Here is a 57,671-nt window from a genome sequence, read left to right as displayed (position 1 = left end):
GGCCGAGGTGCTGCGCGGTCGCCGGGTGGCCGACGGGGTGCGCATGCTCGTCGTACCCGGCTCCGCCGCGGTGCATCAGCAGGCCCTGGACGAGGGGCTCGACCAGGTCTTCACCGGTGCCGGCGCGGACTTCCGCCCCATCGCGGGCTGCTCGATGTGCTGCGGCCTGAACGAGGACCGGCTCCGGCCCGGACAGCGCGCCGTGTCCACCAGCAACCGCAACTTCGAAGGCCGGCAGGGCAAGCGGTCGCGCACCCACATCGCTTCCCCCGCCGTGGCCGCGGCCAGCGCCGTCACCGGCCGGATCACCGCACCCACCGACCTGTGAGGCCACGTACCGCCATGGACCAGTTCACCGTGCACGTCGGCACGGCGTTGCCGCTCAGGCGCAGCAACGTCGACACCGACCAGATCATCCCCGCCCGCTTCGTCCCCTACTTCAGCCTGACCGGGCACGGCAACGGCCTGTTCGGGGACTGGCGCGACGACCCGTCGTTCCCCGCCAACCTGCCCCAGTACCAGGGCGCGACGATCCTGGTCGCGGGCAACGAGTTCGCCACCGGATCCTCCCGCGAATCCGCCGTATGGGCGCTGCAGAAATCCGGCCTCCGTGCCGTGCTGGCCCCGAGCTTCGGCGACATCTTCCGCGAGAACGCCCTCATGCGCGGGCTGCTGCCCGTCGAACTCGCGGCGGACGCCGTGGAGCGGCTGTGGGAGCTCGTCGAGGCCGACCCGACGACACGGATCACCGTCGACCTGGAGCAGCGGCAGGTCCGGTTCGCCGACCGGGTCGAGGAGTTCGGCGTCAACGAGGCCGCCCGTGACCGCCTGCTGCGCGGCGCCGACACCATCAGCGACACCTTGCGGCACGAGGCCGAGATCAGCGCGCACGAGCGGCGGCGCCGACCGCTCCTACCCACGACGACGAGGAGTGCGGCATGACCCGACGCCCCGCCCTGCTGGTGCTCGATCTCATCAACGAGATCGCCCACCCCGACGGGAAGTACAACGACGTCTGCCTCGACCAGATCGAGAGAAGGGACGTCCTCGGTCACGCCCGCCGCGCCATCGACCGCGCCCGTGAGAAGGGCATACCGGTGGTGTACGTGGTCGTCGGCTTCTCCCCCGGGCTCGCCGACTGGCCGCCGACGTCGCCCCTGTTCACGGAGGCGGCCGACGGCGACCGGCTGATCCTGGGGACCTGGGGCACCGAGGTGCACGACTCCCTCAGGCCCGAGGCCCACGAGCCGGTGATCGCCAAACGCCGGGTCAACCCGTTCCTCGGCACGCACCTCGAACTGATCCTGCGGTCCTACGGGGTGGACACGCTGCTGCTGACCGGAGTGACGACGGACCTCGTCGTCCTGTCCACCGCCCGCGAAGCCCACGACCTGGACTTCCGCGTGGAGGTGCTGGAGGACGCCACCGCCACGTCGAGCCCGGAACTGCACGAGGCGGCGCTGACCCTGCTGCGCCGTACGGCCGACGTCACCACCGTGGACGCGGCGTTGGGGCGGACAGGGGACGCCACCGAGAACGCATCCGAAGGGAAGGAGTGAGGCCGATGCAGCCGTTCCACGTCATCGCCGACCGGGAGAAGGACGAACTGTACGGCGTGCTCGAGACCGTCGGGACCAACCCGTACGACGACTACCACGCCTTCTCCGCGGCCGTGCGGCAGGCCACGGAGGGCGAGGTCCCCGGCTCGCTGGTCCAGGCGGCAGAACGGATCCGGGCGGACCGCGAGCAGGGCGTCTCCGACACGCACGTGCTGCGCAACTGCCCGGTGGACAAGGAGCTTCCGGAGCTCGGCCACGACGACCCGCAGGCGGACAAGTACGCCCGCAAGCGGACCTTCGTGGGCGAGGGTTTCCTGGAGCTGATGGCGCAGCTCACCCGTACCCCCGTGATGGCGTACGCGACCCGCTTCAACGGGGACTTCTTCACCGACGTGTACTCCATCAGCAAGTACCACGGGAAGCAGACCGGTTACAGCGACGGCGAGCTCGTCTACCACAACGACCGCACCGCCCACCCCGTGCGTGCCGACTACATCAGCCTGCTGGGGATGCGCTGCCCGGTGCAGGAGTACACCTGCACCAGCCTCGTCGAGGCCCGCACCCTGCGCGCCGCGCTGCCCGAGGACGCCCTGCGCATCCTGGGAGAGCCGCACTTCGTCACGCCCTTCGACGTGGTCTCCCGGGACAACAACAGCAGCCTCAGCGTCTCGGAGAAGCACGCGATCTTCCAGGGCGACTACGGCATCCGCTACCTGGACACGCACACCACGGTCGCGCCGGACGCCCCCGGCGAGGCCAAGGACGCCTTGATCGAGCTGAAGAACGCGCTCACGCGGGCCGAGAAGAAGCGGCACCGCATCCTGGAGGGCGACCTGCTGATCTTCGCGAACCAGAACGGGCTGCACAGCCGCGAGTTGATCGAGGTCAACGACCCCGAGCGGTCCCGCTCGCGCTGGCTGCTCAAGACGTACACCTTGCGCAGCCAGGCCGTGGCGGACGGCTTCGCGGACCGCTGGGTGGACGGTGTCGCCGGCCGGGTCGGCGACTGACCTCACCCCTTGGCCGCCGCTCTCGCCAACTGGCCCACACCGAACCGAAGATGGGAACCCATGACGTCGACCACCGAGGCCCAGGCCGCCATGGCCGAGCTGCTGCCCACACTCTTCACCGGACTGCCCGGCGCGGACTTCGCTCAACGGGAGCTGGTCTTCCAGCCCGTCAACGCCGACGGGCGCTCCCAGGCCGAGATGGTCCCGCTCTACACGGTCAATGAGACCGGTGAGGGCGGGCCGGCAGCCGCGATCATGCGCTACCTGCCGGGCTGCGTGGCCCCCGCGCACCGGCATCCCGGCTACGAGATGATCTACGTCCTGAGCGGTGAACTGGAGACGGACGACGGCACGTACGGGGCCGGCAGCCTGCTGGTCATGCCGCCGGACAGCGTGCACGCGCCGCGCAGCCCCAAGGGGTGCCTCGGCCTGGTCATCTGGGAGCGGCCCGTCCAGGTGCTGTGACCGCGCGGACGGATCAGAGGGTCCGCGGATCTTCTGATCCTCGGCCCGACGTGGAGGTGGGCGGGAGGTGCTGACGCCCGCCTCCCCCATCCGTCTTCAGGCTGCGTACGCGACGGTCAGGAGGGGTGGCGGGAGCGGTGGGTCGCGGCCTTGGCCCGGTTGCCGCAGCGGGTCATGGTGCACCAGCGGCGGGAGGATCGGTGGGAGCGGTCCACGTACAGCCGGGTGCAGCGAGGCGCCGCGCACTCCTTGACCTGCCCCGGCGACTGGGTGAGCAGCTCGACGGCGTCGCGGGCCAGGGTCGCGAGGACGGCGCCGATCGAGCCGTGCCGTACGACCGTGCCGTCGGGCCGCAGGTCCTGGCGTACGGGGACGCGGGCGGTGGCGCGGTTGAGCACGGCGCAGTCCTCCGCCGCGAGGGGTGAAGCGCCGGCTGATGCGAGAACGAGGCGGTAGATCGCCTCCCGCAGATGCACGGCCGCGGCCAGGTCCGCCGTGGTAGCCGGCGCCGGCGCATCCAGGAGGCCCGCGGCGGCGGTCCATTCGGCGAGATCGGCCGGGGCGGTGAGGAGGTCCAGCGCGTCATCGCGTCGGCTCTGGACCGTACCGACGAAGTCAAGGGCCACGCTGCCGCTGACGAATGCGAACTTCATCCCACGAGAGTAACCGCACGGAGCGGTGCCAGGGCACCCCTGAACTAACCTGTTCGTGCGGTTACTCTCGCACGGCAAGTGACCACATTGACCGGTTACCCGAGCCGTCTGTAGTGTGCCAACTAACCCCCACAGACGGTTAGTTGTTGAGCGAGAGGCCACCTTTGTCCATGGAACGCGACGACCTGAAAGTCACCGAGACGGAGGTCGAAGCGCCGCCCTCCCCTGAGCCCGCGGCCGTCGAGACGCCGGCCTGGGCCTCCGCCGCCGTCCCCGCCGTCTTCGTCCTCCTGTGGAGCAGCGCGTTCATCGCAGCGGTGATCGGCACCGACGCCGCACCGCCGTTGCTGCTGACCTTCTCCCGCTTCGCGGTCGCCGGCGTCCTGCTCACGGTGGTCGCCCTGGCGTCCAAGTCGCCCTGGCCGAAGGGCAGGCTGCTGCTGCACGTCGTCGTCACCGGTCTCCTGATGCAGGCCGTGCAGTTCGGCGCCTTCTACACGGCCATCGGCGACGGTCTGCCGGGCGGTGTGGTCGCGCTGATCCAGGGCTTCAACCCCGTGCTGATCGCCCTGATGGCCGGATTCTTCGTGGGTGAGAAGATCACCCGGCAGCAGTGGCTCGGGTTCGCGGTCGGCGGCGCCGGTGTCGCGCTGGCCGTCGCCGGAGCACTGGACTTCTCCACCGGCGCCATCGTGCTCTCCTTCGTCGGCCTGCTCGGCCTGAGCGCCGGCACGGTCTACCAGAAGCGCTTCGCCCAGGGGGCGGACGTCCGCAGCAGCACCGCGCTGCACTTCCTGGCCAGCGCGCCGGTGATGCTGGTGATGACGCTGACGCTGGAGGACCCGAAGGTCACCGACTGGGGGGCGTTCGGCGGTTCGCTCGCCTGGATCGTGCTGATCAACTCCGTGGGTACGTTCCTCCTGCTCAACTTCATGCTCAAGAAGCAGGCGGCGAGCCGGGTCGGCACGCTCTTCTTCCTCACCCCGGCCGTCACCGCTCTGCTGGCCTGGCTGGTCATCGGCCAGACGCTGAACCCGTCGGCGATCGTCGGACTCGTCCTCGGCGGGGCCGGCGTGCTCCTCGCGGCGCGCAAGTAGCCGGCCGCGGCCTTACGCGTTCCGCCGTCGGCCGCGCACCCCCTGACCCACCATCACCGGTACGCCGGTACGACACGTTCGACCATGCAGAGAAGAGGGGCAGAGATGACCATCAAGGTCGCCATCAACGGGTTCGGCCGCATCGGGCGCGGCTTCCTCCGCGCCGCGCTCGCCCAGGGAGCCGATCTGGAGGTCGTGGCGGTGAACGACCTCACCGACGCGGCGACGCTCGCCCACCTGCTCGCCTACGACAGCACCATGGGCAAGCTCGGCGCCGAGGTCGTCGCCGAGGACGACGCGCTCGTGGTCGACGGCCGGCGGATCGCCGTCCACGCGGAGCGCGAGCCGGCCAAGCTGCCCTGGGGCGAGCTGGGCATCGACGTGGTCGTGGAATCCACCGGCATCTTCACCGACGCCAAGAAGGCCGCCGCGCACATCGACGCGGGCGCCCGCAAGGTCCTCATCTCGGCCCCGGCCAAGAACGAGGACCTCACCCTCGCATACGGCATCAACCACACGAGCTACGACCCCGCAGTGCACCACGTCGTCTCCAACGCCTCGTGCACCACGAACTGTCTGGCCCCGCTCGCCAAGGTGCTGCACGAACGGCTCGGCCTGGAGCACGGGTTGATGACGACCGTGCACGCCTACACCCAGGACCAGAACCTTCAGGACGGCCCGCACAAGGACCCCCGGCGCGCTCGCTCCGCCGCACTCAACATCGTGCCGACGTCCACCGGCGCGGCCCAGGCCATCGGCCTCGTCCTGCCCGAGCTCAACGGCAAGCTCGCCGGCCTGTCGCTGCGCGTACCGGTGCCGGTCGGCTCGCTGACCGACCTGTCCGCGTACGTGTCGCGGCCGACCACCGTCGAGGAGGTCAACGACGCCTTCGCGGAGGCCGCGGCCGGACCCCTGGCCGGAGTGCTGCGCCACTCCGACGCCCCGCTCGTCTCCACCGACATCGTCGGCGACCCGGCCTCCTGCATCTTCGACTCCAAGCTGACCACGGTCACCGGCGACGGCCGCCATGTGAAGGTGTTCGGCTGGTACGACAACGAGTCCGGCTTCTCGCACCGGGTCGTCGACGTCGTACGCCTGCTGGGAGCCCGTGGCTGACCACGACCGCCGTCCACCACCATGGCCGCGCCCCGCGCGAGTGCACTGACGCACCGCACGGGGCGCGGCCTTGTGTACCGGTGCCGGGAACGTCCGAGCTGGGTTCCGGGGCGCGCGACCAGGCCCCCGGCCGACCGGGCCGGGCCGACCGGGCCGGGCCGACCGCGCGGGAACCGGCTCTCGGTCAGTCGGTCACGCGCCAGGCGATGCCCCGGCCCGCCCCGAGCTCGCGCGAGAGCAGCGTCGCCACCTCGCGCACGGCCACCGCGTGCCGCTGCCGGTCGGCTTCGGTCAGGAGCCGTTCGACGGGGCCGACGATGCCGATGGCGCCCGCCGGGTCGCCGTACCGGTCGAACACCGGCGAGGCGATGCCGGCCTCACCCAGCGTGCTCTCCTGGTCCTCCAACGCATAACCGGTCTGGCGGGTCTCCGCCAACTGGTCCGCCATGGCGGCCGGGTTCACCACGCTTTTCCCGGTCAGCCGGGCCAGTTCTCCCTCCAGCAGTTCTTTCTGCCGCTGCTGCGGCAGGAACGCCACAAGGGACTTGCCGAGTGCGCAGGTGTTCCACGGAATGCTGGCGCCCAATTCCAGGATCTGCACGCCGCTGCCGTGCCGGAAGGCATGATGCACGACGAGCATGTGCCGGTCGTCGTCGAGTACGGCGACCCATACCGCCTCGCCGGTGCGCTCGGCGAGGGTGTCCGCCCAGGCGACCGAACGGGACCGCAACTCCTGTGTCTCCAGGTAGGAGTTGCCGAGGCGAAGCAGTGCCGCCCCGAGGAGGTACTTGTTGGTCTCCTTCTCCTGACGCACCAGGCCCTCGGCCTCCAGGGTGCGCAGCAGCGCGTGCACGGCCGGTTTGGAGACGCCGATCCGCTCAGCGAGTTCGGTGACGCCCAGGCGGGGGCCTGACGCCGACAGTTCCTGCAGGATGCGTGCCGCACGCTGAACGGACTGCACCATGATTTTCTACTCACATTCAGTATTGCGGAACGCCATTCAGGAAAGGTTAGCACCGATGTCAGCGGCATCCTGAGTGTCATTTCGAGCGTATTGCCCGCGCTTGCCGATGAATGGGGAAGCCTGTCGCCCCTTTGCGACCACGATCTTTCGGATCACAGAGAGTATCGGACGGCCGGTGATCGGCATGTGGTCCGCGTGTGATCGACATGTGCCGGAGCGTGATACACCCGCGGCGACGCCGGATCGACGGGCGCAATCCACGCCCCGAATGACGGAAGGCGAGACCCCCGACCGCGAACAAGCTCATCACCTTTACCTGCGCTCGACGTCCGCGCACACAGAGGGGAGTTGGCCGGCCTGAGCAGAGGGATCGGACACGGGCGGGCAGCCGATCCCGGGCCTCGACGGCCGGTCGCGGGTCTGATGCGGCCCCGGCAACGCCGAGCAAGACACGGCCGGACACCGTCCGGCCGGGGGGGGCGGCTCGCTCGGCGGCGCGGCCGGACGGCCGGCTCTACGGCGGTTCCGATGCGGTCTCTTCCAACAGGGCTGTCCGGGCACGCTGTTGTGGTGCGGTGATGGGGCGGAGCGGCGGCGCGCTCCACGGTGCGCCGCGCGACGCCCGGGCGTTCCGCCGCTGCCCGGGTCGCCCACTTGGGGCGCCAGGTAGACGTATGCCTTCAGAGCGCCCGGAGTTGGACGCCCCCGGGGGGTGAACAGGGCGCGCTCCGCGCGGGCGAGGCGCGCCGGGCGCCGTGGGCCGGGCGCCGGCAGGCCCTCGCGGCACTCTCCGCTCCGCAAGCGCGCCCTTGCTCTTCTGACAGCCCGTCAGGCTCTCGATCGCCGGGAGCTGAGCGTCAATCGATCACAGAAGTCGAACCGGAAAGGGCGCTTCTCGTGAACACGCATGTGTTCCTCGGCCACCGCCCGCTGTTCACGTGCACGGGCCAACGCTCCGTGCCACGCGGACGGCAGCCGTGGACCGGTCCGTGCGCGCCGGTGGCGCCGCTCCGGACCGGTCCCGGGTCGGCGGGTCAGCCGACGGAGCTGGGCACGTCGACGGTCACCTTGAGCTGCGTGTCGTCGGTGACGTCGAACTCGATCTTCTGGTCCCCCTTGGTCGCCGTGGTGCTGCCGTCCGTCGGGGTGTCCCATCCCGCTTGGCCGAGTTCGCCTACATAGGTCTTGAGCGCCGAGAGCGAGGTGGTCGCGTCCTCGGGGAGCCCGTAGGTGAAGGTCAGCGTGTCGTCGTCCTTGCTGGTGACCGAGAGGACGTCACCTTCGGACGGCAGCGGGGGCGCGGCGTCCGGGTAGGTGATGGAGTACTGCACGGCGTCGCCGTCCGCCCCGACGTTCACGGTCTGGTCCCCGCGGGTGTACGGGCCTTCCTCGTGGGCCTCGTAGCCGTTCTTGGCGAGCATCCGGAGGTTGGCCTCGACCGCCTCCTCCGCGGGGCCCTCGGGCTGGTAGCGCAGGACGAGGACCTTCTCCTCCTGGGCGGAGGCGCTCGTCAGCTCACCCGACGCGGGCAGGGGGACGGCCACGGGCTGGGCGTTGTCCATCTCGCCGCCCGAGGCGTCCCCTCCGTTGCCGCCGTCCTGCGAGCTGGACGCGGTCTTGTCCGGCTTGCCGCCGGCCGTGTCCTCGTCGTTGTTGCAGGCCGACAGCGTAGCGGTCAGAGCCGAAGCCAGAAGCAGTGCGGGCACGGCGGTACGAATACGTGAGCGCATACGGGTCGTTCTCCCTCGGTCGCGAATACCCCGGAATTCATGCGGTGTCGACCGAGCGAATTCACCGGTCAACGAATTCGGGACAGTAGTTCCGCGCCGGAGGGCGGGCGTGAGCAAGCACTACTCAGGGACCGGGACTTGACTTCCCTTCAATACACGGTGCGGGCGCATTTCATGGGAGCGCGATGAAACGGCAACACGGACCGGGTGGCCGGGACGTTCCTCGGGCGACCGTCCGGTTGCCCTTCTGTGACACGGCGGTGACGAACTGCGCGCCGTTTTCACGACGTAACTCTTTTGCGGATGTTGGGCGACGCCGGGTCGGCCGGGGCGCGGGAACGGTGGACCCGTGAGCCGTTCAGGGCTCGATCAGGCCGACGCGGATCGCGTACCGGGTGAGTTCCAGACGGTCCTTCAGGCCCAGCTTCTCCAGCAGGTTCGCCCGGTGCCGTTCGACGGTCTTCACGCTGATGACGAGAAGATCGGCGATCTGCTGCGACGTGTGTCCCTCCGCGACGAGTTTGAGGATCTCCTCCTCGCGGTCGGTGATGGCCCGGGCAGGCACGGCGCCGCCTTCCCGCACGCGGTCGAGATAGTTGCGGATGAGCGCATTGACGGCCCCCGGGTAGAGGAAGGGCTCGCCGCGCATCGTGGCCCGGCAGGCTTCGACGAGGTCGCGGTCGGCCACGGACTTGAGCACGTATCCGGAGGCGCCGGCGGCGAGGGCCTCGAAGAAGTACTGCTCGTTGTCGTACATCGTCAGGATGAGGATGCGCAGCTCCGGCTGGATGCGGGAGAGTTCGCGCGCGGCCTGCAGACCCGTCAGACGCGGCATGGCGATGTCGAGGATGGCCAGGTCGGGCCGGTGGGTCCGGGCCGCATCGACCGCTTCGGCGCCGTCACCGGCTTCGGCGACGACGGTCAGATCGGGCTCGCCGTCGAGGATGAGACGGACTCCGCGGCGGACGAGGCGGTGGTCGTCGGCGAGAAGGATGCGGGTGGGGGGTGCCTCGGGCATGGTCAGCGGCTCCGGTGGTGGGCGGGCACGGTCAGGCACACCTCGGTGCCGCCGTCGGGACCGGGTCCGACGGACAGGTCGGCGCCGATGAGCAGGGCGCGTTCGCGCATCCCGCGGATGCCCGCCCCTTCGGGAGCGTCACCGATGCCGCGGCCGTCGTCGCGGACGCTCAGTTCCACTCCCCCGGCGACGCGCCCGACCGTCAGATCGACGCGGGCCGCGCCCGCATGGCGTGCGGCGTTGGTCAGGCTCTCCTGGGCGACGCGGTAGAGCACGAGTTCTGTGTCCGTTCCCAGCGGGGGCAGGTCGGCCGCGACACGGTTGCGCACGCCGAGGGACGGTCCGGTGAACTCGTTGGCCAGGGCCTTCAGGGCGCTGGGCAGGCCGAGTTCCTCCAGGACACCGGGGCGCAGACGCCGGGCGATACGGCGGATCTCGTCGAGGCCGGCGCGGGTGGTCTCCTGCACCTGGTGCAGATCCTCCCGTACGGTCGCTGGCGCGTGATCGGCCACACGCTTGAGTTCGAGGAGGACGGCGGTGAGGGTCTGCCCGACCTCGTCGTGCAGTTCCTGGGCGATGCGGTGGCGTTCGGCCTCCTGCGCGGAGAGGGCGCGGGCGGCGCTGGTGGCCCGCTCGCTCTCCAGGCGGTCGAGCATCGTGTTGAAGGTCGTGATCAGCTTCGCGATCTCGCCGTGACCGCCGACGGCCGGGCGTGGTCCCGGGCGCAGCAGGTCGGTGGTCGTCATGACGCGGCTGAGGCGCTGCAGCGGGGCGAGGCCGATGCGCAGGAGCATGCCGTTGGCGATGAGCATCGCGACGAGCCCCGCGGTGATGACGGCGGCCTCGGTGAGCAGGACCGGCGTGGACACCGTCACCGGGCCCAGCAGCAGCGCGGTGGCCGCGATCAGCACCACCGCATTGAGCAGAAAGATGCGCCAGAACAAGGGCACGGGCACCGCCTCCGTCCAGTCACCGTCTCCTCCACTGTGCCCCGCCCGCCTCCCCACCGGTGCGAGCGCCCAGGCCTTACGTGTCGCGGGGCGGCACGCGCCGGGGCCCGGCCGTGTCTGAGGAGGCTCGGCCTGCACGGTCAGCCTGCGGGCGTGGGACGGCGGTGTCCATCGGGGTCTCCACCCATCGTCGGCCGACGCGGTGAGGGTTTCCCACCTGCGGAAATGAGGGTCAGCACCCATGGTGACGAAGGTGGGCCGCATGTGATCGTGGCCATGACGCGGTGCCCCCGGAGCGGCGCCGTACCCCCCGGAACGCGGGAGGAGGAACCATGGCACACCCCGTCACCGTACGGCGGCAGGAGCCGGACGAGCCGCATGAGCCGCATGAGCGGGACGAACCGGACGGAGTGCGGGAGCGCATCGGTTCCCCCTCCGTCCGCAGCGGTCGCACCGGGCGGACCCGCCGACCGCGGGGCCGACGGCGGGTGGCTCCACGGGTGCTCCTGGCCGTCTCGGTCGGCCTGCTGACGGCGGGACTGATCCTGCCGCAGGGTCTGCTGCTGGCGGCGGGACTGATGCTCGCCGGCGCGGCCGCGCATCTCGGGGCGTCGCCGCGTCCGTCCTCTTCCTCGCGGGCTCCGCCACGCGGGGAAGAGGAGAACTGACCCGCCCCGGCCGTAGGCGCACGGCACCGCTCCCGCCGCCGAGGGGCGGCACGACGGCGGCAGCAGCCCGCGATCCACCGGCCCGGAACAGACCTCAGGAGGACGTATCCGCCCCGCCCGTCGCTCGTATCCAAGCCCCGCCCGCTGCGGAAGGTGGTGACCCGTGGGACATGCCGACACCCTGCTCGCCATGGGCGGTGCCTTCCTCGCCGCCGCCTTCCTCGCCCGCCTCGGCAGCCGGATCGGCCTGCCGACGATCCCGCTGTTCATGCTCGCCGGCATCCTGCTCGGCCCCCATACGCCCGGCCCGGTCCTCGTCGAGGACGCCCACGACTTCGAGATGCTGTCCGCGCTCGGCCTGGTCCTTCTGCTCTTCTACCTGGGCCTGGAGTTCCACCTCGACGACCTCAGGAGCGGCGGCAAACGCCTGGCGGCCGCCGGAGGCATCTATCTGCTGCTGAACGTCGGCGCCGGTCTGGGCTTCGGATTCGCCCTGGGCTGGGGGGCACAGGAGGCCCTCGTCCTCGCCGGTGTCCTGGGCATCTCCTCCTCGGCGATCGTCACCAAGATCCTCATCGATCTGGGGCGCATCGGACACCCGGAGACGCGTCTGATCCTGGGCGTCATCGTGGTGGAGGACATCTTCCTGGCGCTGTATCTGGCGGCTCTCCAGCCCGTCATCAGCGGGGCCGAGGGCGTGCAGGAGACCGTTCTCCAGGCGTCGAAGGCGTTCGGCTTCCTGCTGGTGCTGGCCGCCGCCGCCCGCTGGGGCACACGGCTGATCGGGCGCCTGATCGCCGTCCGCGACAACGAGCTGCTGGTCATCAGTTTTCTGGGAGCGGCCGTTCTCGTCGCCGGTGTCTCCGAGGTCCTCGGAGTGGCCGACGCCATCGGTGCGTTCATGGTCGGCCTGATCCTCGCGGGGACCCGGTCCGGGCCGCGGATCCGCGAGTTGGTGCATCCGTTGCGCGACGCCTTCGCGGCCATCTTCTTCTTCGCCTTCGGACTCGCCGTCGACCCGGGTGACATCGCGTCCGTCGCGGGGCCGGTCGCCGCGGCGGCGGCGCTGACCATCGTCATGAACGTGGCCGCGGGGCTGCTGGCCGCGCGCCTGTACCACTACGGGCCGCGGACCGCGGCGGACATCGCCACGACCCTCCTGGCGCGCGGCGAGTTCGCGCTGATCCTGGCGGCGATGGCCGCGGGTGCGGGCCTGGACGCACGCCTCGCGCCGTTCATCGCCGGTTACGTCCTGGTCCTCGCCGTGCTCGGCCCCATTGCCGCCGGGCGGGCGCACCTGCTCGCTCGTGCCCTCGATGCGGCACGCACCGCCGCGCGCCGTCGCCGGGCCCGCAACGGCGGGGGCGACGTACGCGACGCCGACCGGGAGCAGACACCACGCGATGACGCCGCCCCCGCTTCCCGAGCCGCCGCGCCCGAGGGGAACAACGGGCACTCAGGGACCGGTCGGCGCGACGTGGACGGCCGGGACGACGGCGTCGGTGAGGATGTCGACGGCAGCTCGGCGGGCCGGTCCGCCCTGCCGGTCGAGGCGGACCGGTAGGCCAGGCGTCCGGTCAGGTGGACGGGTTGGCGGGACCGGTCGCGTCGAGCAGGATGCGTGCCAGCTCGCGCGGCTGGGAGAACATCGGCCAGTGGCCGGTGTCCATCTCGACGAGCCGCCACCGGTCGCTCTTGAGGAGCGCGGCCACATCGGGTGCCGGTTCGGCGCCGTCGAGCAGGCACTTGATGTACGTGGCCGGGAGCTCGCCGAGCGAACGCTCCAGCACGGCCGGCTCGGTCAGCGTGGCACCCGGATGGGGCGTCGAGCCGGCGACGATCCGGGCGATCTGCTCGTCGGTCAGGCCCTGACCCGCGTAGTCGGCCGCCGTGAGGGGCGCCCAGAAGCCGTCGTGCTCGGCGATCGAGCCCTCCACCATGGCCCGGCCGTCCGGCCACGCCGACACGAACGACTCCCCGTCAGCCGGGACGTTGGAGTCGACGAAGACCACGCGGGCCAGCCGGTCCCCGATCCGCTCGGCCGCCTGGCCGACCGGGATGCCGGAGTAGCTGTGCCCGACGAGGACGACGTCGCGGAGGCCGTGCCGCTCGACCTCTCCGACGATGTCCTGGACGTGGGTCTGCTGCCCGGCCGGCGCACCGCGCTTGTCGGCGAGTCCGGACAGGGTCAAGGGATGCACGCCGTGGCCCGCGGCGCGCAGTTCCTGCGCGACCTCGTCCCACGCCGACGATCCGAGCCATGCGCCTGCAACCAGTACGAATTCCGTCATGGGAGGGAACGTAGCGGAGGGGTACGACAACGCCCTTCCGGACGGCCTCGCCGCACCTGGGCCGTACGCGGTGCTCACTGCGCTCCGTACGCCGTGACGCGGCCCGCGTGCGGTCCGGAGGGCCGCCTCAGCGGCGCGGGCGCGCGAGCAGGCCGACGACCGACAGCGATGCCCAACCCACCGAGACGGCCACGGCCTTGGCCCGTGTGGCGCGGTCCGGGAGGGTTGCTCCGAGCAGGGCGGCGTCCCCGAGATCGGCGGCGATCCGGAGCACGGTGGCCGTCGTCAGCGGCGCGCCCTGCGGGGCCACGGCCATGGCGAGTCCGCTCGCGGCGTCCCGCCACGCCACGGGGCGCAGGGAGATCCGTGTGGCCTCCGCGGTCCGGCCCTGGGAGTCCGTCAGTCCTGACGGCCGCGCCAGGAGGGCGGGCCAGGCCGTCACCGCCACCCCGTAGACCGCCGTCGCCGCTCCCACCGTCCGCAACAAGCCCACCCGCATGATGCCGCCTCGCCTCGTTCCGTTCGCCGGACCGGCGGCCGGTACCACATCGGCACCGGCCGCCCTTGTCCCTTCACTGTGCACGGGAGCGGCCGCGTTCGCGTGCACGGCCGGGCGGCGGGTCGGGCCTGGACACCGCGGCGGGCTCCCCGGTCCCCCTGGCCCGGGGATCCCGTCGCGGCAGATCAACGGTTCGACGCGTCCGCGATGTTGTCGCAGTTGATGAAGCGGTAGCGGGCCGCGCCGTCGGTGCTGCGGAGTACGTCCGCGGGCGTCGTCGTCTGCCCGCTCTGGCCCCGGTAGAAGTGGGAGCCGTCGTAGACGAAGCCGCCGCGGGTCTGCCGGGGCCCGTCGTACTCGTGGCGGCCGGCCAGGGCACAGGACCGGTAGCGCACGGTCGGGCCGTTCCCCTGGTCCCACCACGGCTGGCCGACGTACCGGTGCAGGGTGCGCGCGTAGCTTGCGGTGTTCTGCATGGAGCCCACGTCGGAGCAGTCGTCGAAGGTGACCGTTCCGGTGCCCCAGGAGCAGTCGATGATCTTGTGCCGGTCCCCCTTGGGCTCGAACCGTACGTCCCGGACGCTGAGTTGGGCCGCGGTCCGGCTGTTGCTCTGCCCGTTCGGCATCAGGAACCAGGTGATCGTCCCGTCCGCCGTCGCCGCGGACCACGAGCCGCGGGACACGCGCAGGGAGCCGCCCCGGTCGAGGCGGAAGACGACCCCGGAACTGAGGGTCAGGCAGCAGTCCTCGACCCAGTAGTTCAGGAACTGGTTCTGCTGCGGATAGGTACCGCTGATGCCCCCGGTGCGGAAGAAGGCGTCGCGGAAGGTGGAGTTCGTCGCCGTGAAGAGGCGGCGGAGACTCATCTCGCTGTTGAGATTCGCGTCCTGGTCGCCGTCGATCCCGAAGACCCGGTCCCACGGTCCGCTGAATTCCACATCGTGCACGTGCCACGCCTGGTTGAACCCCTGGGTGTCGCTCAGGAGGTACGCGAAACGGTTCTTCGCGCCGTTGCTGATGACGCTGAATCCGCCGATGGTCGCCCATCGCAGGCGGCGGACGGCGGTGATCAGGTTGTTGGCGAGCGGATTGCCGGGCGCGTCCGCTCCCGCGTTGTCCCAGAAAATGCGGGTCGCGCGGATTCCCTGCCCCTCGACGGACAGGCCCTGCAATTGATCGTCGTTCGTGGCGGTGGACGTGAAGAGCGGCTTCGTCAGATGGAAATCACCGGGCGGAAAGACGAGGGTCTTGCGGACCGCTCCTCCTTCCGCGCTGGCGATCACTTCGTCCATGGCGGCCTTCATGGCGGCATCGTTGAAGCCTTCCCTGACGACGACGCGCTCCCACGGCCGCCCCGCGATGGCTGATATGACGGATTCGGGCATTGCGGCTCCTCGGCGGGACATGGAACCAAGGTGTTCCGGAATCCCCCGGTCCCGCGTTGTGTGATGTCCCGGTTATCCCCGCTCCCGTACCGGCGCGATCCGCCCACGGGGACGCGCGCGAGGGCGAGTAGTTGCGAATTCACGTACGGCGCGGGCCTTTTGTGCGCCTCCACGGGAATCACCACCCCGCCCTTGTGCGCCTGCACGGGGAATCACCACCCCGCCCTCAGAGCTTCGGCGTCGTCACATGACGCCCGTTTCATGATCGCGCTGGGGCACGTCATCCGCCCGGGGCGTGCTCTCCTCCCAGCGCAGCAGGTCGCCCGGCTGGCACTCGAGCACCTCGCAGAGCGCAGCGAGCGTCGCGAAGCGCACCGCCTTGGCGCGGCCGTTCTTGAGTACCGCCAGGTTGGCGGGCGTGATCCCTACGCGGTCCGCGAGCTCGCCCACGGACATCTTCCGCCTGGCGAGCATTACGTCGATGTCGACGGCGATCGGCATCAGATCACCTCGTCCAACTCGGCCTGCATCTGCGCCGCTTGGACGTCGCGTGCGACGGCCTGGGCGAGCAGCGTCCGCAGCACGAGCACGATGAGCGCGACCCCCAGGACGGCCAGGCCGACCCCGCCCATGATGACGGTGACGCCCGGGTCGGCCCGCTGGCCCGGCGCGTTGAGGGCCGTGACCGCGAACCACACGAGGGCAGCCGCCACGATCGCGCCGATGATGACGTCCACGTACCGGAAGGCGGCGTGGGAGAACACGGTTCCGCGTCGCACCATCGTCACCAGCCGCCATACGCAGACCCCGATGACCTGGACCGTCCCGATGCCCAGGATCGTGATCACGCGCAGCGGGGTCAGTGGGAGCGACCCGTCCTCCGGGTCGCTCCCACTGACCAGCGTCCACACCATCAATGCCTGTACGAACACGGTGCCGGCGAGCACCACCACGAGCACGGCGCGCAGCGCGCGTACGGTCAGCTTTCCCACGACCTGTCCTTCCATCGAGTTACGATGGCAATCTATCGAATATCGATAGATCACGCCAGGGCTGGGCAGGAAACGCGGACGGTGCACCCCGTACGGGGCCGCCGACGGCCCACGCCTGTCCTCGGCGGCCGGGCCGCGAAGGCCGGACCCCAGGGCCCGGTGACCGGCGCGGTCACCCCCGGCTAGGCTGCGGGGCGCGCCATCCCGCCCCGCGACGACACGGCCCCAGGAGCAGGAGCAGACATGACGGAACGCCCCGTGGACGGGTCCCCGACGACCTCGCCGCGCCTGAGCATCGCGGTCCTCGGGGCGGGCAGCATCGGCTGTCACACGGGCGGGCTGCTCGCGGAGACGGCCGGTGTCACGCTCATAGGGCGCAGCGCCGCCATGGAGACCTTGCGGCGGAACGGTCTGGCCCTCACCGGTGGCAGCCGTTCGGCGAAGCTGACGGTCCCCGGCGACCTCCGGGTGGCGACGGGGCCCGATGCGGCCGCCGGGGCGGACTACGTACTGATCACGGTCAAGTCGTCCGCCACCAGTGCCGCCGCACGTGAACTCGCCCCGCATCTGGGCCCGTCGACGGTGGTCGTCAGCCTTCAGAACGGGCTGCACAACACCGCGGCCATCCGGCGCGAGCTCCCCGAGCACACCGTTCTCGCCGGGACGGTTCCCTACAACGTCGTGCAGAGGGAGCCCGGTGTCTTCCACCAGGGATCCGCCGGTCCGCTGTCGATCGAGGAGCACGAGCGGGCCGCGCCCCTGATGTCCGCGTTCCGGGCCGCCGGGCTCGCTGCCGAGACGCGGGGCGACATGCGCGAAGTGCAGTACGCCAAGCTGCTGATCAACCTCAACAACGCGCTCAACGCTCTGTCCGACCTGCCGCTGCGCGCCGAGCTGTCGCAGCGCGCCTACCGCCGGTGCTTCGCCCTGTGCCAGACGGAGGCCCTCACGGTGCTGCGGGCGGCGGGGGCGAAACCGGCACGGCTGACCCCCGTACCGGCGCGATACCTCCCGTACATGCTGCGGCTCCCGAACGGGCTGTTCCGGATCGTCGCGGCCTCGACGCTGCGGATCGACGCGCACGCCCGCTCCTCGATGTGGGAGGACCTGCAGCGTGGCCGCCGTACCGAGATCGACGAACTGCAGGGCGAGGTCGTCGCGTTGGCCGGGCGGCACGGTCTCGAGGCGCCGGTGAACGCCCGCCTCGTCGAGCTGATCCGGGAGGCCGAGGAGGCCGGGCCGGACGCCCGGCGCAGGTGGTCGGGGCCGGACCTGTGGCGCGAACTGGTGGCCGCGCGCCAGGGCGGGGCCACGCCTGCGCACGACGGAACGTGACGCGGGACAGCGCGACCGGCGCCGGGACGGCCGCAAGGGCGCGCACGAAGCGGACGTGAAGACCGCCGTGAGGCCGGACGTGAAGACCGCTGTAAGGGCGGACGTGGGCGCCTGCCGGGCTGATGCGAACCGCTGCGCGCGGCACCGCGCTCCGCGGCGGTCGGGACCGGGCCGGGGCCCACGCAGCGGAGTGATCGGGTCCCGAGCTCAGCGGGTCGCACACCGCGCCAAGAGGGAGCTGAGGCAGCCTGGGGAACCACCCGACGCTGCCTGCGCCGACCACGGCGATCCCACAGAGAGTCCACGCATGGGTACCGACTCCCCTGGCCCGCACGACGCCCCCGAGCCGCCGGCGGAGCCGGCCGCCCGCCACCGCCGCAAAGTCGCCACGGTGGCCGCGCTCGCCTCCGCCCTCGAGTGGTACGACTACTTCGTCTTCGCCGTCGCGGGAGCCCTGGTCCTCGGTCCGCAGTTCTTCCCTTCCGACCGCCCCGTCACCGGCGTGCTGGCCTCCTTCGCGACGTTCGCCGTGGGCTTCGCGGCCCGCCCCGTCGGCGGAATCGTCGCGGGCCACCTCGGTGACCGGCACGGGCGCAAGCCGATGCTGGTGTGGGCGCTGCTGCTGATGGGACTGGCGACCACCGCGATCGGTGCCCTCCCTTCGTACGACACGATCGGTGTCGCGGCTCCCGTGCTGCTGGTCGCCCTGCGCGTCGTGCAGGGGCTCGCCCTCGGCGCCCAGTGGGGTGCCGCGATGCTGATGACCACCGAGTACGCCCCTCCGGGCAAGCGCGGGCTGTACGGCAGCCTGGTCCAGATGGGCGTCCCCATCGGCCTGGTGGCGGCCAATACCCTCTTCCTCGTCTCGTCGGCCGCGATGAGCGACGCCGCCTTCGCCGACTGGGGCTGGCGGCTGCCGTTCCTCTGCGGAATCTTCGTGCTGGTGCTGGCGCGCTACGTGCACCGGCACGCGGAGGAGACACCCGAGTTCCGCCGGGCCGAGCGCGAACTCGCGGCGGAGGAGCGGCAGCACTCGCCGCTGCGTACGGTCCTCCGCCACCACCTCGGCACGGTCCTGCTGGCCGGGGGCTCGCTGGCCGTCAATGCCGCGACCTTCTACATCATCGTGACCGGTGTCCTTGACTACGCCACCCGGGAGCTGGGGATGGCCCGCAACGGTGTGCTGGCCGTCTCACTCGTCGTCAACGTGACCCAACTGGCCCTGATCCCCGCCGCCGCGGCCTTCTCCGACCGCGTCGGCCGGCTGCGCATCTACGCGGCCGGGGCGGTCGGCGTCGTGGTGTGGGCGGTGCCGCTGTTCGTGCTGATCGACATGGCGTCCCTGGTGCCGCTGGCCATCGGGATCTTCGTCGCCAGTTGTTTCGTGAGCATCATGTACGGCCCGCAGGCGGCTCTGTTCGCCGAGCTGTTCACGACGGAGATGCGCTACACCGGCGCCTCGCTCGGCTACCAGCTCGGGGCCGTCCTCGGCGGCGGCCTGGCTCCGTTCGTCATGGTGCTGCTGCTGGAGGAGACGGGGACCTCCATGTCCGTCTCCGCCTACATCATCGGGCTCGGGGTGATCGCGCTGACGTGCATCGCCATCCTCGCCCGGCGGAGCACCGCCCGTCCGCAGCGGACACCGTAGAAGGCCCGGCGAGACACCACGGAAGGCCCTGGAGGCCGTCCCCCGGGTGTCCTGACGGCCCTTCTGCACCTCGCCGAACCCGGCCTCGTCGTACGCCTGTTGGGCCCGTCCGTGCGGTACGTCAGCCGATGCTGCCCCAGTCGCGGCGCGGGCGGGGCGGCTCGGGTGCGGGCGCCGGTGCCGCGCTCCGGCGATCGGTCAGAGCCGTCCAGGCCGTCAGGACCGAGCCCGCCACCCCCATCAGGCCGAACACCGTGGCCAGGCCGATGGTGAACCATCCGCTGCTGTCGCCCCGGGCCAGGGCCCGTACGCCGCTGACGGCCGCGGCCGTTGAGATCACCAGCGGAGGCAGCACCCAGGGCCAGTACCCCGGTTCGGGCGCCGGCTCGGGACGGCGTCCGGTGGTCCACGCCGCGTACCAGTAGCGGGCGCTCCACCAGGCGAGCAGATACGCCGACACCGCGGCCGCCCCGATCCCCGCCTTGGCCAATGGGCCGTCGAAGCCGCTCACAGCGACAGCGGTCATCACGGTGCCGGCGAACAGCATGAGGAGGAAGAGCATGGTGCCGACGGCCAGGCGATGCCGCCGGCCGCCGTCGAGTGCGCGCGCAGGTATGTACACGGCACCACACTATGAGAGGCCACCGACACCCGCGGGTGCCGGTGGCCTCTCCCTGTCGTCCCGGAGGACGGACGTCGGGCTCCTCTCAGAACACGAAGTGGGTGTCGGTGCCGTCGGACGGCGCGAAATTGGTGTCGCCCGTGTACGAGGCGACGACGGCATGGGCTCCGGGACTCAGCGTGCTGGTGGTGTAGGTCGCCCGGCCGTTGACCAGCGTGAGGGTCGGGTTCGGTCCCCTGCTGATGAAGAGGCTGACTGTGCCGGTGGGGGTGCCGGTGGCCGGTGCCACCGGGGCCACCGTGACGGTGAACGTCACGTTCTGCCCGGGCAGCGACGGGTCGGGCACGGAGACCACGGTGGTCGTCGTCGAGGGGCGGCTGACGGTGTGGGTGTCGGTTCCGGTGGAGGCCGCGAACGCGTCATTGCCGCTGTAGGTGGCGGTGACGGTGTGGGCTCCTGCGGACAGGGTGCTGGAGGTGACGGTGGCCTTTCCGCCCACCAGAGTGCCGGTCAGGGTGGGGCCGTTGCTGATGGTGAAGGTGACCGTGCCTGTCGGCGTACCGGTTCCCGGGGACGCCGCCGCGACCGTCGCGGTGAAGGTCACCGCCTGGCCGGACAGCGACGGATCCGGCGAGGACACCACCGTGGTGGAGGTCGACGCCCTGGCCACCGTCTGGGTGTCCGTGGCCGTGGAGCCCTGGAAGTCCGTGCTGCCGCCGTAGGTCGCGGTGGCGGTGAACGGGCTGCCGGACGCGGTCGTGTAGGCGCGCGTCGCCGTCGCCACCCCGCCCGTGAGCGTCGCCGTCACGGGAGCCGAACCGTCTCCGAAGGTGAACGTCACCGTGCCCGTCGGCGTACCCGCCCCCGGAGCGACCGGCCTCACCGTTGCGGTGAAGGTCACCTGCTGACCGGTGACCGACGGGTCCGGGGAGGATGCCAACTGGGTCGTGGTGGACGCCCGGTTCACCGTCTGGGTGTCGACGCCGGTGGACGAACCGAAGTCGGCGTTCCCGGCGTAGACCGCGGTGATCGGATACGGGCTGCCGGCCGGTCCGCTGTAGGTGCGCGCCGCGACCGCGACACCGCCCGACAGCGTCGCCGTCACCGGCGCCGAACCGTCCCCGAAGGTGAACGTCACCGTGCCCGTCGGCGTACCCGCCCCCGGAGCGACCGGCGCCACCGTCGCCGTCACCGTCACGGGCTGCCCCGACAGCGACGGATCAGGCGCCGACACCACCGTCGTCGTCGTGGCCGCCGGCTGGACGGTCTGGGTGTCGATGCCGGTGGACGCGGCGTACGCGGGGCTGCCCGCGTGTGTGGCGGTGATGCTGTACGGGCTGCCGCCGGTGCCGCTGTAGGCGTGGGTCACGGTCGCCACGCCGCCGCTCAGTGTCGCCGTGGCCGACGGGGTCCCGTCGCCGAAGCTGAACGTGACCGTGCCCGTCGGCGTACCCGCCCCGGGCGCCTGCGGCGCCACCGTCGCGGTCACCGTCACGAGCTGCCCCGACAGCGACGGGTCCGGCGAGGACACCACCGTCGTCGTCGTGGCCGCCGGCTGGACGGTGTGGGTGTCGGTGGCGGTGGATGCGGCGAAGTCGGTGTCCGCGTCGTACGTGGCGGTCGCCGTGAAGGGGCTGCCCGTGGTGCCGGAGTAGACGTGCTGCGCGGTGGCGACACCGCCCGCCAGGGTCGCCGTGACGGTTTCCGACGCGTCGCCGAAGGTGAAGCTGACGGTGCCCGTCGGCGTACCGGCTCCTGGGGCCACCGGTGCGACCGTGGCGGTGAACGTCACGGTCTGGCCGACCACCGAGGGGTCGGGCGAGGAGACCAGCTGGGTCGTGGTCGCCGCCCGGTCGACCGTCTGGGTGTCGCTGCCGGCGGACGTGCTGGACGTGGCGTCCCCGTTGTAGATCGCCGTGACCGCGTACGGGCTGCCGCTCGCCGTGGTGTAGGCGTGGGTGACGGTCGCCTGGCCTCCCGTCAGAGGCACGGTGTCCGACGGCGAACCGTCGCCGTAGGTGAGGGTGACCGTGCCGGTGGGGGTGGGCGCTCCGACGGTGTCCGCGGCGACCGTCGCGGTGAACGTCACCGCCTGGCCGGTCACCGAAGGATCCGGTGCCGACGTCACCGTCGTGGTGGTCGTCGAGACCTCCACCTCCACGCGGTGCGTCCCGCTGTCGGACGAGGCCGTGAAGCTGTCACTGCCGCTGTAGGAGGCGGACACCGCGAACGGGCTGCCCACGATGGTCGCGTACGCGTGCGTCGCGGTGGCCACGCCGCCGGACAGCGTCGCCGTCACCGGCGGGGTGGCGTCCCCGAAGGTGAAGGTGACGGTGCCGGTGGGGATGCCCGCGTCGGGCGACGCCGGGGTCACGACGGCGGTGAACGTCACCTGCTGGCCCGGCTCCGACGGATCCGGCGATGTCGTCAACTGCGTGGTGGTCGCCGCCGGTTGCACGTCCTGGGTGTCGCTGTCGGTGGAGGTGACGAAGCCGGTGTCGCCGTTGTAGGTGGCGACGACGGTGTACGGGCTTCCGGCGGTGCTCAGGTACGCGTGGCTCACCCCCGCGACCCCGCCGGACAGCGCGGCGGTCACCGCCGGCGTGCCGTCGCCGAAGTCGAAGGTGACGGTGCCGGTCGGGGTCCCGGACCCCGGGTCCTGCGGGGCGACCGTCGCGGTCACCGAGACCGGCTGGCCGACGACCGACGGGTCCGGCGACGTGGCCACCGTCGTGGTGGTCTGCGCCGGTTGCACCGTGTGGGTGTCGCTGCCGGTGGAGGAGCTGAAGTCCCCGTCACCTTCGTAGACGGCGACCACCGGGTACGGGCTGCCGGCCGCGTCGGTGTAGGTGTGGGTGACGCTCGCCAGTCCGTCGGTGAGTGGCACCGTCTGCGGCGGTGTGTCGTCGCCGAAGGTGAACGTCACCGACCCGGTCGGGACTCCGTCGCCGGGTGTCTGGGGCAGCACGGTCGCGAGCACCGTCATCGGCTGCCCGGTGAAGGACGGGTCCGGGGAGGACGCCACGAGGGTGCTGGTCGCGGCCCGTTGCACGGTGTGGGTGTCGGTTCCGGTGGCGCCGGCGAAGTCGGCGTCACCGCTGTAGAGGACGCTCACGGTGTACGGACTGGCCGCCGTCGTCGCCCAGGTGTGGCTCACGGTCGCGACCCCGCCGGACAGCGTCACCGTCTCCGGTGCCGAGCCGTCGCCGAAGTCGACGACCACCGTGCCCGTCGGGGTACCCGCGCCTGGGGTCGAGGCGGCGACCAGCGCCGTGACGTCCACCGACTGCCCGCTCACGGACGGGTCCGGGGAGGTGGTGACGAGCACGGTGCTCGCCGCGGGCTGGACGGTGTGGGCGTCGGTGCCCGCCGAGCCGTTGAAGTCGGCGTCACCGCTGTAGAGGACGCTGACGGTGTACGGGCTCCCGGCCGTCGTCGCCCAGGTGTGGCCGACGGTCACGGTTCCGTTCAGCAGCGTCGCCGTGACCGGATCGGAGCCGTCGCCGAAGTCGACGACCACCGCGCCCGTCGGCGTACCCGCACCCGGGGCCGACGCGGCGACCACCACCATGACGTCGGCCTGCTGCCCGGTCACGGACGGGTCCGGGGAGGTGGTCACCGTCGTCGAGGTACCCGCGGGCTGGACGGTCTGCGTGTCCGTGGAGCTGGAGGACGACACCTCCGCGTCCCCGTTGTAGACGGCGACGACGCCGTACGGGGTGTCCGACGCCCGGGTGTAGGCGTGGGTGACGGTGGCCACGCCGCCGGACAGCGGCTGGGTGACCGGTTCCGTGCCGTCGCCGAAGGTGAACGTGACCGTTCCGGTCGGGCTGCCGGACCCCGGTGCCTGGGTCACCACCGTCGCGGTGAACGTGACCGGCTCACCCGTCACCGACGGATCGGGGGCGGACGACAGGGTCGTGGTCGACAGCGCCGGCTGCAGCGTATGCGTCAACGTGGCTGTGACGGCGGTGAATTGAGCGTCACCGCTGTAGGACGCGGTGGCCGTGTACGGGCTGCCGGCCGTACCGGTGTACGCGTGCGTGGCGGTGGCCACTCCTCCCGAGACCTCCGCCACGACCGGCGGCGTACCGTCCCCGAAGTCGAAGGTGACGGTGCCGCCGGGCGCGCCGGCGGCGGGCGGCTCGGGCGTGACGACCGCGGTGAACGTCAGGGGCTGACCGTTGACCGACGGGTTGGGCGAGGTCGAGAACTGCATGCTCGACGCGCCCTGTTGGACCGTCTGGCTGTCCGTTCCGGTGGACGCCGCGGTGTCCGCGTCGCCGCCGTAGGAGGCGGTGACGGTGAACGGGGCACCCACCGTGGTGAAGGCGTGGGAGACAGTGGCCACTCCGTCCGCCAGGGACACCGTGACGGATCCGGTCCCGTCACCGAAGTCGAAGGTGACGGTCCCGGTGGGCTGCACGACGCCGGGCGCCTGGGGTGCGACGGTCGCCGCGAAGGTCACCTCCTGGCCCACCACGGACGGGTCGGGGTCCGACGTCACCGTCGTCGTGGAGGCCGACGGCTGCAAGGCGACGGTGCCGATCCCTGTGGAGGAGCTGAGGACCGCGTCGCCGCTGTAGGCGGCCACCACCGTGTACGGATTGCCGACCGCCGTGGGGTAGGCGTGCTGGGCGGTCGCCACACCGCCCACGAGGGGAACGGTCACGGACGGCGTGCTGTCGCCGAAGGTGAAGGTGACCGACCCGGTGGGCAGCGGCGCGCCTGGGGCGTCGGCGGTGACCGCGGCCGTGACGGTGACGGGCTCCCCGGCCACAGGTCCGGCCGGTGCGATGGTCACCGTGGTCGTGCTCGTGTCGACCTGCAACTCCACGATGTGGGTGTCTGTGTCCGCGGAACCGGTGAAGTTCTCGTTGCCGCCGTAGCTCGCCGACACCGGGTACGGGCTGCCGGTGATGGTGGCGTAGCTGTGCTGGGTCGTCGCCACGCCTCCGGTCAGAGGTGCGGTGACCGGGGGTGTTCCGTCGCCGAAGGTGAAGGTGACGGTGCCGTCCGGTGTGCCCGCCTCCGGTTGTTCCGCGGTCACCACGGCCGTGAAGACCGCCCCCGAGCCAGCGGCCTCCGACGGGTCCGGGGAGGTCACCAGCAGGGTGTCGGTGGGCGCGGGGTCGACCGTGTGCGTGCGGACGACGGTGGAGGCGGCGTAGCCACTGCTGCCGAGATAGTCGGCGGTGACCGTGTACGGGCTCCCGGACGCGTCGGTGTACGCGTAGGCCACCGTGGCCTGCCCGCCGACGAGTTCCACCGTCTGCGGCGGCGATCCGTCGCCGAAGTCGACGGTGACCGAGCCGGACGGGATGCCGCCTCCCGGTGCCTCGGGCGTGACGGTCACGGTGAACGCCACCTGCTCGCCGACGATCGACGGCTCGGGGCCGAAGGACAGCGCCACGTCCGTCGACGCCTGCTCGACGGTCTGGGTGTCCGTGCCCGTGGAGGAGCTGTAGTTGGCATCGCCGTTGTAGACGGCGACCACGGAGTACGGGCTTCCGGACACGTCCGCGTAGGCGTGCGCGACGGCCGCCGATCCCCCGGCGAGGTCGGTGGTCTCCGGCGGCGATCCGTCGCCGAAGGTGAAGGTGACCGTCCCGGACGGAGTTCCCGTCCCGGGCGGCAGCGGGGCCACGGTCGCGGTGAAGACGACGGGCTGCCCCGTCTGCGACGGGTCGGGGGACGAGATCACCGTGGTGCTCGTCGTGGCCGGGTGCACCTCGTGGACCCGGCTGTCGGCGGAGGAGCTGAAGTTGGCGTCCCCGTCGTAGGTGGCCGTGATGGAGAAGGGGCTGCCCGTCGTGGTCGTGTAGGTGTGCTCGGCGACTGCGACGCCGCCGGAGACCTCCGCGACGACCGCCGGGGAGCCGTCACCGAACCGGAAGGTGACGGTGCCGGTCGGCATGCCCGCCCCGGGCCCCACGGGGTTCACCGAGGCCGTCACCACGACGGTGACGGGCTGGCCGACCACCGACGGGTCCGGGGAGGCCGAGATCGTCGTGACGGTCGCCGCCTGCTGCACGGTGTGGAGGTCGGTGGCGGTGGCGGGGCTGAAGCTGCTGTCCCCGCTGTAGACGGCGGTGATCGTGAACGGGCTGCCGGCCGCGGCCGCGTAGGCGTGCGTGACCGCTGCCTGTCCGCCGTCGATCGGCACGGTGACGGGCGGCGAACCGTCGCCGAAGGTGAGGGTGACGGAGCCGGTCGGGGTGTCCGTACCGGGCACGGTCGGCGTGACCGTCGCCAGGATCGCCACATCCTGGCCGCTCACCGAAGGATCGGGCGAGGAGACCACGGAGATGGTGACCGGAGCCGTGTTGACGACGTGGATCTCCGAACCGGACGCGGGGGCGAAGCCCGCATTTCCGGCGTAGGAGGCCGAGGCCACGTAGGGGCTGCCCGCCGCGTCGCTGTAGACGTGGGTCACCGTGGCCTGGCCGCCGCTGAGTTCCACGGTCTGGGCGGGGGTGCCGTCACCGAAGTCGAAGACGACGGGACCGCCCGGAGTGCCGGGGCCCGGCACCTCCGGGGTGACGGTCGCGGTGAACGTCACCGTCTCACCCGTCTCGGACGGGTCCGGGGCCGAAACCAGGGTGAGGGTCGTCGGCGCAGGGTTGACGCTCTGGGTGTCCGTTCCCGTGGAGGAGCTGAACTCGCCGGCCCCGTGGTAGACGGCGATCACCGTGTACGGGCTGCCTGCCGCGCTGTCGTACGTGTGCGTGGCACTGGCGTTGCCGTCGCTCAGCGTCAGGGTCTGCGGCGGTGATCCGTCGCCGAAGGTGAAGGTGACCGAGCCTGCCGGGATGCCCGCGCCGGCGTCGTCCGGTGTGACGGTCGCGGTGAACATCACCACCTCGCCCACGTCGGACGGGTCCGGGACGGAGGTCACGGTGGTGGTCGTGGTGACGATCTCCGGGTCCACCGTGTGCGAGTCCGTACCGGTGGAGGCGTTGAAGCCGCCGTCGCCGCTGTAGGCGGCGGTGACGGTGTACGGGCTTCCGTCGTCCTCGGTCCAGGTGTGCGTGGTGACGGCGGTACCGGCACCGGAGAGCGGGACCGTCTCCGGCGCCGAACCGTCACCGAAGTCGAAGGTGACGGTCCCGGTCGGCGTACCCGTCCCCGGAGCGACCGGCGCCACGGTCGCGATGACCGTCACGGGCACGTCGGTGGGTGAGGGGTCGGGCGAGGAGAGCACGGTGGTCGTGGTGTCCGACGGCGTCACGCTCTGGGTGAACGTCGTCGTGGCCGGGCTGACGTCGGCGCTCCCGCTGTAGGTGACGGTGATGGTGTACGGGCCGCCGGCGGCATCGGCGTAGGCGTGCGTGGCACTGGCCTGGCCGCCCGCCAGCGGCACCACCACCGGAGGGGTGCCGTCACCGAAGTCGACGGTCACGGTACCGCTGGGTGTGCCGGCACCGGGGCCGTCGGGGACCACCGTCGCGGTCACCGTGACGGGCTCGCCGGTGACCGGCGAGTCCGGAGAGACCGTCACCGTCAGGGTGGAGCCGACGGGTTCCACGGTCTGGGTGACGGTTCCCGCGGATGCGCTGAACCCGGGGTCCCCGTCGTAGTGCGCGGTGACGGTGAACGGGCTGCCGCTCGCGCTCGGGTAGGCGTGGGTGACGGTCGCCTGGTCGCCCGCGACAGGCACGGTGACCGTCGGCGAACCGTCGCCGAAGGTGAAGGTGACCGTCCCGGTGGGCGTCCCCGCCCCGGGGGCGAGCACGGACACGGTCGCGGTGAACGTCACGTCCTCGCCCACGGTCGACGGGCCGGGCGACGCGGTCACGGCGGTCTCGGTGAGGGCCGGGTTCACCGCGTGGCCGACGGTGTCCGACGAACCCTCGAAACCGTCGTCACCGGCGTACGTGGCGGTGACGGTGAACGGGCCGGCGGCCGGGTCGGTGTAGGCGTGGATGACGGTGGCCACGCCCACGGACAGGGTGGCGGTCACGGGAGCCGAGCCGTCACCGAAGTCGAAGGTGACGGTCCCGGTCGGCCCGCCGAACCCGGCCACGCCGGGCTCGACGCTCGCGGTGACGGTCACCGGCTCGCCGGTGACGGACGGGTCGGGCGACGTGAGCACCGTCGTGGTGGTGGTCCCCCGGTTCACCACCTGGAGGTCCGTACCGCTGGAGGGGTCGAAGTCGCCGTCACCGCTGTAGGAGGCGGTGACGGTGAACGGACTGCCGACCGCGGTGGCGTAGACGTGCGTGACGGACGCGATGCCGCTCTCGAGTTCGGCGGTCGTCGACGTGCCGTCACCGAGGTCGAAGGTGACGGTCCCGGTCGGCGTCCCCGCCCCCGGTTCGTCCACGGAGACCGCCGCGTTGAAGGTCACCGGCTGGCCGACGAGGGCGTTCCCGGGTGAGGTGACGACGGTCGTGGTCGACGCGGCGTGGCTCACGGTCTGGGTGTCGGTGCCGGTGGAGGAGGCGCGGGTGGCGTCACCGCTGTACGTGACGGTCACGGTGTACGGACTGCCGCCCGACGACGCGAACGCGTGACTGACGGTGGCGGTGCCTGTGGTGAGGGTTGCCGTGACCGGCGCGGTCCCGTCACCGAAGTCGAAGGTGACGGTGCCTGTCGGCGTCCCCGTGCCGGGAGCGCCGGCGACGGTGACCATGAACGTCACCGGCTGACCCGCGACGGACGGATCCGGTTCGGAGGTCACGGTGGTGGTCGTCGGGACGAGGGCGACGGTCTCGTTGTCGGTACCGGTGGAGGGGCCGTGGGCGGCGTCACCGCTGTAGGTGGCGGTGACAGTGAACGGGCTGCCGGTGACGGTGGAGTACGCGTGCGTGACCGTGGCCGTACCACCCGAGAGAGTCGCGGAGACGGGAGCCGTGCCGTCACCGAAGTCGAAGGTGACGGTGCCCGTCGGCGTACCGGTGCCGGGGGCGACCGGGGCGACTGATGCAGTGAACGTCACCAACTCCCCCACGGAAGAGGGATCCGGAGCCGACGACACGGAGGTTGTCGACGCCACACGCGACACCGACTGCGTATCCGAACCCGACGACGGCGCGAAAGCAGCACTACCGCTGTACGTCGCCGTCACCGCGAACGGACTACCTGTCGACGACGCATACGCGTGCGTGACCGTGGCCGTACCACCCGAGAGAGTCGCGGAGACGGGAGCCGTGCCGTCACCGAAGTCGAAGGTGACGGTGCCCGTCGGCGTACCGGTGCCGGGGGCGACCGGGGCGACTGATGCGGTGAACGTCACCAACTCCCCCACCAACGACGGATCCGGAGACGACAACACCGACGTCGTCGTCACCACACGCGACACTGACTGCGTATCCGAACCCGACGACGGCGCGAAAGCAGCACTACCGCTGTACGTCGCCGTCACCGCGAACGGACTACCTGTCGACGACGCATACGCGTGCGTGACCGTCGCCGTACCACCCGAGAGAGTCGCGGACACCGGAGCCGTACCGTCACCGAACTCGAACGTCACCGACCCCGTCGGCGTACCGGCGCCGGGGGCGACCGGAGCCACCGTCGCCGTAAACGTCACCAACTGCCCCACCAACGACGGATCCGGAGACGACAACACCGACGTCGTCGTCACCACCCGCGACACCGACTGCGAATCCGAACCAGTGGACGGCGCGAAAGCAGCACTTCCGCTGTAGGCAGCGGTCACGGTGAACGGGCTTCCCGTCACGCTGGAGTAGGCATGCGTGACGGTCGCGACACCGCCGGACAGCGACGTCGTCGCCGTCGAGCCGTCGCCGAACGCGAAGGTCACCGTGCCCGTCGGCGTACCCGTCCCCGGAGCAACCGGAGCCACCGTCGCCGTGAACGTCACCAACTGCCCCACCGACGACGGATCCGGAGACGACGACACCGACGTCGTCGTCGCCACACGCGACACCGACTGCGTATCCGAACCCGACGACGATGCGAACACCGCGCTGCCGCCGTATGTGGCCGTCACGGTGAACGGACTGCCCGTCGACGTCGCATACGCATGCGTGACGGTCGCCGTCCCACCGGACAGCGACGCCGTCGCCGTCGAGCCGTCACCGAAAGCGAAGGACACCGACCCCGTCGGCGTACCCGACCCCGGAGCAACCGGAGCAACCGTCGCCGTGAACGTCACCAACTGCCCCACCGACGACGGATCCGGAGACGACGACACCGACGTCGTCGTCACCACCCGCGACACCGACTGCGTATCCGAACCCGACGACGGCATGAAGGCGGCGCTGCCGCTGTACGTCGCCGTCACCGCGAACGGACTGCCCGTCGACGTCGCATACGTATGCGTGACCGTGGCCGTACCGCCGGAGAGGATCGCGGTCCCCGTGAAACCGTCGCCGAAGGAGAACGTCACCGTGCCCGACGGCGTACCCGACCCCGGGGCGATCGGGGTGACCGTCGCCGTGAACGTCACCGACTGTCCGACGGACGACGGGTCCGGCGTCGTCGACACCGATGTCGTCGTCGAAGCGCGCGCCACCGTCTGGGTGTCCGTACCCGACGACGACGCGAAGACCGTGCTGCCTCCATAGGTGGCCGTCACCGTGTACGGACTGCCGGTCGCCGCCTCGTAGGCGTGCGTGACCGTCGCCGTGCCGCCGGACAGCGACGCCGTCGCCGTCGAGCCGTCACCGAACGCGAAGGACACCGACCCCGTCGGCGTACCCGAGCCCGGAGCAACCGGGGCGACCGTCGCCGTGAAGGTCACGTACTGCCCGACCACGGACGGGTCAGGGGAGGAGGTGACCGTGGTCCTGCTCGAGGCCCTGGACACCGTCTGCGTGTCCGTACCCGCGGAGGACTCGAAGGTCGCGCTGCCGCTGTACGTCGCCCTGACCTGGTACGGGCTGCCCGCGGAGGAGGCGTAGGCGTGCGTCGTGGTGGCCGTGCCGCCGGAGAGCGCGGCAGTGGCCGTCGAGCCGTCGCCGAAGTCGAAGGTGACCGTGCCGGTCGGTGTACCCGTGCCGGGCGCGACCGGAGCCACGTTGGCCGTGAACGTGACCACCTGGCCTGCCACGGACGGGTCGGGCGACGATGTGACCGTGGTCCTCGTCGCGGTGGCGGGCCGTGCCTGGACGGAGTGGGGGTCGGTGCCGGTCGAGGCGGCGAAGGCGGCACTGCCGCTGTAGCTCGCCCGTACGAGATACGGGCTGCCCGCGGCCGTGTAGGTGTGCGTCACCGTCGCCGTACCACCGGACAACGACGCCGTCACCGTGGGAGTGCCGTCGCCGAAGTCGAACGTCACCGAACCCGTCGGCGTACCCGACCCGGGAGCTACCGGAGCGACCACGGCGGTGAACGTCACCGGCTGCCCCACCACCGACGGATCAGGAGACGACGACACGGTGGTCGTCGTCGCTGTCACCGGCTGCTGCTGAACGGTCTGCGTGTCCGTTCCCGTCGAGGGGGTGAAGGACGCGTCACCGCTGTACGTCGCGGTGACGGTGTGCGATCCGACGCTCAACGAGTTGGTCGATACGGACGCCTGGCCGCCGACCAGCGGTGCGGTCATCGGGGTGCCGCCGTCGACGACGAACGTGACCGTGCCCGTCGGGGTCCCCGAACCGGGCGCGACCGGGGCCACGTTGGCGGTGAAGGTCACCGACTGGCCGGAGACGGACGGGTCCGGCGCGGACGTCACCGTGGTGGTCGTGGAGGCGCGCTCGACCGTCTGTGTCGTCGTGCCGGAGGAGGGGTTGAACGCGCCGTCGCCGCTGTAGGCCGCGGTGACGGTATGCGGTCCCGGCGTCAGCACACTGGTGGTGACCGTCGCCTTCCCCGCGACGACGGGTGCGGTGAGCGTGGGTCCGCCGCTGATGGTGAAGGTGACCGTGCCGGTCGGCGTGCCCGAACCGGGCGCGACCGGGGCCACGTTGGCGGTGAAGGTGACGGCCTGGCCGGACACCGACGGGTTCGGCGACGACGAGACCGTCGTCGTACTGGCGGTCCTGCCGGGGAGGCTCGTGTGGGTGCCCGTGTCGGCGGACGGGAAGAAGTTGGAGTCGCCGCTGTAGGTCGCGACGATGGTCCGGGGACCGGGGCCGAGAGCACTCGTGGAGACGCTGGCCTGGCCGCCGACGAGGGGTGCGATCAGAACTGGCCCGCCCACGACGAAGAACGTGACGAAGCCGGTCGGCGTGCCCGCTCCGGGCGGGACGGCAGCGACCGTGGCGGTGAGAGTGACGGGCTGCCCCGGCTGGGACGGGTTGGGGCTGGTGGTCAGCGTCGTCCGCGTCCCTGCCTGGACAACTGCCTGGATGGTGGTGCCCGTCGAGGAGGAGAAGGTCCCGTTCCCGCTGTACGTGGCGGTCACCAGATGCGGTCCTGCGCCGAGACCGGCGGTGGAGGCGGTCGCCTTGCCGCCGACGAGAGGCGCGGTCAGGGTTGGCCCGCCGGCGATGGTGAAGGTGACGGTCCCTGTGGGGGTACCCAGTCCCAGGGCGACGACATTGGCGGTCAGATTGACCGTCTGTCCGTACACCGTGGGATTCGGCATCGTGGACACCAGGGTGAGCGTGCCCGGCATGTGACCCTCCGAGTTGCTGAGGCGGTCCGCTCGTCACCGGATGCACAATGGGCGCTTGTTCCGGAGAGCCGGGACCGACGCTGACGGATTCGTGAAGTCGGCAGAGCGCAGCTCCGGGCAGACGGTGCGGGCGGCTTACCGGCCGGTGATTTCAGTAGGCACGCAGGCCGTGCGGTTACGCCATAGGGCCGACGCGGTATCCACTCGATCGGTCGAGCGCTTTGCGGCTCGGTCCGGCGCACGCGAGGCGCGCGAAAGGCGGATGCGCGGAACGCCGCGACCCCGGGTGCGCGTACATCGCGAGCACGGGGCGCAACTCGCCTCGTGCCGGAGCGAATTCGTGAACGGACCGTAAGGCCACGGGACTTCGGCGATGCGAGAGAAGAGGGTCGTGAACACACGTGGGGCCCGGGGGCGTTCGTACGCCCCCGGGCCCGGTGCGGTGTGCTGTGGTACTGCGGTACTTCGGTGCTGTGACAGTGCGATGGTGCGGTACTTCGGATTCCGTGCGGATTCCGTGTGCCGCGGATTCCGTGTGCTGCTGTGCTGTTGTGCTGATCTGCTGTGAAATCCGGATGCGAAGGAATCACATGTTACGGCTGTGCAAGCATCCTGGTGCGCAGCCTGGCGAGAGTGCGGGACAGCAGCCGTGAGACATGCATCTGCGAGATGCCGAGTTCCTCGCCGATCTGGGACTGCGTCATCTCCTGGCCGAATCGCATGCTCAGGATCCGCCGGTCCCGCTCGCCCAGTTCGGCGACGAGCGGCTTGAGCGCCTCCAGGTTCTCCACGCCGTCCAGCGCCGGATCGTCCTCGCCCACGTAATCGGCGAAGGTGGAGGAGGAGTTGTCGTCCCCGGCCTCGTCGAGCGGGGCGTCGAGGGAGGAGGCATTGTAGCCGTTGCTGGCCACGATGCCCTCGATGACTTCTTCCTCGCTCAGGTCCAGGTATTCGGCGAGTTCCGTGGGGGTCGGGTCCCGGTCCAGGTCCTGGGAGAGCTTCTCACCGGCTTTCGCCAGTTCGATCCGGAGTTCCTGCAGCCGGCGCGGTACGTGCACCGCCCAGCTCGTGTCCCGGAAGTACCGCTTGATCTCACCGACGATGTACGGGATCGCGAAAGTGGTGAACTCGACTTCGCGCGAGAGGTCGAACCGGTCGATCGCCTTGATCAGCCCGATCGTGCCGACCTGCACGATGTCTTCCATTTCGTCGGAACGGCTGCGGAACCGGCCGGCGGCGAAGCGAACGAGCGAGAGATTGAGTTCGATCAGTGTGTTTCTGGCGTACTGATGCTCGTGGGTGCCCTCCTCCAGGAGGGCAAGCCGGTCGAAGAACAGCTTCGACATCGCCCGTGCGTCCTGCGGCGCCACCTCCGTGGCGTCCTCGATCCACGGCAGCGATTCCGCCCCGGACTCCGTCTTTCCCGCCTCTCCCGCGAAAAACTCCGGACGCCGTGCGGCGTCGGCCGTCTGCAGGATCGTGGTCATGCTGGTCCGCCCTCCTCTGTGCAGAGCCGATGTGACGTGCCAGCGAGTGCCCCGTCTTTCCGGGGTCAATCCATGATCGTCCCGTGACCCAGGCCTCATCGCCGCATCGGGCGAAAACCCGTCCTTCCGGAGGGCGTTGAGCGCTGTCCCGGGTCTCTCCGGGCGTGTGCACCTCGCGTATCCGGCCGGATCGAGCCGCCCGGACAGACGAGTGCCGGGGGCCGGTCTCTCCCGGCCCCCGGCACTCGGGGCGTCACACGCTTCGGGTCAGGCCCGCCCGCGTGCGGATCGCGAGACTCCGCCGAAGAGCCGCGCGAGGGCACGGAAGGGCAGGGTGACCACGGTCGCGATAGCGCCGCCGATCTGGCGGAGAACGTCCGCGATGGCACTGAACACGAAGACTCCCAACATGGGTTGCGGTCCGACCTGGTCAGCGGGTATCCGCCGGAACGTCGGCCAAACATGCCGTTCAGATCCGGCCAGGGAGCCCGCTCGACGGCGGAGGAGCCCACCGCGGCAAGCCCCGCCCAGGTGCCGTGTCACCGGGTCGGCGAGCCGCGTTCCCGGGCCGGCCCCTGCCCCCGTACGCCCGGGTCGTGCGCTGAGCCAATCGGGTACGAGCGCGACCAGGGCCGTTGTGCCCGCCCGTCACCGGTGCGTCACTGGAGGACATCGCACGGGTGGGATGCCCAGCCACGCCGGATCCGTTAGTGCCGATCTCGGGAGGTGGGTTGTGCCCGGCTCTTCGCCTCAGCCCTCATCACGTTCCTTCTCTTCGCCCCCTCCGCCCCGGTCCGGCCGGGCAGACGCGCCCGCGACGGGCAGCACGGAGGAGAGAGCGCTGCCGGCGCTCGCGGTCGCCACCGTTCCCGTGGGCCGCCTCCCCCGCGGTGTCGCCGTGGAGCCCGTGGGCCGCCGCGCCTACATCGCCAACAGCGGATCCGGGTCGGTGAGCGTGGTCGACACCGGCAGCCTGGCCGTGACCACCGCCGTCGGACCGGTCGCCGCACCCGCCGGAGTCGCGTCCGTACCGGAGTCGGTCTCCCCCAGCGTGCTGGAGGCACTGCTGTACGTCGCGGACAGCGGCAGCGACACCGTCACGGTGCTCGACCGCAGTTCGTACGGCGTCATCGGCAGCATCGCCGTGGGACTCGACCCGTGCGCGGTGGTCGTGGGACCCAACGGGCTGCGGGCGTACGTGTCCAACGCCGGTTCCGACACGCTCAGCGTGATCGACACCCCCACGAACACCGTCACCGCCACGATCCCCGTCGGGCGGCGCCCTTCCGATGTGGCCGTCCACCCCAGCTCCTTCCTGGTGTACGTGGCCAATCAGGACAGTGACAGCGTCAGTGTCATCGACCGATCCACGGACAGGGTCGCCGACACGATCAACGGCCTGTCCTCCCCCATCGGCCTGGCGATCACGCCCGACGGCTCCACTCTGTTCGTGGCCAACAACGGCGCGGACACGGTCAGCGTCATCGACACCGCCGAGAACGTCGTGGCCGCCACCGTGCCGGTCGGCAGCCGCCCGTGGGGCGTGGCGATCTCACCGGACGGTCACCGCGCGTTCGTGACCAACAACGGCGACGACAGCGTCAGCATCATCGACACCGACGCGCGGACGGTCGTGGCCACCCCCTCGGTCGGGAAGCAGCCGACCGGTGTGGCCGTCAATCCGACGGGGCTGGCGGTGTACGTGGCCAACACCGGCTCGGACACCGCCAGCGTCATCCAGATCCTCAACTCGATGGGCCCCAACCGCGGCCCGATGAGCGGCGGCACCACGGTGACCATCACCGGAACCAATCTGGCGAGCACGACCCGGGTGGCGTTCGACGCCGTGCCCGCCACGCTTCTGGCGAGGACGGCGAACCAGCTCACGGTCGTCTCACCGCCGGGCGCCGGGGTCGCGCAGGTCACCGTCACCACGCCCGGTGGCACCAGCAATCCCAAGCCGTTCTTCTACTACCCGGGCGCCGACCTGCAGGCGCTGGAACCTGTCGCCGGACCTGCTACCGGCGCGAACACCATCACCCTTCGCGGCGACCTGCTCGATACGGCGACGCGCGTGTTCTTCGGCGCGATCCCGGCGCTGCCGCGGATCGTCTCCAGCGAGGAGATCCAGGTGATCGCTCCCGTGGCGGTGTCCGCCGGGATGATCCCGGTCAGCGTGGCCACCGCGGGCGGCACCACGCCCAGTCTCGCGTACACCTACGTCAACGCACCCCGGGTGAGCGGTCTCAGCTCCACCAGCGGCAGCATGTTCGGCGGGGCCGTCATCGCCGCGACGGGGCGAGACCTCGCCACGACGAGCCTGGTCACCGTCGGCGAGCGGACAGCCCGGTTCAGCGTCGTGTCCGACACCCAGCTCGCGATCGTCATCCCGTCGGCCATCGACACGGGCACGGTGCCCGTCTCCGTCACGACCGCCGGCGGCACCGCGACCGCGCCGGTCGGCTGGACATACACATAGAAGGGCCCTCCCTTCCGGGGCGCGGCGCGCTGAGCCTTTCAGCGGCCGGTCGCGCTCCGGTGGAGACCCTCGAGGGCGTCCCGCACGACCGTACGCTCGTACCACTCCAGCCAACTGCCCACCTGGGAGCCGATCGTGACAAGCCAGCGCTCCTGGCCCTGTGACAGGAGCTGGCCGGGAGCGGGGAGGTGCACCGAGAACACCCCGAGGACCCGTCTGTCGTCGCCGGTCATGGGAATGCTGTGCACGGTCCGCGACCGGGCCGCCAGCAGCATCTGGCGGCTCGCCTCGGGGAAGACCGGATCGGTCGCGATGTCGGCCCTCACGTACGCGCGGCGGGACGCGGCCTGGAAGCAGGCGGTCTCCTCGCCGTCGACCTGGGCGAAGAAGTCCAGGAACTCCTGGTCGAAGCCGTGGTGATGGTGCATCTCCAGGCCGCCGCCGGGGCCGGTGAGCTGGAGATCGCCCATCTCGCTGTTCGTGCACGTGAGGGCTTCGGCCAACGCGGCCTTGATCGTGTTGCTGTGGCCGCCGCTGCCGCCGGGGAGGAATCCGAGCGGGGGCGGCGCCGTGCGCTCCCGCCCCGCGAACCACACCGGGTCGCGCGGCTCCGGGCCCGGGGTGCGGACCACCGCGTCGGCGATCGTCCGCAGCTTCACGTTGAACCGCTGCGACGCGTCACGCAGGAGCGCGAACGCGGCCTCGCCGTCCGGCAGTCGGTACCTCTCCTGCAGCATGCCTTGCGCCTGCGCGATGAGCGGACGCGAGCGGGCCTGTTTCCGGAGGTCCCGGACCTCATGCCGCAGTCGGGCGGTCTCGTCGCGGACGTCGCGGGTGAACGCGACGCCGTTGACCGCACCGGGTAGGCGGCCGGCGTCGGGCGGCGCGGGCACGGCGCCGGCCCTGCCGGCGGTGATGGCCGCGTCGACCGAGCTGTAGATGTCCATGGCCTGAGTGGCCTGGGTGACCTGGAGGATCTGGATGAGTACGGGACTGGGTCCGGCGAGCAGCAGGCGCCTTCCCTGCTCCGCGAGCACCTCGGCGTGGTGCACCAGGGCCCGGACTCCGGCGGCGGAGAGCAGCGTCACGTCGCTGACGTCGATCACCACATGAGCGAACGTGCCGTCGTCACCGGCCGTCAGGGCTTCGCGGAGGATGCTCTCGTTCGCGACGTCGACGCAGCCCTGGACGCGCAGCAGCCTGACGTGACGGATGTCCGTGTCCAGGGGCACCGCGTGAACCTGGAGCGGGGAGACATCGAAGGACATGCCACACCTCCCGCAGGCACCCGACCGGAGGTGCCCGGACACCCGCAATAACCACCAGAACACCATAAAGTGCCCTGGTCAACCCTGGTGGATCACCGGTGTCCGCGGATGCGGGCACACCAAGATCGACCTGTGACGCGACCCGACCCCGGACAGCGTCCGGGCCGTTCCGCACGGTGACATCCTGCACTGCCGCGGCGCGGCGCGGCGGCGATTTGCGAGACGAAGCCCCGTGCCGGGTTTGGACGTTGGCCTCCCTGTGAACCCGGCGCGTAAGGCCCGCCGGAGCCGTACGGTCCCGGAGGGCCCGGCGTCGGCCGGTTGGGACCACAGCCGACCGGCGCTTCACTCTCTCCTCCGTCTCTCCGCACCCCTCCTCTCCCCGGCGTCCGGTGCCGCTGTGACGGCTGATACGGGTGAGGTGATCCGCGGGTGGAGTGGCTGTCCTGGACCTGGGTATGCGGTCCTTCATCACCCGGTGCGATACCGCTATGAATGGGTGGGAAGTCGGCAATTCCCCTGATGTGAGAGGAGACGGCATGTCGTCGAAGCGGCGCCGCAAGAAGAAGGCCAGGCGCAAGAACGGGGCCAACCACGGCAAGCGGCCTCAGTCCTGAGCATGAGGGCCCCCGCACCCCGGGTGACGGGGGCTCTGGTGCCCGGTACTGAGATCGCCGCACGAGCCGCACGGCTCACGCGGTGTCCGGCAGCGTTCTGGCGAGTTCCAGGGCCGTCAGCAACTCCAGCGGATTGTCACGCGTGGAGCCCGGCAGCAGTTCCTCGGCCTGCTTGACCCGGTAGGTGACGGTGTTGCGCGCCACCAGCAGCCGGTCCGCGGCGGAGCGCAGGCTGCGTTCGGTGGCGAGATAGACCCGCAGGGTCTCCCGCAGTTCCCGCATCCGGCCGTCGCCGGACGCGAGCGGGCCGAGGATCTCGCGGACGAACCACCGGGCATGTTCCTGGTCGGAGCTCGCCAGTGCCGCGAGGCGCACCTCCTGGTAGTCGCACACCCAGTCGCCCCGGCCGAGCCGCGCCATCCGCTCGGCCTCGCGCGCGCCCAGGTGGCTGCGGCGCATGCCCGCGGGGCCGTGCGCGGGCGGGCCGATCGCCAGATGCAGACCGTCGAAGGGGCCGAGGCCGGCCCGTACGGTGTCGGCGAGGGAGGCGTCGGGCCCGTTGGGTGACTCGGTGGGCGATGCGAGCCACAGCCAGACCGCGCCCTCCCCTACCGGAACGGTCAGCCGGCCGCGCGCCGCCGCCGTACGGGCCAGGTCGTCCGCCAGGCGGTGCAGACGTTCGGCCGACGCCCTGGACCCCGGAGCACCGTCGGACCACAGGATGGCGGCGAGATGGGTCCGTGAGACGTCGTACCGGAGGCGCCGTGCCGCCGTCTCCGCGTCGATCCGCCGCCCGGCGACGATGTCCTCGACGATCTGGCGGCGGGCTGCCTCGTCACTGCCGCGCCAGCGGTCCCGCTCGGCGATGTACTCCTCGGCCATGAGGCTGGCGTGCGCGTCCGCGTAGAGGAACAACAGCTCGTTCAGGCGCCGCAGTTCGGCCACGCGCCCTGCCTCGCCGACGTGCCGTTCGACGGCCGCCGTGAGTTCCTGGGCGAGGCGCGCGTGCCCCAGCCGCACGCCGCGCAGCACCCGGTCGAGCGGAATGCCGCGGCGGGCGAACTCCCGGTCGCCCTCCAGCGCCTCCTCGGTCATCGCGGTCATGTCGCCGGCCCCCTCGTGGAGAAGCTGACGGAGCGCGGCCAGGACGACGGACTCGGTGGAGCGCCGCAGGGTGCGCAGCGGCCCCGGGCCGCCGCCGTGCTCGGGGACCTGCTCGATGATCTCGTCGGCGATCGCGTCGGCGGTGCGCAGCGCCCACTGCGTGGGACCACGCCCGAGCACGGCTTCGGCCGCGGCCACGGTCGCCGGTGAACTGGAGGGTTCGACTGGCCCGGCCGGATCCGGCCGGAGCTGCAGAAGCCACTCTCGCGTCATCCGGGCCCCATCTCGTCCGCCGCCTGTTCCAGCCTGGCGAGGCGGGCGCGGGCGGCGGTGGTGCCCGCCCGTGCCAGGCCACGGTCCACCGTCCCGCGTACCGCCCCTGAACCGCCAACGGAGTCGTTACCCGACCTCCGGCGCAGCGTCAACCGGATGCGTACGCCGGGTCGGGAACGGGGCGAGCAGCCGCGGAGGCGCGGCCGGCCCGAACCCTGGGGTACGGCGATCAGGCACCCTGTGGTGCGGCCTGGGCGATGACGTGCTCCTCGAGCACCTTCAGCACGTCCGCCGCACGGGTGTTGAGGTAGAAGTGCCCTCCGGGGAAGGTCCGCAGGTCGAAGCCCGCCGTGGTGTGCTTCTGCCAGTCCCGCGCCTCGTCGACCGACGTCTTGGGGTCGCTGTCCCCGACCAGCGCGGTGACGGGGCAGTCCACGGTGGCGCCCGGCTCGCACCGGTAGGTCTCGACCGCCCGGTAGTCACCGCGCAGCGAGGGCAGGATCATCCTGATCAGTTCGTCGTCGCCCAGCAGCCGGTCGTCCGTGCCGCTCATCGCCTTGACCTCGGCGATGATGCCGTCGTCGTCGCGCTGGTGGACGTTCTCGTCGCGGTAGCGGGAGGGGGCGCGCCGGCCCGAGGCGAAGATCCGGACCGGTCCGCCGCCGTCCCGTTCGAGCCGCCGGGCCACCTCGAAGGCGACGAGCGCGCCCATGCTGTGCCCGAAGAAGGTCAGGGGGCGGCTGTCCCGGTCGCGCAGCAGCACCTCGTGCACGCGGTCGGCCAGCGTGCCGACGTCGTCGATCAACGGCTCGTTGCGGCGGTCCTGGCGCCCGGGGTACTGCACGGCGACGACGTCGACGCGGGGGCTGAGGGCCGCGGAGACCGGGAGGTAGTAGCTGGCCGAGCCGCCTGCGTGGGGGAAGCAGACCAGGCGGTGGGCGGCGTCGGGAGCCGGGTTGAACCGTCGGCACCACAGGCCGTCGTCGGCGGGGGAAACGCTCACGCTGCTCGTCCGTCCTCTGTTGGCGATTCCAGTGATCGGGAGCACTGGCTGTCGTGGTGGGGTTGTGCGGCCACTATCCGGTACCGCCGGTCCCGTACGGCCGCCAGGGCGGAAAGTCTGGGCGTTTCCCCTGTCCTTGGCCCGGCGGGGCGGCATTGCGTTGTGCGGCCGGGCCGGACGGTGGCTAAATCTGAGCGCCGGACGCGTATCGACGCGCCGGACGCGCAGCGAGGAGTTCCCATGCCCAGCACCACGGGTCCGCGGCCCGCCGGCGAGGCACCGAAGCGGTGAGCGCTGTCACGGGCGGCAGGCTGTTCGCGGCCGGTGACCCGCACGCCGCCGTGAACCACGTCCGGCTGGTCCGCGATGCCACCCGCGTCCCGCGGTACCCGGAGTTCGTGTGGCGGCGCGGGACCACCGCCACGCACGACCGGCACCGGCGGTACCGGGCGGCCACCGTCGGCCACGGGCAGTTGCGCATTCTCCGCACCACGTGGCGCGACGGGGTGCCGCACCGCGAGGTGTGCCTCCGCCACCCGCGCCGGAGGCCGGCCCGCGGGATGCCCGATCCGCTGCCGCGCGCGCCCCTCCCCGGCGCGGTGCCCTATGACGCGCCGAAGGCGCCGGCTGCTGCCGGACGGCGCCCGGAGGCGGTGTCGCTGCCCGAGGAGTAGCCCGTACGGTCCGCGGCACGCGCCGTGGACCGACCATCCGATGTGAGAGGCAGCGATGCCCCAACTCAACGCGACCGGTCCCACGTCCGACACGGACACGGTCCTCGCCGCACGGCTGGCGGTCTCCGCGACGGCCGAGGGCGGCGAGGCGATGTCCGACGTCGAGTTCTTCGCGTGGCTGGACGAGCGCCGGCGCGAGCACAGCCAGGAGGTGCGCCGCACCACGTTCGCCGAGCTGTCCGGCTGGCACTTCGCACCGGACACCGGCGATCTGGAGCACCGCAGCGGGCGCTTCTTCGCGGTGCGCGGCCTGCGGGTGCGGACCGACTTCGGACCGGTCCCGGAGTGGAGCCAGCCGATCATCCGTCAGCCGGAGATCGGCATGCTGGGCCTGGCGGTCCGCGAGATCAACGGCGTACTGCACTGCCTGCTGCAGGCGAAGTCCGAGCCGGGCAATGTCAACGGGATACAGCTGTCGCCGACCGTGCAGGCCACCAAGAGCAACTACACCAGGGTGCACGGAGGTTCGTCCGTGCCCTACCTGGACTGCTTCCGCGAACCGCAGGCGCGGGGCCATCGGGTGCTGGCCGATGTGCTCCAGTCCGAGCAGGGTTCGTGGTTCTTCTGCAAGCGCAACCGCAACATGATCGTCGAGGTCGGTCCTGAGGTGGAAGCGGACGAGGACTTCTGCTGGTTGACGCTGCGTCAGGTCAACTCGCTCCTCCACTACGAGAACCTGGTGAACATGGACGCCCGCACCGTGCTGTCCTGCCTGCCGGACTGGCACCACGCCGTCCGTCCGGCCCCCGGCATCCACTCCGATGTGGCGATCCGCAGCTGGATCACCACGCAGCAGAGCGAACGGGAGGTCAGCGCCGCCCTGTTGCCCCTGCGCGAGGTCGAGGGCCACGGCTGGTTCCGCACCGAGGACCGCATCTCCCACGAACGCGGTCTGTTCTTCAGCATCGTGCCCGTGAGCGTCCTCTCGAACCGCCGTGAGGTGGCGTCCTGGTCGCAGCCGCTGCTCGAACCGCACGGCACCGGTGTGGTGGCGATGCTGATGCGCCGGATCGACGGCGTACCGCACTGCCTGGTGCACGCCCGCGTCGAGCCGGGGTACGTCGACGTCGTCGAGCTCGGCCCCACCGTGCAGTGCACCCCGGAGAACTACGCCCATCTGCCGGCGGACCGCCGCCCCCGTTTCCTCGACCTGGTGGAGAGAGCCCGCCCGGAGCAGATCCTGTTCGACACCGTGCTGTCGGAGGAGGGCGGCCGCTTCCTGCACGCACAGAACCGCTACATGATCGTCGAGGCGGACGGCGGCGTCCCCACCGATGTCCCGGACGAGTACCGGTGGGTGACGCTACGTCAGCTCGGTGAGCTGCTGAAGTACAGCCACTACCTCAACGTGCAGGCGCGCACCCTGGTCGCCGCGCTGCGCACCGTCGCGGGCATCGCACCCGGCCTGCCGGAGGCCGGGACCGTGCTGCCGGGACTCGGCGGCACCCTTCCGGGCATGGGGGTCGGTCGTGCGGATCATCGGTGACGGTTTCCTGGGACGCAATCTGTCCGCCGCGTTCGGCGAGCGCTTCCCCGACGTGACGGCTCTGGCCTCCGGCGTCTCCAGCACGGCCACCGCGGCTCTCTCCGAGTACGACCGCGAGGCCGAGGGCCTCTACGACGCACTGGATACGTGCCGGCGGGAGGGCCGGCAGCTGCTGTTCTTCTCCACTGCCTCCTTCTCGATGTACGGCTTTCCGGACGGCGAGGCGGCCGAGACGGATCCCGTACGACCGCCGAACGCGTACGGACGGCACAAGCTGGCCCTGGAGACCGTCGTGCGCTCCTCGGGAACCGACCACCTGATCCTGCGGCTGAGCCATGTCGTCGGCCGTCATCAGCGACCGCACCAGCTGCTGCCCACCCTCGTCCGGCGCATCGGGGAAGGCGAGGTGACCGTCCTTCAGGGAGCGCACCGCGACCTCCTGGATGTACGGGATCTGCTGCATGCGGTCGGACGGCTGCTGGAGGACGGGGTGACCGGCGAGGTACTGAACGTGGCGTCCGGAGTCCCGCAGCCGGTGGAAGCCGTCGTGACGGCGATCGAGCAGCGCCTCGGCGTGACCGCCCGCCACGTCCGCCGACCGGGCTCCCCCGCGATCACTCGCGCATCGGTGGACCGGCTGCGCCGGCTGGTCCCGGACTTCCGCGCGGCCACCGCGGACGCCGACTACCTGGGGGCGCTGCTGGACGCGTATCTGCCGTACTACACGGAGCTGTCGAAGGACCTGGCGGGGCTGCCCGGCCGGTGACGGTGGCGTCGACCGCGAGTGTCCCCGGGCATCTCCCGCGGGCGCGGACCGGACGCTGTTCCCCCGCCGGTGGAGTCGACTGCGAGATTCCCTAGACATCCCCCGCGAGCGCGGACTGGACGCGGTTCCTCCGCCTAGCGTGTGGCGCATGATCGAGCTTGCGGGAGTGACCAAGCGGTACGGCGAGAAGGTGGCGGTCGACAACCTCACGTTCACGGTCCGTCCCGGTTGCGTCACCGGTTTCCTCGGCCCCAACGGATCGGGCAAATCCACGACCATGCGGATGATGCTCGGTCTCGACCGCCCCACCTCGGGCCGCGCTCTCATCGACGGCAAACCCTACGCCCGGCTCCGCAAACCGCTGCGTCACGTCGGCGCGCTGCTGGACGCCAAGGCGATGCACGGCGGGCGCAGCGCGTACGACAACCTCCGATGCATGGCGCTGACCAACGACATACCGCTGTCGCGGGTCGACGAGGTCCTTCAGGACGTCGGGCTCACATCGGTCGCCAAGAAGCGGCCCAAGGGCTTCTCGCTGGGCATGGGGCAGCGGCTGGGCATCGCCTCGGCGCTGCTGGGCGATCCGAAGATCGTGCTCCTGGACGAGCCGGTCAACGGCCTCGACCCGGAGGGCATCCACTGGGTGCGCACCCTGATGAAGAAGCTGGCGGCCCAGGGACGTACGGTCTTCGTCTCCAGTCACCTGATGAGCGAGATGGCGCTCACCGCCGACCATCTGGTCGTCATCGGACGCGGCAAGCTGCTCGCCGACACCCCCATGCAGGACTTCATCGACAGCAGCTCCCGGTCGGTGGTCCGGATCCGCACGCCGGAGCCGGAGAGGCTGCGGGACGCGCTCGCCACGTCCGGTATCACCCCCACCGAGGACGGGTTCGGCGCGTTCGAGGTGACCGACGTCCCCGTGGAGTGGCTCGGTGAACTCGCGCTGCATCACCAGATCCTGCTGCACGAGCTGAGCCCGCAGCACGCATCGCTGGAGGAGGCGTTCATGGCCCTCACCGGTGATGCTGCCGAATACCGCACCGAACCGGCCGCCAAGGCGTCGTCGAACGGCGGGCGGACCGCACACCGGACCACCGGAAAGGACCTCTGACCGATGTCCGCATCCACCGCGGCTCTCCGCTCCGAGTGGGCCAAACTCTCCTCGGTCCGCTCGACGGGGTGGACCCTGTTCGCCGCCTTCGCCGTCACCGTGGCCTTCGGCACCCTGGTGAGCGCGCTGTCCAACGCCCGGTACGACGACCTGTCCCGGGCGGACAGGATCGCCTTCGACGCGGCCGGCACCAGTTTCACCGGTGGCGTCCTCGGCCAGCTCGCGATGATCGCGTTCGGGGTCATGGTGGTCGGCTCCGAATACAGCACCGGCATGATCCGCAATTCGCTGGCCGCGGTGCCCCGGCGCGGCCTCTTCTATCTGAGCAAGGTGACGGTCGCGACCGGTGCCGCTCTGGTGGTCGGCATGATCACCAGCTTTACGACCTTCTTCGCCGGGCAGGCCGTGCTGGGTTCCCACAGCACCACACTGGACGCGGACAACGTGCTGCGCGCGACTCTGGGCGCCGGGCTCTACATGACGCTGATGGCCGTGTTCTCGATGGGCGTGGCCACCATGCTGCGCAGTTCCATGCTGTCCATGGGCATTCTCATGCCGCTGTTCTTCCTCGTGACCCAGATTCTGTCCTCGGTGCCCGGGGCCAAAAAGGTCGCGCATTACCTTCCCGACCAGGCCGGTAACGCGATGGCACGGGTGGTGGACAAATCCGATGTCCCGTACGGCCCGGGCGGCGGTCTCGCCATCATGATGCTGTGGGTGGGCGCGGCGCTGATCGGCGGCTATCTGGTGCTGCGCAACCGGGATGCCTGAACGGCGAACGGCGAGCCGGGGCACGGAAGTCTAGGAGATTACCGGCGTCGCGCGGGACACACTGAGCGGCAATCCACGGCTTCAGGGAGCTTTCATGACCGACATCCGGCCCGTTCAGGTCGCCGAGGGCGTTTCCGTCTTCGTGCCGCAGACGGAGGGCGCACTGTTCTCCGAAGTCGACTTCATCTACAACGAGATATTCGTCGAGCGCACCTATCTCAAGCACGGAATCCAGCTCTCCGACTCCTCGCGGATCGTGGACGCCGGCGCGAATGTGGGCCTGTTCTCCCTCTTCGTCAAACAGGAATTCCCGAGCGCGAAAATCCTGGCCTTCGAGCCGATTCCGGCGATCCACCAGGCACTGTTGGAGAACCTGGACAGCCACGGCGCGAAGGATGTCGACGTGATGCGCTCGGCGCTCGGCCGCCGCCACGAGGACCAGGTCCGCTTCACCTTCTACCCGGCCCTGCCCGGCAATTCGACGCGTTACCCGGAGCAGAAGAAGGTCGGTCAGGAGCTCACGGTCGAGCAGATCGGCCAGGAGGCGCTGGACCGCATCATGGCCGGGTTCGAGGTGGAGGCCGAGGTCAACCGGCTCTCCGACGTACTGTCGGGGTGGGCGCCCGAGGGGCCGATCGACCTGCTCAAGATCGATGTGGAGGGCGCCGAACTGGAGGTCATGGAGGGCCTGGACGCGGCGGACTGGCAACGGGTGCGTCAGGCCGTCGTCGAGGTGCAGGACCTCGACGGCCGTCTGGACGCGGTACGGGACATCCTCGACGCCCAGGGCTTCGCCGTGACGGTGGAGAGTGCGGCGAACCTGCCGGAGGTCTTCCGCTACTCGATGGTGTACGCCAAGCGCGAGGTGTGATGTTCCCGAGGTGTGATGCTCCGGGGCCGCCCTGACGCCCCGCGGCATCACACCTCGTCGGCCCCGGCCACCCGGCCCGGACGAAAGACCCCTCGCGCGCCTCGCGACACCCCGGACCTGCGGCGCGGGCCCGGGGTTCGCGAGCGCTCAGGACACCGGCTCCTCCTGGGCCCACGCCGGCAGCTCCAGGATCGTGAGCACGGCCGAGGTGGACACCCATCCCGAGGCCGACGTCGTCATCAGGATGTGGTCGCCCGGGGACAGCATGCCGTTGAGGAGCAGGTGGTTGAGGGAGACCGCCATGTCGCAGGCGCCCATGTGACCGTACTCCTTGCCGAACTCCCAGGTGGAACGGGACATCGGCAGGCCCAGTGGCTGCATCTTGGTCTGGTCGATCATGCGGGAGTCGCTGTTCGCGGCCACCACCCATCGCAGGTCCGCCGCGTTCAGCCCGGCGTCCACCAGCGACCGGTGCACGACGTTCAGCTCGAAGTCGCACATGATCTCCATGCACTTGTCGAGCGGCATCACGTGCTGGTTGAAGTAGGTCAGCAGCTCCATCGTGCCGGACGCCTTGCGCTCCTCGCCCCGGAACGGCAGCAACGATTCCTCGCCACGGTGCCATTGCTCCAGTTCCGGCCTGGTCCCCGAGTTCAGCGCGCGCAGCGCCGCGAACCCGCCCTTGCCGCTGAGCAGAACGGCGGCGCCGCCGTCGCTGGCGGTGAACCCGGTGCCGAACCCCGTCCACCGGTCGATCAGCGGACTGGTGAAGTTCTCCGCCGCGGTCACCAGCGCGGTCTCGGCACCGGCGGCCCCCGTCAACTGGCCGATGGCGACTTCGAAGCCGGCCAGCAGACCGTTGGAGTGCTGGCGCACGTCGGTGCTGGGCACCCCGCTCGCCCCCAGCTCCCGCAGCACGTAGCCGGGGGCGTAGAAGCCTTCGGGACCGTGCTGCACGGCGGTGCAGTGCACGTGGAAGTCGAGGTCCGCGACCTCGTCGGTGGACCGGCGGAACGCCTGCCGGGCGGCCGACACCGCCATGTCCAGCGCGGGCAGGTCGCCCGCGATGTACGCGGCGGTGAGCCCGGTCCCGTACTGGACGGAGAACTCGTCGTAGAGCCCTTCCTCGACCGCCTGCTCGACGCTGATCCACCGGTCCGGGATGTACGCCCCGACCGTGTCGACGTAGACACCGTCCGTCTTCATCTGCTGCTGCTCTCCTTGCATGTCGGGGCATGGGCGGGGTGTGGCGCGGCCGCGGACGTCATGGGCGCATGACCTCCTCCTTGAGGTGTGTCGCCAGCCGCTCGGGGGTGTCGACCTCGAACAGCAGGGCGGCGGGGAGCCTCAGTCCTGTGGTCTCGCGCAGCCGGTTGCGCAGGGCGAACGCGGTGAGCGAGTTCAGGCCGATGTCCCGGAAGGCGCGCGTGGCCTCCACGGCCTCGGGCGACGGGTAGTCGAGCACCGCCGCGACGTCCGCGCGCACGAGGTCCATGAGGACGGCGTCGCGTTCGCCCTCGTCAAGACCGGCCAGACGGCGCCGCAGCGCGCTGAGGACTCCCGCGCTCCCGCCCTGCCCCACCCGGCGCCGGGGCGGTGGCCCGGCCAGGCCGCGCAGCGGCGCGGGCAGGCTCGCGTCGCCGCCGACGAGGACGCCGGTGTCCGGGCGGAGGAGGACGGCTGTGGGAGCGTCGAGGGCGCACGCGGCATCGAACAGGTCCAGTCCGGCGGCGCGGGAGAGCCGTCCCGCACCCGCGGGGGCGCCACCCGTCGCTCGGCCCTCGATGTCCCAGGGCCCCCAGGTCACCGACGTCCCCGGCAGTCCCGTGGCGCGCCGGCGCGATGCGAGGGCGTCGAGGAAGGCGCTCAGTGCGCCCTCGCCGCCGCGCCCTGCGAATCCCAGCGTGCCGGCGGCGGACGAGAGGAAGACCAAGGGAGCGGCCGAGAAGAAACTCTGATGTTCCGTCAGTTCGGCGAGGTTCAGTGCGGCCCGCAGCTCCCTCTCCAGAAGCTCCTCCTCCGCGTCCGCACCGTCGCCGGGTTCCGGCACCTCCGCCGCGTGCATCACGGCGGCCGGCGGATGGCTGTCCGGAACCGACTCCAGCAGCGCGGCCAGCGCCTCCCGGTCGGCGGGATCGCAGTCGGCGACGGTCACGTCGGCGCCCAGCGCGATCAGTTCCGTCTCGAGCCGGGCGAGCCCGTCGCCGTTCCCCGCGGAGGCCAGCAGCAGACGCCGTACGCCTCGCTCGGCCACCAGGTGGCGTACGACCGCGGCACCGGCCGGACGGAGGGCGCCGGTGACCAGAACCGTGCCCGCCGGATCGAACGGCAGGCCCGTGCCGTCCGCCGCGGCCGGTACGGCGGCGAGCCGGGGTACGTGCACGGCGCCGCCGACGACGGCCAGTTGCGGCTCGGGCAGGGCGAGGGCGCCCGGGAGGGTGCGCCAGGATGCACGGGTGCCGTCCACGTCGGCCAGGACCAGCCGGCCGGGGTCGACCTGCTGTGCCGAGCGGATCAGGCCCCATACGGCGGCGGCCGCCGGGTCCGCCGCCCCGGTGCCGTCGGCGGCCGCGAGCGAGCCCTGGGTGAGGAACACCAGCCGCGCCTCGGCGAACCGCTCGTCGGACAGCCATTCGCCGACCACTTCGGCCGCGTACCGGACCAGTTGGGCGGCCGTGGCGTCCGCGGGATCGGGTACGCAGCCGACCAGTACCGCATCGGGTGCGGCAACACCGGAGTCCACCGCCTTCTGGAGGCGGCCCAGGGTGTCGTACGCCTCGGTGTAGAGGCCCGCCTTCATCAGGGCCGCACGTGCGCCGAGCGTGTCGGCGCCGACGATCACCCAGCGGGGTCGGGCCTCGGGGGACTCGCAGGTGGTGACCGGCCACTGCAGCCGGAGGAGCGGGCCGTGCTGGGCGATGCGGGCGCCGGTGAGACGTGCGGGATCGGCGGGGCTGAGCCGGACCGCGCCGATCGAGGCGACGGGCAGTCCGGTGTCGTCGGCCACGTCGACGGCGACGGTGTCGGTACCGGTCCGGGTCAGCCGTACGCGCAGCGCCGTGGCGCCTTCGGCGTACAGCGTCACCTGACGCCAGGAGTCGGGCAGCGGAGGGGGATCCGCCGGGCGGGTGTCCTGCGTGAGAGCGAGGCTCCGCAGGGCGGTGTCCAGCAGAGCCGGGTGCAGGCCGTACCGGGCGCCCTCGGGCCGCTGTTCGGCGGTCAGCGCGACCTCGGCGAACAGGTCGTCCCCCTGCCGCCACAGGCACCGGAGTCCTTCGGCGGGCGGCTCGGGCAGGCCGCCGAGGTCGATGGGCTCCGCCTCGCCGGGCGGCCAGATCTCCAGGTCGAAGGAGGCCGTACTCCCGGCGGAACACAGCACGCCGTGGGCGTGACGGGTCCAGGGCACGCTGGGCAGCGCGCCCGCGGGCCGGGAGTGGATCCGCAGGGACCGCTCCCCCGACGCATCCGGTTCACCGACCGTCACGCGCAGCCGGAGGTCGTCCTGCTCGGGCAGGAGCAGCGGGGCCTCCGCGGTCAGTTCGGCGATACGGTCGCAGCCGACCCGGTCGCCGGCCCGCACGGCGAGTTCGACCAGGACCGAACCGGCCGCCTCGACCGCACCGTCCCCCGCCGGGGCGGCCGCCCACTGCCGGGCGGCGGCGCGGGACAGCCCGCCGGTGAGCAACAGACCGCCCTGCTCCGGGAGTTCGACGGCCGAGTCCAGCAGGGGGTGCCCGTCCTCCGCCGCGCCGCCGTGCCCGGCGGCGGGCGTCTCGCCGCCGGGACGCCCGGCCGGAAGCATCCAGTAGTGGCGGCGGTGGAAGGCGTACGTCGGCAGCGGCACCCGGCGGGCACCGGTGGAGGCGAACACGGTGTCCCAGTCGATCTCGACACCCCGGACGTGCAGATGCGCGAGGAGAGCCGTCAGGTCGGGTCCGTCCGGGCCGATGAGCGGCAACAGGTCGGCCTGCCCGCCCTCTTCGGAGCCTCCGCCCGGAAGGGCCGTCGCCTCGTCCTGCTCCGAGCCGGCGTCGTCGTCCCGTCCGTCGCCGAGGAGTTCCGCGCCGAGGACGACCATGGTGCGGTGCCCGCTGTCGAGCAGTGTCCGCAGCACCTGCCCCTTCCGGCCGGGCGCCTCCGCCAGGTCCGCGGCCCAGCGTTCGGGGTCGGTCTCCTCCCCCGCGTCCAGCCAACCGCCGGTCACCGCCGAGCAGAAGGGCACCTCCGCAGGGGCGAAACGGACCGGCGGCGCGCTGGTCTCCACCGCACGGCCGTGGTGCACCGCGAGGCGGGCTCCGGTCTCCAGGGGCAGCAACCCGGCGGCACAGGCCGCCGCGATCTCGCCGTATCCCTGCCCTGTCACGGCGGCGGGCTCGACTCCGTAGGCGCGCAGTTGTGCGGCCAGGGCAACGGCCACCGCCCAGCCGAGCGGTCCGGCGATGTCCGGGCGCTGCTGCCAGTCGGGGGCGGTACGGCCGGCCAGGACGTCCGCGGGCATCCAGTCGACCTGTCCCTTAAGCGCCCGTCCGCAAGTCCTGAGCGTCTCGGCGAACACCGGGGCGGACTCGGCCAGCGGGGCGGCGCTCGCCGTCCACCCGGCGTCGGCGGGCGGGAAGGCGAGGACGACGGGCGGTTCCTCGGACCCCGGCCGGGCGGTGCCGCTGATGACCGGGGTGTCGGGTTCCGTGCCGTCCGCGAGTGCCTTGAGGATGCGCAGTGCGCCGGGGTGGTCGGACACCGTCGGAACGGTGCGGTGGTCCAGGGCGGAACGTGTGGTGGCCAGGGACAGTGCCACGTCGTGGAGCCGCGGCGCCGGTTCGTCCGCCAGGAAGGCGTGCAGCCTGGCCGCCTGGCCGCGCAGCGCCTCGCGGCTGCGGGCGGACAGCGGCAGCGGGATGCGTCCGGGCAGGGCCGGGACGCCGGTCCGGCCGCGGTCGTCGGCCGGGACCTCGGGGGTGCCGGGACCACCGGCACCGCCTTCTCCGTCCGCTCCGTCCGCTCCGTCCGCTCCCTCGCGGGGCGGCTCTTCGATGATCACGTGGGCATTGGTGCCGCTGATGCCGAAGGAGGAGACGCCAGCCCGGCGCGGGCGGTCGCCGCGCGGCCAGGGCACGTCGTCGCGCAGCAGCTCGACGGAGTTCGCTGACCAGTCGACGTGCGGGGAGGGCCGGTCCGCATGCGGGGTGCGGGGCAGGACACCGTGGCGCATCGCCATGATCATCTTGATGATGCCGCCCGCACCCGAAGCCGCCTGGGTGTGGCCGACATTGGCCTTCATCGAGCCGAGCCACAGCGGCCGTTCACGGTTCCGCCCGTAGGTGGCCACGAGCGCCTGGGCTTCGATCGGATCGCCGAGCGGGGTTCCGGTGCCGTGCGCCTCGACGGCGTCCACGTCGGCGGAGACCAGCCCGGCGGAGGCCAGCACCTGGCGGATCAAGCGCTGCTGGGCGGGGCCACTCGGGGCGGTCAGTCCGTTGGAGGCACCGTCCTGGTTGATGCCGCTGCCCGCGATCCGGGCGAGGACGGTGTGGCCGCGCCGCCGGGCGTCGGAGAGGCGCTCCAGCAGCAACAGTCCGACGCCCTCGGCCCAGTTGGTGCCGTCGGCGTCGGCCGAGAACGGCTTGCACCGGCCGTCCGCGGCAAGCGTGCGTTCCCGGCTGAACCCCACGTACGGGTCCGGCTGCGACATGACCGCCACACCGCCGGCCAGCGCGAGATCGCAGTGGCCGGCGCGCAGCTCCTGCGCCGCCAGATGCAGGGCGACCAGGGAGGACGAACAGGCCGTGTCCACCGCGACCGAGGGGCCCTCCAGACCGAAGGCGTACGAGACCCGGCCCGCGGCCACGTTGCCCGCCGTGCCCATCTGCATGCCGGACGCGTAGTCGTGGTAGGTCACGCCCGCGAACACGCCGGTACGGCTGCCCTTGAGGGAGGCGGGAGCGATCCCGGCCCGTTCGAACACCTCCCACGCGGTCTCCAGCAGCAGCCTCTGCTGCGGGTCCATGGCCAGCGCCTCGCGGGGGGAGATGCCGAACAGCTCGGCGTCGAACTGGCCCGAGTCGTAGAGGAATCCGGCCTCGCGGACGTACGTGGTGCCGGGACGGTCGGAGTCCTGGTCGTAGAGCGCGTCGAGGTCCCAGCCGCGGTCGGTGGGGAAAGGCCCCAGCCCGTCGGCGCCCGCGGCGACAAGCCGCCAGAGGGCTTCGGGGGAATCGGCTCCGCCGGGGAAGCGGCAGCCCATCCCGACGATCACTACCGGGTCGGCGTCGGCCGCGACCGCGCCGGGGAGGACCGGGGCGTCGTCGCTGTCGCGCTGTTCGCCGTCCAGGCCCAATTCGGTGGCCAGGTGACGGATGAGGGCGCCGGCGGTCGGGTGGTCGTAGACGAGGGTGGCGGGCAGGCGCAGGCCGGTCTCCTGACCGAGCCGGTTGCGCAGATTGACAGCGGCGAGCGAGTCGAAGCCCAGCTCCTTGAACGGCTTGTCGGAGCCCACGCGTTCGGCGCTCTCGTAGCCGAGCAGTGCGGCGACCTGCCCGGTGACGAGCTCGGCCACCGCCCGGTGCCGCCGGGCCCGGGGCAGCGAGGCGAGGCGTCGCGCGAACCCGCCGCCCGGGCCGGCTCCGGCGCCCGCGTCGCGACGGACGGTGACCCGCAGCAGTCCGCGCAGCAGGAACGGCAGTTCGCCGGATTCGGCGCGGGACCGCAGGGCGCCGGTGTCGAGCCGCATCGCCAGCAGCAGCGCCCGGTCGGCGGAGGCCCCGGCGTCGAACAGGGACAGGCCGTGCTCGGCGGAGAGCGGGATCACGCCCTGGGCGGCCATCCGGGCGGTCCGGGTGCGGTCCAGGCCGGCCGTCATGCCGCCGAATCGCTCCCACGGTCCCCACGCCAGTGATGTCATCGGCAGCCCGGTGGCGCGGCGGTGCTGGGCGAGGGCGTCGAGGAAGGTGTTGGCGGCCGCGTAGTTGGCCTGGCCCGGGTTGCCGAGCAGGCCCGCCGCCGAGGAGAACACCACGAAGGCGGAGAGGTCTTGATGCTGCGTCAGCTCGTGCAGATGCGCGGCGGCGGCCACCTTGGCCCGGAAGACCGTGGCCAGGCGCTCCGGGGTGAGGGAGGTGAGCAGGCCGTCGTCGAGGACTCCGGCGGTGTGGACGACCGCGGCGAGCGGGTGCTCGTCCGGCACTCCGGCGAGGCAGGCGGCCAGGGCGGCGCGGTCGGCGACGTCGCACGCCTCGACCGCCACCTCGGCGCCGAGCGAGGTCAGTTCCTCACGCAGTTCGCCCGCGCCGGGCGCATCGGCGCCCCGGCGGCTGACCAGCACCAGGCGTCGGACTCCGTGCTCGGTCACCAGGTGCCGGGCGGCCAGGGCACCCAGGCCACCGGTGCCGCCGGTGATCAGAACCGTACCGTCCGGACCGAACGCGGGCGGCGTGTCGTCGGCCGGGTGCGGCACGTCCTGGCCGGCGGGTGGCGACGCCTGCTCGGAGGCGGTGTGCGGCGCTTCATCGGAGGGACGCGGCGCGTCCCCCGGGGCGGGGCGCGGAGGTTCCTCGGCGGGAGTCCGTGGCGCGCGGACCACCCGGGGCGCCAGCAACGCGTCGCCGCGTACGGCGAGTTGGGGCTCCTCGCTCCGCAGGGCGGAGGCGGGCAGACGGCCGGCCGTGTCGCGGTCGATGAGCAGGAATCGGCCGGGGTGCTCCGACTGGGCCGTACGCACCAGCCCCTGGACCGGGGCGTGCACGAGGCCGGGTACGGGCTCGCCGGGGGCGGCAGCCACAGCATGCTGGGTGAGCACCGCGAGTCGGACCGCGTCGAAGCGCTCGTCGGCCAGCCACTCCTGGAGGGTGGCGAGAACGGTCGCGGTGGCGTCCTGGGCCGCCGCGGCGAGGTCGGCCCCGTCGGCGGGGATGCCGGTGGAGCCGACCGGGAGCAGCACCGTCGCGGGCGGTTCCGCTCCCTCGTCGAGGGCGGCCCGCAGGGCGGCGAGGTCGTGGTGGGCACGGACGGGAACGCCTTGCTCGCCCAAGTCGGCGGCCAGTTCCTGGCCGTCCGGACCCAGCACCGCCCAGCCGCCGTTCTCACGCCCGGCGGGGACGGCGTCGGCGGTCCGGCCGGACACCGGGGTCCATTCCAGCGTGTACAGCCCGTCGACCGGCCGGCCCGCCGCGAGGTCCGTCACGGGTACGGAGCTCAGGTCAAGGGCGTCGATGTCGGCCAGAGGGCGTCCCTCGGTGTCCGTGAGACCGAACGACACCCGGTCCGTTCCCGCGCCGCCGGCCTTCAGCCGCGCGGTCACCGCCCCGGTCGCGTGCACGGTCACCCCGTGCCAGCCGAGCGGCAGCGCGATCCGGCCCTCGCCGGGCTCCGGCGCGGCCGACAGGACCGTCTGCACGGCGCTGTCGAGCAGCGCGGGGTGCAGGCCGAAGTCCCCGGCGTCCTGGCCGCGCAGCTCGTCCGGGACGGCGAGGTCGGCGAAGAGTTCGGCGCCGCGCCGCCACAGGGCGCGTACGCCGCGGAACGCAGGACCGTAGGAGTGGCCGCGCAGCGCCAGCATGTCGTACAGGCCGTCCACGTCGACCGGTTCGGCCTGCTCGGGCGGCCAGACGCCGGTACCGGGCGCATCCCCGGCGGGCCGGGCGGCCGAGGTGAGGGTGCCCTCGGCATGGCAGCGCCAGGGCTGGTCTCCCTCGTCGTCGTCCGGCCGGGAGTGGACGGCCACGGTTCGCCGTCCCGTGTCGTCGGCGGCGCCGACCAGGATCTGCATGCGCACCGCGCCGTGTCGGGGCAGGGGCAGCGGCTCGCGCAGGGTCAGCTCTTCCAGGACCGTGCAGCCGGCCTCGTCACCGGCCCGGACGGCCAGTTCGACCAGGACGGACTCGGGCAGCAGGGGGGCGCCCGCCGTCTCACGGTCCGCGAGCCAGGGCAGCGACCGTGCGGAGAGCCGACCGGTGAGCAGGATGCCGCCGGCATCGGCGAGTTCGACGGCGGCGCCGAGCAGGGGGTGCCGGGCGGCGCCGAGGCCCGCGGCACGCATGCCGGCGCCGCCGGAGGGCGCGGCGGGCAGCCAGGCACGGCGTCGCTGGAAGGCGTAGGTCGGCAGCGGCTCGGGCGGCGTGGGCGGGGGGACAGAGGCGGTTTCGTTCCCGGTCCCCGTCCCCGTCCCCGTGCCCCTCCCCGTGCCCGTCGCGGTGCCAGTGCCGGTGCCGGTGCCGGTGAGGCATGTCGTCCAGTCGACGGGAGCACCGCGCGTGTAGAGCGCGGCGAGAGCGGTCTCGAAGGCCCGCGGACCGGACTGGTCCTTGTGCTGGGACGGGACGGCGAGTACGTCTTCCTGTGGCGGCAGGCTCTGCGCCGCCAGCCCGGACAGCGTCCCGTCGGGGCCGAGTTCGAGGCAGCGCGTGACGCCGAGATCCGTCAGGGCGCGGACGCCGTCGGCGAAGCGGACGGCGTGTCGCACGTGCCGTACCCAGTAGTCGGGGTCGGCCAGGTCATCGGGGTCGGCCGGACGGCCGGTGAGGTCGGAGACGAGCGTCAGGCGCGGCGGGTGGAACTCCAGCGACTCGGCGACGCGTCGGAAGTCGCGCAGCATCGGGCCCATCAGCGGCGAGTGGAAGGCGTGGCTCACCCGCAGGGCGGTGACGCGGTGGCCCTGCTCCCTCGCCCGTTCCGCGATCTCCTCGACATCGGTGGCGACTCCGGAGATCACCGTGGCCAGGGGCCCGTTGACGGCTGCGACCCCGATCCGGTCGGTACGCCCTTCCAGCAGAGGCAGCACCTCGTCCTCGGGCAGCTGGAGGGAGACCATGGCACCGCCCGCGGGGAGCGCCTGCATCATCTGTCCTCGCGCCACCACCAGCTTGCAGGCGTCGGCCGGCGACCACACCCCCGCCACGTGGGCGGCTGCCAGCTCGCCCACCGAGTGCCCGAGGAGCACGTCGGGGCGTACGCCGAAGGACTCGGCGAGCCGGAACAGGGCGACTTCCAGGGCGAAGAGGGCGGGTTGCGCGTACTCGGTGCGGTTCAGCAGGTCGGGTTCCGTGCCGAACACGACCTCGTGCAGGGGCCGTTCGAGAACGGTGTCGACCTGGGCGCACACCTCGTCGAAGGCGTCCGCGAAGACCTCGTACGTGTCGTACAACTCCCGGCCCATGCCGAGTCGTTGTGAGCCCTGGCCGGCGAAGAGGAACGCGGTACGGCCGGCCCCGGTGGCGGATCCGGTGACCAGGCCGGGCCGCGCGTGGCCGGCGGCCAGGGCGTCCAGACCGCGCAGCAGTTCGTCGCGGTCGGCGCCGAGCACCACGGCCCGTTCCTCGAACACGGACCGAGTGGTGAGCAGCGCGGCGGCGGTGCGCGCGGGGTCGGTCTCGGGGCGGGACCGTACGAATTCGGCCAGCCGCCGGGCCTGGTCGCGCAGGGCCGCGGGAGTACGGCCGGTGACCGTCCACGGCACCGCCGCGGACGGCAGACGCAGCTCCGGCGCGACGGGGTCGGGCATGCCGGGCTCGGGGGCCGGCTCGTCGGGGGCCTGCTCCAGGACGACATGGGCGTTGGTGCCGGAGACGCCGAACGCCGACACGCCCGCCTGCCGCGGGCGGTCCCCCACTCGCGGCCAGTCGGTGTTCTCGTGGACCAGCCGTACGTCGCCGGCCGTCCAGTCGACGCGGGTGGTGGGTTCGTCGGCGTGCAGGGTGCGGGGCAGGGTTCCGTGCTGCATGGCCAGCACCATCTTGATGACCCCCGCGACACCAGCGGCGGCCTGTGTATGACCGATGTTGGACTTCACCGACCCCAGCCACAACGGCCGTTCACGATCCTGACCATAGGTCGCCAGCAGCGCCTGCGCCTCGATCGGATCACCCAAAGCCGTGCCCGTGCCGTGCGCCTCCACCGCATCCACATCCCCAGGCTTCAACCCCGCACCGGAGAGCGCCGCACGAATCACCCGCTGCTGCGACGGACCGTTCGGCGCCGTCAAACCATTCGACGCACCATCCTGATTGACCGCCGACCCGGCAACCACCGCCAGCACCCGATGCCCAAGACGCCGGGCATCCGAAAGCCGCTCCACCACCAGGACACCGACACCCTCACCCCACCCCGTACCATCCGCACCCTCCGCGAACGCCTTGCACCGACCATCCGCAGCCAACCCCCGCTGACGCGAGAACTC

The 57,671-nt window shown here is 71.7% G+C and carries 38 protein-coding genes and 2 pseudogenes (1 of these 40 running past the window's edge); 19 read left to right on the top strand and 21 right to left on the bottom strand.

The annotated features are described in order from the left end of the window. The 5 genes in view from leuC to ABZ822_RS27925 are tightly spaced (at most 60 nt apart) and all read left to right on the top strand, a layout consistent with a single transcriptional unit that may run on beyond the window. Nucleotides 1–328, top strand: the 3' portion of a protein-coding gene (gene leuC / locus ABZ822_RS27945) for a 3-isopropylmalate dehydratase large subunit (protein WP_360860091.1). 1,076 nt of this gene lie to the left of the window's left edge; the window shows 328 of its 1,404 coding nt (coding positions 1,077–1,404); its start codon lies beyond the left edge, outside the window; its stop codon occupies nucleotides 326–328. A 14-nt stretch (nucleotides 329–342) separates the two neighbouring features. Further along, nucleotides 343–942, top strand: a complete 600-nt coding sequence (gene leuD, locus ABZ822_RS27940; protein ID WP_360860088.1) for a 3-isopropylmalate dehydratase small subunit — start codon at nucleotides 343–345, stop codon at nucleotides 940–942. Beyond that, nucleotides 939–1,559, top strand: coding sequence for an isochorismatase family cysteine hydrolase (locus tag ABZ822_RS27935; RefSeq protein ID WP_360860085.1), 621 nt, complete (start codon nucleotides 939–941; stop codon nucleotides 1,557–1,559). Before leuD ends, ABZ822_RS27935 begins: the two co-directional genes overlap by 4 nt. Nucleotides 1,560–1,564: 5 nt before the next feature. Continuing rightward, nucleotides 1,565–2,569 carry a TauD/TfdA family dioxygenase gene (locus tag ABZ822_RS27930; RefSeq protein WP_360860082.1) on the top strand — a complete coding sequence of 335 codons (1,005 nt, stop codon included), beginning with the start codon at nucleotides 1,565–1,567 and terminating at the stop codon, nucleotides 2,567–2,569. A 60-nt stretch (nucleotides 2,570–2,629) separates the two neighbouring features. After that, nucleotides 2,630–3,034, top strand: coding sequence for a cupin domain-containing protein (locus ABZ822_RS27925; RefSeq protein WP_360860079.1), 405 nt, complete (start codon nucleotides 2,630–2,632; stop codon nucleotides 3,032–3,034). Nucleotides 3,035–3,150: 116 nt separating this feature from the next. Here the strand turns inward: ABZ822_RS27925 and ABZ822_RS27920 are convergent, their stop codons facing one another. Beyond that, a complete protein-coding gene (locus tag ABZ822_RS27920; RefSeq protein ID WP_360860076.1) occupies nucleotides 3,151–3,687 on the bottom strand; it encodes an ABATE domain-containing protein in 537 nt (178 codons plus the stop codon). 170 nt (nucleotides 3,688–3,857) lie between these two features. Between ABZ822_RS27920 and ABZ822_RS27915 the strand changes: the two genes are divergently transcribed. Next, on the top strand, nucleotides 3,858–4,784 hold the full coding sequence (locus ABZ822_RS27915) for a DMT family transporter (protein ID WP_360860073.1): 927 nt from the start codon (nucleotides 3,858–3,860) through the stop codon (nucleotides 4,782–4,784). A 105-nt stretch (nucleotides 4,785–4,889) separates the two neighbouring features. Then, entirely contained in the window at nucleotides 4,890–5,900 is a 1,011-nt protein-coding gene (gene gap / locus ABZ822_RS27910) for a type I glyceraldehyde-3-phosphate dehydrogenase (protein ID WP_360860070.1), read from the top strand. Nucleotides 5,901–6,084: 184 nt separating this feature from the next. Here gap and ABZ822_RS27905 read toward each other — a convergent pair whose 3' ends face one another. The 4 genes from ABZ822_RS27905 to ABZ822_RS27890 form a co-directional block, all read right to left on the bottom strand. After that, a complete protein-coding gene (locus ABZ822_RS27905; protein ID WP_360860067.1) occupies nucleotides 6,085–6,864 on the bottom strand; it encodes an IclR family transcriptional regulator in 780 nt (259 codons plus the stop codon). A gap of 1,034 nt (nucleotides 6,865–7,898) precedes the next feature. Then, nucleotides 7,899–8,594 carry a hypothetical protein gene (locus ABZ822_RS27900; RefSeq protein WP_360860064.1) on the bottom strand — a complete coding sequence of 232 codons (696 nt, stop codon included), beginning with the start codon at nucleotides 8,592–8,594 and terminating at the stop codon, nucleotides 7,899–7,901. Between the two features lie 358 nt (nucleotides 8,595–8,952). Beyond that, nucleotides 8,953–9,612 carry a response regulator transcription factor gene (locus ABZ822_RS27895; protein WP_360860061.1) on the bottom strand — a complete coding sequence of 220 codons (660 nt, stop codon included), beginning with the start codon at nucleotides 9,610–9,612 and terminating at the stop codon, nucleotides 8,953–8,955. A gap of 2 nt (nucleotides 9,613–9,614) precedes the next feature. Next, nucleotides 9,615–10,562: a sensor histidine kinase gene (locus ABZ822_RS27890; RefSeq protein WP_360860058.1), complete on the bottom strand. Its 948-nt coding sequence runs from the start codon at nucleotides 10,560–10,562 to the stop codon at nucleotides 9,615–9,617. 332 nt (nucleotides 10,563–10,894) lie between these two features. Here ABZ822_RS27890 and ABZ822_RS27885 point away from each other — a divergent pair, with 332 nt between their 5' ends. After that, on the top strand, nucleotides 10,895–11,230 hold the full coding sequence (locus tag ABZ822_RS27885) for a hypothetical protein (protein WP_360860055.1): 336 nt from the start codon (nucleotides 10,895–10,897) through the stop codon (nucleotides 11,228–11,230). A gap of 163 nt (nucleotides 11,231–11,393) precedes the next feature. Continuing rightward, complete coding sequence (locus tag ABZ822_RS27880) at nucleotides 11,394–12,794, top strand: cation:proton antiporter (RefSeq protein ID WP_360860052.1); 1,401 nt, start codon at nucleotides 11,394–11,396, stop codon at nucleotides 12,792–12,794. Between the two features lie 13 nt (nucleotides 12,795–12,807). Here the strand turns inward: ABZ822_RS27880 and ABZ822_RS27875 are convergent, their stop codons facing one another. The 5 genes from ABZ822_RS27875 to ABZ822_RS27855 all read right to left on the bottom strand — a co-directional run bounded on the left by ABZ822_RS27875 (nucleotide 12,808) and on the right by ABZ822_RS27855 (nucleotide 16,397). After that, entirely contained in the window at nucleotides 12,808–13,521 is a 714-nt protein-coding gene (locus ABZ822_RS27875) for an alpha/beta hydrolase (protein ID WP_360860049.1), read from the bottom strand. 127 nt (nucleotides 13,522–13,648) lie between these two features. After that, entirely contained in the window at nucleotides 13,649–14,020 is a 372-nt protein-coding gene (locus ABZ822_RS27870; RefSeq protein WP_360860046.1) for a hypothetical protein, read from the bottom strand. Between the two features lie 185 nt (nucleotides 14,021–14,205). Further along, nucleotides 14,206–15,405, bottom strand: a complete 1,200-nt coding sequence (locus ABZ822_RS27865; RefSeq protein WP_360860043.1) for a hypothetical protein — start codon at nucleotides 15,403–15,405, stop codon at nucleotides 14,206–14,208. A gap of 243 nt (nucleotides 15,406–15,648) precedes the next feature. Beyond that, entirely contained in the window at nucleotides 15,649–15,906 is a 258-nt protein-coding gene (locus ABZ822_RS27860; RefSeq protein ID WP_360860041.1) for a helix-turn-helix transcriptional regulator, read from the bottom strand. Beyond that, nucleotides 15,906–16,397: a DUF2975 domain-containing protein gene (locus tag ABZ822_RS27855; protein WP_360860201.1), complete on the bottom strand. Its 492-nt coding sequence runs from the start codon at nucleotides 16,395–16,397 to the stop codon at nucleotides 15,906–15,908. Before ABZ822_RS27855 ends, ABZ822_RS27860 begins: the two co-directional genes overlap by 1 nt. Nucleotides 16,398–16,640: 243 nt before the next feature. Here ABZ822_RS27855 and ABZ822_RS27850 point away from each other — a divergent pair, with 243 nt between their 5' ends. Next, the gene (locus tag ABZ822_RS27850; protein WP_360860038.1) at nucleotides 16,641–17,732 is read left to right on the top strand and encodes a 2-dehydropantoate 2-reductase; all 1,092 of its coding nucleotides are present in this window, start codon (nucleotides 16,641–16,643) and stop codon (nucleotides 17,730–17,732) included. A 307-nt stretch (nucleotides 17,733–18,039) separates the two neighbouring features. After that, complete coding sequence (locus ABZ822_RS27845; protein WP_360860035.1) at nucleotides 18,040–19,380, top strand: MFS transporter; 1,341 nt, start codon at nucleotides 18,040–18,042, stop codon at nucleotides 19,378–19,380. Nucleotides 19,381–19,501: 121 nt separating this feature from the next. Here the strand turns inward: ABZ822_RS27845 and ABZ822_RS27840 are convergent, their stop codons facing one another. From ABZ822_RS27840 to ABZ822_RS27830, 3 genes and pseudogenes are all read right to left on the bottom strand, one after another. Further along, nucleotides 19,502–20,002, bottom strand: a complete 501-nt coding sequence (locus tag ABZ822_RS27840; RefSeq protein WP_360860032.1) for a hypothetical protein — start codon at nucleotides 20,000–20,002, stop codon at nucleotides 19,502–19,504. 85 nt (nucleotides 20,003–20,087) lie between these two features. Continuing rightward, entirely contained in the window at nucleotides 20,088–28,943 is an 8,856-nt protein-coding gene (locus tag ABZ822_RS27835; protein WP_360860198.1) for an Ig-like domain repeat protein, read from the bottom strand. A gap of 114 nt (nucleotides 28,944–29,057) precedes the next feature. Continuing rightward, nucleotides 29,058–31,877: pseudogene (locus ABZ822_RS27830) on the bottom strand (Ig-like domain repeat protein); the annotation flags it as partial. Here ABZ822_RS27830 and ABZ822_RS27825 point away from each other — a divergent pair. After that, a complete protein-coding gene (locus ABZ822_RS27825; protein WP_360860217.1) occupies nucleotides 31,768–32,019 on the top strand; it encodes a hypothetical protein in 252 nt (83 codons plus the stop codon). The pseudogene ABZ822_RS27830 and the gene ABZ822_RS27825 sit on opposite strands and share 110 nt — an antisense overlap. A gap of 14 nt (nucleotides 32,020–32,033) precedes the next feature. Here ABZ822_RS27825 and ABZ822_RS27820 read toward each other — a convergent pair. The 3 genes and pseudogenes from ABZ822_RS27820 to ABZ822_RS27810 all read right to left on the bottom strand — a co-directional run. Further along, nucleotides 32,034–32,501 (bottom strand): annotated as a pseudogene (locus ABZ822_RS27820) (Ig-like domain-containing protein); the annotation flags it as partial. A gap of 623 nt (nucleotides 32,502–33,124) precedes the next feature. Then, the gene (locus tag ABZ822_RS27815; protein ID WP_360860029.1) at nucleotides 33,125–34,018 is read right to left on the bottom strand and encodes an RNA polymerase sigma factor SigF; all 894 of its coding nucleotides are present in this window, start codon (nucleotides 34,016–34,018) and stop codon (nucleotides 33,125–33,127) included. A gap of 267 nt (nucleotides 34,019–34,285) precedes the next feature. Further along, entirely contained in the window at nucleotides 34,286–34,414 is a 129-nt protein-coding gene (locus ABZ822_RS27810) for an LPFR motif small protein (RefSeq protein WP_360860026.1), read from the bottom strand. On the opposite strand from ABZ822_RS27810, the gene ABZ822_RS27805 reads away from it, so the two are divergent. Then, entirely contained in the window at nucleotides 34,401–36,497 is a 2,097-nt protein-coding gene (locus tag ABZ822_RS27805; protein ID WP_360860023.1) for an IPT/TIG domain-containing protein, read from the top strand. The two genes, ABZ822_RS27810 and ABZ822_RS27805, sit on opposite strands and share 14 nt — an antisense overlap. Before the next feature lie 38 nt (nucleotides 36,498–36,535). Here ABZ822_RS27805 and ABZ822_RS27800 read toward each other — a convergent pair whose 3' ends face one another. The 3 genes from ABZ822_RS27800 to ABZ822_RS27790 form a co-directional block, all read right to left on the bottom strand. Next, the gene (locus tag ABZ822_RS27800) at nucleotides 36,536–37,765 is read right to left on the bottom strand and encodes an STAS domain-containing protein (RefSeq protein WP_360860020.1); all 1,230 of its coding nucleotides are present in this window, start codon (nucleotides 37,763–37,765) and stop codon (nucleotides 36,536–36,538) included. A gap of 692 nt (nucleotides 37,766–38,457) precedes the next feature. Then, nucleotides 38,458–39,684: a helix-turn-helix domain-containing protein gene (locus ABZ822_RS27795; protein ID WP_360860017.1), complete on the bottom strand. Its 1,227-nt coding sequence runs from the start codon at nucleotides 39,682–39,684 to the stop codon at nucleotides 38,458–38,460. A gap of 304 nt (nucleotides 39,685–39,988) precedes the next feature. Continuing rightward, on the bottom strand, nucleotides 39,989–40,762 hold the full coding sequence (locus ABZ822_RS27790; protein ID WP_360860014.1) for a thioesterase II family protein: 774 nt from the start codon (nucleotides 40,760–40,762) through the stop codon (nucleotides 39,989–39,991). A gap of 287 nt (nucleotides 40,763–41,049) precedes the next feature. Between ABZ822_RS27790 and ABZ822_RS27785 the strand changes: the two genes are divergently transcribed. The 6 genes from ABZ822_RS27785 to ABZ822_RS27760 all read left to right on the top strand — a co-directional run bounded on the left by ABZ822_RS27785 (nucleotide 41,050) and on the right by ABZ822_RS27760 (nucleotide 46,504). Next, nucleotides 41,050–41,436, top strand: coding sequence for a hypothetical protein (locus ABZ822_RS27785; protein WP_360860011.1), 387 nt, complete (start codon nucleotides 41,050–41,052; stop codon nucleotides 41,434–41,436). 55 nt (nucleotides 41,437–41,491) lie between these two features. Continuing rightward, nucleotides 41,492–42,982, top strand: coding sequence for an NDP-hexose 2,3-dehydratase family protein (locus ABZ822_RS27780; protein WP_360860008.1), 1,491 nt, complete (start codon nucleotides 41,492–41,494; stop codon nucleotides 42,980–42,982). Continuing rightward, nucleotides 42,966–43,748 (top strand): NAD-dependent epimerase/dehydratase family protein, encoded by a 783-nt coding sequence (locus ABZ822_RS27775; RefSeq protein ID WP_360860005.1) that lies wholly within the window; start codon nucleotides 42,966–42,968, stop codon nucleotides 43,746–43,748. Before ABZ822_RS27780 ends, ABZ822_RS27775 begins: the two co-directional genes overlap by 17 nt. A gap of 148 nt (nucleotides 43,749–43,896) precedes the next feature. After that, complete coding sequence (locus tag ABZ822_RS27770; protein WP_360860003.1) at nucleotides 43,897–44,862, top strand: ATP-binding cassette domain-containing protein; 966 nt, start codon at nucleotides 43,897–43,899, stop codon at nucleotides 44,860–44,862. A gap of 3 nt (nucleotides 44,863–44,865) precedes the next feature. Continuing rightward, nucleotides 44,866–45,633 carry an ABC transporter permease gene (locus tag ABZ822_RS27765; protein WP_360860000.1) on the top strand — a complete coding sequence of 256 codons (768 nt, stop codon included), beginning with the start codon at nucleotides 44,866–44,868 and terminating at the stop codon, nucleotides 45,631–45,633. A 94-nt stretch (nucleotides 45,634–45,727) separates the two neighbouring features. Then, nucleotides 45,728–46,504 carry an FkbM family methyltransferase gene (locus ABZ822_RS27760; RefSeq protein WP_360859997.1) on the top strand — a complete coding sequence of 259 codons (777 nt, stop codon included), beginning with the start codon at nucleotides 45,728–45,730 and terminating at the stop codon, nucleotides 46,502–46,504. A gap of 147 nt (nucleotides 46,505–46,651) precedes the next feature. Here the strand turns inward: ABZ822_RS27760 and ABZ822_RS27755 are convergent, their stop codons facing one another. Further along, complete coding sequence (locus tag ABZ822_RS27755; protein ID WP_360859994.1) at nucleotides 46,652–47,710, bottom strand: ketoacyl-ACP synthase III family protein; 1,059 nt, start codon at nucleotides 47,708–47,710, stop codon at nucleotides 46,652–46,654. 58 nt (nucleotides 47,711–47,768) lie between these two features. Then, on the bottom strand, nucleotides 47,769–57,650 hold the full coding sequence (locus ABZ822_RS27750; RefSeq protein WP_360859991.1) for a type I polyketide synthase: 9,882 nt from the start codon (nucleotides 57,648–57,650) through the stop codon (nucleotides 47,769–47,771). Between the last annotated feature and the right edge of the window lie 21 nt (nucleotides 57,651–57,671).

The organism is Streptomyces sp. NPDC047108 (genome assembly GCF_040643575.1).
In the GTDB taxonomy this organism is placed as follows: Bacteria; Actinomycetota; Actinomycetes; order Streptomycetales; family Streptomycetaceae; genus Streptomyces.
This window is presented reverse-complemented; position numbering and strand designations above follow the sequence as displayed.

Excerpts from the sequence above, each read along its gene's own strand:
- ABZ822_RS27780 (WP_360860008.1), top strand. The coding sequence starts at position 41,492 with ATGCCCCAACTCAACGCGACCGGTCCCACGTCCGACACGGACACGGTC.
- ABZ822_RS27925 (WP_360860079.1), top strand. The coding sequence starts at position 2,630 with ATGACGTCGACCACCGAGGCCCAGGCCGCCATGGCCGAGCTGCTGCCC.
- ABZ822_RS27930 (WP_360860082.1), top strand. The coding sequence starts at position 1,565 with ATGCAGCCGTTCCACGTCATCGCCGACCGGGAGAAGGACGAACTGTAC.
- ABZ822_RS27850 (WP_360860038.1), top strand. The coding sequence starts at position 16,641 with ATGACGGAACGCCCCGTGGACGGGTCCCCGACGACCTCGCCGCGCCTG.
- ABZ822_RS27765 (WP_360860000.1), top strand. The coding sequence starts at position 44,866 with ATGTCCGCATCCACCGCGGCTCTCCGCTCCGAGTGGGCCAAACTCTCC.
- ABZ822_RS27905 (WP_360860067.1), bottom strand. The coding sequence starts at position 6,864 with ATGGTGCAGTCCGTTCAGCGTGCGGCACGCATCCTGCAGGAACTGTCG.
- gap (WP_360860070.1), top strand. The coding sequence starts at position 4,890 with ATGACCATCAAGGTCGCCATCAACGGGTTCGGCCGCATCGGGCGCGGC.
- ABZ822_RS27875 (WP_360860049.1), bottom strand. The coding sequence starts at position 13,521 with ATGACGGAATTCGTACTGGTTGCAGGCGCATGGCTCGGATCGTCGGCG.
- ABZ822_RS27800 (WP_360860020.1), bottom strand. The coding sequence starts at position 37,765 with ATGTCCTTCGATGTCTCCCCGCTCCAGGTTCACGCGGTGCCCCTGGAC.
- ABZ822_RS27885 (WP_360860055.1), top strand. The coding sequence starts at position 10,895 with ATGGCACACCCCGTCACCGTACGGCGGCAGGAGCCGGACGAGCCGCAT.
- ABZ822_RS27755 (WP_360859994.1), bottom strand. The coding sequence starts at position 47,710 with ATGAAGACGGACGGTGTCTACGTCGACACGGTCGGGGCGTACATCCCG.
- ABZ822_RS27920 (WP_360860076.1), bottom strand. The coding sequence starts at position 3,687 with ATGAAGTTCGCATTCGTCAGCGGCAGCGTGGCCCTTGACTTCGTCGGT.
- ABZ822_RS27860 (WP_360860041.1), bottom strand. The coding sequence starts at position 15,906 with ATGCCGATCGCCGTCGACATCGACGTAATGCTCGCCAGGCGGAAGATG.
- ABZ822_RS27895 (WP_360860061.1), bottom strand. The coding sequence starts at position 9,612 with ATGCCCGAGGCACCCCCCACCCGCATCCTTCTCGCCGACGACCACCGC.
- ABZ822_RS27900 (WP_360860064.1), bottom strand. The coding sequence starts at position 8,594 with ATGCGCTCACGTATTCGTACCGCCGTGCCCGCACTGCTTCTGGCTTCG.
- ABZ822_RS27805 (WP_360860023.1), top strand. The coding sequence starts at position 34,401 with ATGGCACTGAACACGAAGACTCCCAACATGGGTTGCGGTCCGACCTGG.
- ABZ822_RS27870 (WP_360860046.1), bottom strand. The coding sequence starts at position 14,020 with ATGCGGGTGGGCTTGTTGCGGACGGTGGGAGCGGCGACGGCGGTCTAC.
- ABZ822_RS27865 (WP_360860043.1), bottom strand. The coding sequence starts at position 15,405 with ATGCCCGAATCCGTCATATCAGCCATCGCGGGGCGGCCGTGGGAGCGC.
- ABZ822_RS27935 (WP_360860085.1), top strand. The coding sequence starts at position 939 with ATGACCCGACGCCCCGCCCTGCTGGTGCTCGATCTCATCAACGAGATC.
- ABZ822_RS27770 (WP_360860003.1), top strand. The coding sequence starts at position 43,897 with ATGATCGAGCTTGCGGGAGTGACCAAGCGGTACGGCGAGAAGGTGGCG.
- ABZ822_RS27815 (WP_360860029.1), bottom strand. The coding sequence starts at position 34,018 with ATGACCACGATCCTGCAGACGGCCGACGCCGCACGGCGTCCGGAGTTT.
- ABZ822_RS27845 (WP_360860035.1), top strand. The coding sequence starts at position 18,040 with ATGGGTACCGACTCCCCTGGCCCGCACGACGCCCCCGAGCCGCCGGCG.
- ABZ822_RS27915 (WP_360860073.1), top strand. The coding sequence starts at position 3,858 with ATGGAACGCGACGACCTGAAAGTCACCGAGACGGAGGTCGAAGCGCCG.
- ABZ822_RS27760 (WP_360859997.1), top strand. The coding sequence starts at position 45,728 with ATGACCGACATCCGGCCCGTTCAGGTCGCCGAGGGCGTTTCCGTCTTC.
- leuD (WP_360860088.1), top strand. The coding sequence starts at position 343 with ATGGACCAGTTCACCGTGCACGTCGGCACGGCGTTGCCGCTCAGGCGC.